The following is a 56,688-nucleotide window of genomic DNA, read 5'->3' on the forward strand; positions in this document are numbered from 1 at the left end:
TGCGGGCGTGATCTCCATGCCCAATATTGTCCAGCGCAAACGACACGATCGGTATTAGTGTTAACACGCCCTAGTGGCCGTATGCGGGGAAGGCGCGTTCGTAATTGCGAACCGAGAAGCTGCCTTGCACAGCTTTTTTCCTTGCCGGGGCGAAATAAGGATGCACCCAAAGGAGATAGATGGGCCTGCCAGCCTCGTTCACCCGCTCTTGAACTCCTCTGCCCGATGGTGTTCCATATAGTTCTGGTGCTCGGGCTTTAGCCCGATCTTCATCGAAGGCGTGATCCCGAGTTTGTCGGCCTCCGTCAGAAGTGGTGAGAGGCGAATAGACCCATCCTGCTCGAACGTGATGAAACCCTTGTCGAATGCCTTGTCCAGGTTTGGCGAGAGTAGGAGCCCGTTCCATTGGTCTAGCCGCTCGCTATTCGTTGACTTCCTCCATGGCTTTATGTGAGAGGCAACAAGGAGGCTGGTATCGCTGAACCCTGTAACGGCACAGCCGTTCCAATGAAGCAGAACCTTGTCTCGGAACGTGCCTTGGCCGATTCGTGATTTGATCAGTGCTGTCTTCTCAGTCGCCGTGGTGGTCGGATCGCTGATGATCTGTTCGAGATCGGCTTGCACATCGTCGCCTCCGTTGCTTGTGAGGTATGCGGCAAATTGCGACAGCGTGGCACTGTACATGTGATGCCCACGCGCGTTACGCTCTTTGAAAATCGGGAGTTCCTGGATGCTCGGGGACAAGGCGCTCAAGGCCGAAGGGCTGGTCAATGCAGTCAGAGGTCCTGATATTAGCCCGCTACTCATTGCCCACTCAGAAAGTGAGCCGCGAAGCGCCCCGTCGTAGCTTCTAGCTGAGGACTGCGATAGCCCTTTGTGGATCATCCAGTCGTAGAAGTTCATGCAGTAGTCTAGCCCCTACGCTGACGGACAGCGAATGCGCAATGCGACCCAGATTTCCTCAATCATCAGTCCTGAATTCCTGATCTGAGGATGGGATCTTCTGCAGTTCGCGTGCGCATCTTCACGGCATGTATCGATACGCGATGTGATGCATGTACTGATGCCGTCGAGGGCCATCCCATTCGGGTATTCAGGATGTGATTTTGTGCCGCAGGCGTCAATGCATGCGCGATGGCTCTCATCGACCATGCATTGATGTGCGCCATCTGATGATGTGATGTATCACTTGCTGCGTCCATCCGCTGCCCGTGGTGCCGCAGGCGGTTATGTGTATCCGTGGCCTTTGCCTATTGTTAGGAATCCCATGGTCTTCCTTCTGCCGACGTCTGTCTTTGCGCTGGGCCTAGCGCATTGGATGAGGTTCGGCCAGCGGGGTGGTGCAGCAGGCGGTATGTGTATTCACTGGCATTACCGATGGTCAGGGGTGGCCGCTGTCATTCTTCTTCCCATGCTTATCCGTAGGGTTCATCTATTGCATGGTTGAGGTCGGGCCGGAGTGCCGCAGGCGGTTATGGGGGGGCTGGGTATCCTGCGGATCTATGGGCTAACAGAGACTTGGAGCCCGACGAACGGTAATCCTGTGCACTGCTAGCGACCAAGAACTTGCTTGGTCATTATATGTCCAGGATTAAATCTTGCCTTGATTTTTAGTTCATAAGCATTAACAAAAGACAAATGCCTATGTAACTGAATTGGCATGGGCGTCTCTGGCCCGCATCACTGTTTGGCGACTAGTGCCAAGGTCCCGAGCCACGGAAGCCACGGAATCGCCCTTTGAGAGCCTTTTTAGAACCTCCGCCTCCATATCCCCATCAAGGCTGCGCGGACGTCCTATGGGAGCTCCTGACGCCTTGGCGCGGGCCATTCCTGCTTGCGTTCTCTCAATCAGTAAGTCTCGCTCAAACTCCGCGACCGCAGCAATCACGCCCATCGTCATCTTCCCAGCGGGGCTGGTCAGGTCCATCCCTCCAAGCGCAAGGCAGTGCACACGGACGCCGGCAACGCCAAGGGCCTCCACGGTCGCCCGCACGTCCATGGCGTTGCGCCCCAATCTGTCCAATTTAGTCACAACCAAAACATCCCCTGCTTCAAGCCGATCCATGAGGCGGGCGAAACCGGGGCGTTCTGAGGCCATTACAGACCCCGAGACGGTCTCCGCAATGATCCTCTGAGGGGTCACCTTAAATCCAGCTTGAACGATCTCATCAGCTTGGTTATCGGTGTTCTGGTCAATGGTGCTGACGCGGCAGTAAGCAAAGACTCGACTCATGTGCACATCCTTCGTGTCCAAAATGGATGTCCGAATTGTCGGGCCTGTTCAGAACCATGTCAAGCTAGGTTCTGGACATGCCAGTTCCGGATGTTCAGAACCGGTCCCTTTTGGTCGGTAGAGCTTCCAAGACTGTTACCCTACGGCAGCGCACCCATAGCGGCTAGCAATCCGTGAAATGCGCACGCTTTAGGATGCAAGATTTTGCGGCCGAAGCAGCCAACATCAACTATAAGCAGGGGCAACGGGGGGAACTAGCGTCGGCTTCATGAGAGATAGCCTCGCGCAAGTGAAGAAAATTTTCCTATCACAGATGGAAAGGGCGGCGAGACACGAACTTAGCACCTTCGTACATTGCAACCATCTAAAAATCGTTTCACAAGAATTGAATTTGCTGCAAAGATTCCGCAGCAAATTCCATAATATATCTGCATCCAAGAGAGGGCTCTCCCAATGGAGACAACAACAAGCTGCAATAAGCAAGCACCTCCTTTTCTCAAGTGGGCGGGGGGCAAACGCTGGCTCACATCGAGGGATTCAATGCTGCCGAACAATATTACTGGCAAATATATTGAGCCTTTTTTGGGCAGCGGAGCCGTCTTCTTTCATCTTCGCCCAAAATCATCGATTCTATCTGACGCCAATGAAGCACTGATTGAATCCTATTTGGCGATTAAATCGGACTACAAAAGAGTCGCAGACCATCTTAGAGCGCATGCAACCAAGCACAGTGCGGAGTATTACTACAAGATACGAGCAATGAAGTGCCGTAACGAATATAGCCGCGCCGCCCAGTTTATCTATTTAAATCGAACATGCTGGAACGGTCTATATCGAGTTAACCGCCAGGGAGAATTCAATGTTCCCATTGGCACAAAGACCAAAGTAATTCTTGACGATGATGATTTTGAGAACATCTCGAGTGCATTGCAAAACTCCGAGATCACTGCCGCGGACTTCGAAACTCAGATAGATCGATCAGGCGCGGGGGATTTTGTTTTTGCAGACCCGCCTTACACGGTGCGACACAAACACAATGGTTTCATTAAATACAATGAAACCTTGTTTCACTGGGATGATCAAGTTAGATTGAGAGATGCGCTCCTTCGCGCTAAAAATCGAGGCGTGCGAATACTGCTTACAAATGCAGACCACGAGAGCATTCGCACACTATTCCGAGACGATTTCTCAATTTCCGAGCTGAGCAGATACAGCGCAATCTCAGGCGTATCAAGTAGTCGCGGCAGTTACTCAGAACTGATAATCGAGTAGGTGAGGCATGGACATTAGAAAGATCGCGAGTCGAGTACTGGAACCAGTTCGTCACTGTTTTTCCCAGTTACCCGTTGTTGGACCGCTTGTGTACTGCAAATGGGAGGATCACAAGTCGGCCATAAAGGAAATGATAACCATTTTGCTATTCGCAACTGCGGCATTTTGGCTAACATCGCTTATCCTCATGGGAGCCGAATCAGCCCGCTCCCTAGGATACATTCACGTCCTACTCACAACCGTAAATCGAGGAGAGCTATTTATCTTCACGGTAGGTTTCATAGGGCCGATTCTTCTTCAAACTTCGGAAGACAAGCCGAATGAGAGAACATTCCCCGGCCGGCATTGGCATTTACTAGCCCTAATGCTTCTTGCACTCATCGCTTCAGCCTATCACTCGCAAATAAAGTCAGCACAACTTAGCGGGACACTTGTCCAAAACGATCTAGACTACCTATTTCAAGTTTCAGCCGGATTAGCGCTGTTTGTGATCGTATTACGATATCTAGCAATGGTCTACAGAAAATCCAACTTTTCTCCAAGAATCGAGATAAAGGATAAAGAGATCGATTTCCTCAAGGAGTATGCCAAGCATAGAGGTGAGAGCGGAGTCATTGACGAGACGAAAGGGACCGGCGAATGAAACAGCGAAGCATCACCGACGAGCACTACGAGATCGTCTTACCTTGCATTAAGGTTCAGCAGCCGCTTGGAGTCTTCTTTGTAGCCTCTATAGACCACAAATTTTTAAGGGAAATCACCTTCAGTGATATTAGAAGAATGACTGGAGATAGAGAAATGGATACCTATCTCGGAATTCAGCGGGAAGTTGACAAGAACCGAGTGAAAGATCTAAAGCGTTACGTAAACACCGTAGACGCCTGCTTTCCCACCTCAGTAATATTAGCGGTAAGCGGCGAATGCGCAGAGTTTAATGAAGGCAAGAATACCCTCACCTTACGCTCTGTTCACGATGAAAATGATGAGCCTATCATCAATAGAATGGAGATTGCCAAGGTTTTGGACGGCCAGCATCGGATTGAGGGACTGGGGGGTCTAGAAGGCGGCACATTTCAGATAAATGTTAGCATCTTCGTTGACATGGATATTGCCGATCAAGCATATCTATTCTCCGTGGTCAATCTTGCCCAAACAAAAGTCAAAAAGAGTTTGGTATACGATCTTTTTGAATACTCACGTGCACGGAGCCCGCAAAAATCTGCGCACAACATCGCTATCGCACTCGATCAGATTCCCAGCAGCCCTTTCTATCGACGAATTAAGCGATTGGGCTCTGCTACTCCCGGCAGGACTGGAGAAACGCTCACACAAGCAGCATTTGTGGAGGCTCTTTTGGAGTATTTATCAAAAGATCCTATCGCTGACCGTGATCTATATCAACGCGGCCGACGACCATCAAAGCCCTCATCTACAGAAGCTCAAAAACTTATTTTCAGAGAGCTTTTTCTTGAAGAAGAGGATATGAAGATTGCGGATGTCCTTATTTCTTTTTTTGAGGCAGTACAAAAAAAATGGCCTGCGGCTTGGAATAATCCGGACAGAGGCTACATTCTTCCGAAGACCAATGGATTCAAAGGGTTGATGAGGCTTCTTAGGCCAGCATACCTTAGCGCTTTGAGAAGTGAGAGGGTTAGCTTTTCACAGCACTTTTATGATCTACTGGATAAGTCAAAATTGAAGGATTCAGATTTTGTAAACACCGAATTCCTGCCAGGCACCGGCGGTGAAGCACGATTGTTCCGATCACTGTACGATGAGATTTTCCCATTAGACACTTCAAATCACCTGCTGCCGCATTCACGCATTTAAAGACACTACCCGTCCATCATTCGTAATACTTCTGCAGGCGACTCATTACCTGAGGGAAACTTAGAAGCTCAACAACAGATCGAAGCCGCTCTGCCTGACGTCGGATAGTTGCTGCATAGACTTGCCGACCGATTCCGTTGCCAGCATGACCAGTAATAGCATCTGCCTGCGCGTCTGTTGCGCCCAACAAACGTAGCTCTGTAGCGACTAGATGGCGAAATGAATGGAACGATTTAGCTGGCGAGGTAAACCCCTTCCGCTGCTTGAATGCACCAAACCACTGTGAGAATTGACCCCCTGCACCGTTTTGGCCGTCTTTAGGCAAAGCAGGAAACAGAGGTCCTTTGGGAAGGGAGTCAATGTAGCGGCAGAGACCCAGTTGCACTAACTGGCTATGCATGGGCACTGCCCGCCAGGAGCCAGCATTTTTGAGCTTCTGATCCCTCTCTCGGTCGGCGGTGAACTCAAAGACCTGCAGGCCCTGCTCAGTTGACACGTCATCAGTCCAAAGCTGGGCTATTTCTGTCACACGTGCGCCTGTGTAGCAGGCGATGAGAGGAATCCAGTATGCGGCCTCGCCGCCAGCTTTACGATCAGATGGCAAGGCGTGCTTTGTCCAGATCTCATCGTTAAAAAGCTGAAGAAGATCTTCGTGCGTCCATGGCTCGCGCCCCTCAGACTCCTTGCCTCCAATGTCGATGGCTAAACGCTCTAGGGGGTTGCTCTGCAGCCATCCTTTGTCCCGGGCCACATTGAACAAGGCTCGCGTGCTCACGAGGACGTTGTCTGCGGTCGTCGCAGTTTTCTTTTCGGTGATTGCCCAAGCCTGAAGCTTGTCGCGAAACTCAATGGCCATAGGCTTGTCCACCTCCGACAGCCATGGGTCACCCATCATGTCGCTGAACTGCTTCGAGTGCCGAAGGAATGTGACCCGCGTCTTGTCAGCCGGTTGCTTTGTCGTCACCCATGCCTCGAAGGCATGCGCAATCTTTTTCCCATCAACGGGTACGGGCTTCACGAGAACTATCGGCGCAGCGAGACCTTGCTCCATCGCCTCCATCGCCTCCATCGCCTCCATCGCCTCCATTGCTTGCTCGCGCTCACGCTGATAGCGAACTCTCAGCGGAAAGGTTCGACGCTCGTCAGATGCTGCTTCGTGCATCACTTCGTGCAACATCAAAAGATGAGCCCCAAACTCAGTCACGATGGATGGATTGGTGGGGTCGCCATACCGCTTTGCCTGATCCTCGGCCCAGAGCGGCAGACATCCGTCTCGCAAGTGGTCTCGTAGGTCAGCGACTTGCCACGCACTCATCTCCGCACGCTCGTCCCGCTGCGCCTTGGGTAGAACCGAATACGTCGAATCCAGCCGAGCAAGTGTCCTTTGCCACATGGCAAACAGCTTCCGACGCAACGCGACTATGTCTACAGGTTGCGGTTTCCCCGACCTCAGCGCGTCGAATCGCTTGGCCCAGTCGGCTTGGAGTGCTTTCGCCTTTTCGTTGGCAACTCTGAGGTCAGCAGTCTTCAAAGAACAGCGCACAGCCCATCCGCTGGGAAAGTGCACAGCTAGGTCCACGGGGGACCGCAAGCCGAACTGATAGATGCCTGAATCGGCACGTCGATGCACGCCGGGAAACTTGGTCAATTTCTCTTGGATCACACGGCATCATTACACGGTTTACTTGCTGCACCTCCTGACGCTACGCCTCGTTTTCAGAGGGAGCGCCATAGAAAAAGGGCTAGCAGCTAAGTAACTGCTAACCCTTTTGGATGGTGGCGGAGTGGACGGGGCTCGAACCCGCGACCCCCGGCGTGACAGGCCGGTATTCTAACCAACTGAACTACCACTCCTGGTAGATGGCGTTCGCTCTTGCGAGCCAAGTGCCAACCACTTGTTTGCCTACTTGCCTTGCGGCTTGTTTGGCGACCCTACGGGGATTCGAACCCCGGTACTCACCGTGAAAGGGTGATGTCCTAGGCCTCTAGACGATAGGGTCAAAACCTTGGGACTAACCGAACCGCGAATTCTAGCATCGGGTGACCGGTGCTCTTCTTCGCAACTGAAAAACTTTGGTGGAGGTAAGCGGGATCGAACCGCTGACCTCTTGCATGCCATGCAAGCGCTCTCCCAGCTGAGCTATACCCCCACGCGGGTTGCTGATCAGAACCTGTGAATCGCTTCACCGGTGCATTTCAGCAAGCCTCAGATTATAGGCGATATTTTCAGGCACTCTGCAAACGCGCGAGCACGGTCTTGCGATCCTGCAACTCCAGCACGGCGTCCAGCGAAGGCGTCTGGGCGGTGCCCATGACAAGCACACGCACCGGCATCGCAAGTTGCGGCATCTTCAGTCCATGGGCCGCCAGCGTCTCCTTGATGGCAGCAGCAATGGCGGCCTTGTCCCATGCACAGTCGGCGAGCTTGCCCGCCAGCGTGGCGAGCACGGGACGCACGGCATCGGTGATGTGTTGCGTGCGCTCTTCGGCATTCGGGACGACATCGGCGTAGAACGCCCTGGCCCATTGCGCCAGCGCCACGGTGGTGTCGCAGCGATCCTTGAACAGCGCGCAGATGCGAGGCAGTCGAGCATCGGCAACGACACCCAGCTTCTCGAGTTGCGCGGCCACCAGCGGCGCGAGTGCGTCGTCGGCCATGGCCTTGAGGTGCTGGGCGTTCACCCAGCGCAGCTTGGCTTCGTCGAACTGCGCGGCACTGCGGCCGAGGTGGTCCAGGTTGAACCACTCGAGGAACTGCGCGCGGCTGAAGATCTCGTCGTCGCCGTGGCTCCAGCCCAGGCGCGCCAGGTAGTTCACCATCGCATCGGGCAGGTAGCCTTCATCGCGGTACTGCGTGACCGGCTTGGCGCCGTTGCGCTTGCTCATCTTCTCGCCCTGCTCGTTGAGCACCGTGGGCAAGTGGGCGTACACCGGTGGTTCCTTGCCGAGCGCGCGGAAGATGTTGATCTGGCGCGGTGTGTTGTTCACGTGGTCATCGCCCCGGATCACGTGCGTGATGTCCATGTCGATGTCGTCGACCACCACGCAGAAGTTGTAGGTGGGCGTGCCATCGGGGCGAGCGATCACGAGGTCGTCGAGTTCGTCGTTGGCAATCTCGATGCGGCCCTTCACCTTGTCGTCCCACGCCACCACACCGCCCTGCGGGTTCTTGAAGCGCAGCACGGGCTTGACGCCTTCGGGCACCGCCGGCAGCGTCTTGCCCGGCTCGGGGCGCCAGGTGCCGTCGTAGCGCGGCTTCTCTTTCGCCGCCATCTGCTTTTCGCGCAACTCATCAAGTTGGGTCATGCTCATGTAGCAGGGATAGACCAGGCCGGCAGCGGCCATGTCGGCGAGCACCGCCTTGTAGCGGTCCATGCGCTGCATCTGGTAGAACGGTCCTTCATCGTGATCAAGGCCGAGCCACTTCATGCCCTCGATGATCACGTCCACCGCAGCCTGCGACGAGCGTTCCAGGTCGGTGTCTTCAATGCGCAGGATGAAGACGCCGCCGGTGGAGCGCGCGAAAGCCCAGGGATAAAGCGCCGAGCGGATGTTGCCCAGGTGGATGAAGCCGGTGGGCGAGGGAGCGAAACGGGTTCTGACTGTGCTCATGAAAGGGTGTCCAGGCCGTGCGACAGGTCGGCCTTCAAATCGTCAAGGTGCTCCAGGCCGACCGCGACGCGGATCAGGCCCTGGCCAATGCCGGCCGCCTGCCTCTGCGCCTCGGCCAGCTTGCCGTGTGATGTGCTGGCCGGGTGGGTCAACAAGGTCTTGGTATCCCCCAGGTTGGTACACAGCGACAGCACCTGCAAGGCGTCGAGCACATGAAATGCGCGCGCCCGTGCCTGCGTGGGACCGTCGGCCTTCAGATCGAACGACAGCACCGCACCGCCGATGCCGGACATCTGGCGCATGGCCAGCGCATGCTGGGGGTGACTGGCCAGACCCGGGTAGTAAACGCGCGCCACTGCGGGATGCTGCTCCAGCCAGTGCGCCAGCGTCAGCGTGGCGGCACTTTGCGCATTCATGCGCAGGCTCAGCGTTTCCAGTCCCTTGAGCACCACCCAGGCGTTGAAGGGCGAAAGCACCATGCCGGCATTCTTCTGCACGGGCAGGAATTTCTCGCGCACCATGGCTTCGGTCGCACACAGCGCGCCAGCCATCACACGCCCCTGGCCGTCCAGAAACTTGGTGCCCGAGTGCATCACGATGTCAGCACCCAGCGCCACGGGGCGCTGCAACGCCGGTGTGGCGAAGCAGTTGTCCACGCACAGCAGGGCGCCTGCACTGTGCGCGATGTCGGCCAGCGCAGCGATGTCGCAGACCTCGGTCAGTGGGTTGGTGGGTGTTTCCGCGAAAAGCAGTTTCGTGCCGGGCCGCACGGCAGCGCGCCAGGCGTCAATGTCGGATTGGGGGACGATGGTGGATTCGACGCCAAAGCGCGCGAATTCGGTGCCGATCAGTTTGATGGTCGAGCCAAACATCGACTGCGAAAACACCACATGGTCACCCGAGCGCAACAGGCTGAAGCACATGAGCATGATGGCCGCCATGCCGGATGCGGTGGCCATTGCGGCTTCCGTGCCTTCCATCGCAGCCAGGCGCTGCTCGAGGCTGGTGACGGTGGGGTTGCCGGTGCGACCGTAGGTGTAACCGTCCTCCTCACCCGCGAAGCGGCGCGCCGATGCCTCGGCACTCGGCTGCACGTAACCGCTGGTGAGGTAGAGGGCCTCCGAGTTTTCGCCGTACTGGCTGCGCGCCACGGCTTCGCGCACGGCCAGCGTGTCGCGGTGCAGGGTGGGCGCGGTTTTTTTCTGGGTCATGGTCGAAGGTTCCTGGGGATCACGCGACCTGCGCGTTGGGCAGCGCCAGGCGCGAGGTGTCTTCCTCGCCCTCCTCGCTCTGGTCGCGGCCAGCGTTCAGACGGGCGATGTCGTCGGGCGTGATGTCACCTGTGACGTACACGCCATCGAAGCACGAGGCATCGAAACCGTCGAGCTTCTGGTTCAATGAACCGATGGCCTGTTTCATCGCGTCCACGTCCTGGTAGATCAACGCATCGCAGCCGATGCTCTCGCGCACCTCGTCCACCGTGCGGCCGTGGGCCACCAACTCGTCTGGCGTGGGCATGTCGATGCCGTAGACGTTGGGATAGCGCACTGGCGGCGCAGCGCTGGCCAGGTAGACCTTGCGGGCCCCGGCATCGCGCGCCATCTGCACGATCTCGCGGCTGGTGGTGCCGCGCACGATGGAGTCGTCCACCAGCAGCACGTTGCGGCCCTTGAATTCGCTGCCGATCACGTTGAGCTTCTGGCGCACCGATTTCTTGCGCACGCCCTGCCCCGGCATGATGAAGGTGCGGCCCACATAGCGGTTTTTCACGAAGCCTTCGCGGTACGGCAGGCCCAGCAGTTGAGCCAGTTCCATGGCACTGGGGCGGGACGATTCAGGGATGGGAATGACGACGTCGATCTCGTTCGGCGGCACGGTGGAGACCACGCGCTTGGCCAGGGTGACGCCCAGGTTCAGTCGAGCCTGGTAGACCGAGATGCCGTCGAGGACGGAATCGGGCCTGGCGAGGTACACGAATTCGAAGATGCACGGGTGGTGGCTGACCTTGTCCGCGCACTGCTGGAAGTGCATCTGGCCTTCGAGGTCGACGAACACCGCTTCGCCGGGCTGCAGGTCGCGATCGAGCACGTAGCCCGTGCCTTCGAGCGCCACAGACTCGCTGGCCACCATCACACCGCCCTGGTCGTTGTGCCCCACGCAGAGGGGGCGGATGCCATGCGGATCGCGGAACGCGAGCAGGCCATGACCAGCAATGAGCGCCACCACCGCATACGAACCCTTCACGCGCTGGTGCACACCGCGCACGGCGGCGAAAACGTCGACCGGCTTGAGGGTGATGCCGCGCGTGACCTTCTCCAATTCGTGCGCCAGCACGTTGAGCAACACCTCAGAGTCGCTGTCGGTGTTCACATGGCGGTGGTCGGTCTGGAACAGCTCCTGCGCCAGCGCCTTGGCGTTGGTCAGGTTGCCGTTGTGCACCAGAACCAGGCCAAACGGCGCGTTCACGTAGAACGGCTGCGCCTCTTCCTCGCTGAAGGCGTTGCCCGCCGTGGGGTAGCGCACCTGGCCCAGGCCACAGAGGCCTGGAAGCGCGCGCATGTTGCGGGTGCGAAAGACGTCACGCACCATGCCCTTGGCCTTGTGCATGAAGAACTTGCGCCCCTGCTGCGTCACGATGCCGGCGGCATCCTGGCCCCGGTGTTGCAGGAGCAGCAAGGCGTCGTAAATGAGCTGATTGACCGGCGTCTTGTTCACCACGCCCACGATTCCACACATGATTTGAACCCTCTGGAAAAACTAACGGATATGTCGGGCCACGGGCTCGGGTAACAAGGGGCGGATCTCCAGCAACGTGGCCGACAGCATGCCTGCGGTGCTCGAACCCCGCCACCAGGCAGCCTGCTGCATCTGCAGCACGCTCACCACCACCGCCACGCCCAGCAGCATCACCAGTGCGCGCGCCAGCCCGAAAGCACCGCCGAGCACGCGATCGACCGGCCGCAGACCCACCGTGGCCACCAGCTTCTGAACCAGCCAGGCCACGAGGCCCCCGGCAAAAGCCACCAGAACGAACACCAGAACGAAGGCCACAGCCAGTTTCAGGGCGGGCGACAAGCCGTCCATCGGCAACCACGTGGCGACATCGTCGGCAAATGCCTGGGCGAGGATGAAGGCCAGCACCCATCCGGCCAGCGACAACACCTCGTACATCAAGCCCCGCCAGAGCCCCAGCAGCACGGACAGCAGCAACACCGCCAGCAGCACCCAGTCGGTCGTCACCATGACCAGCGCCCCGCGTGGATCACAGCGTGAGCACGCTGGCGCTCACGCCCAGCGCTTTCACGCGAGCGGCCACCTTCTCGGCCTCCGCACGGCTTTCATAAGGTCCCAGCCGCACCCGGATGCGGCGGCCGTCCGCCGTCTGGGCCACCTGGGTGTAGGTCTTGAGTCCGGCTGCTTCGAGCTTCTGCCGCACGGCGCGGGCCCCAGCCTCTTCGGCGAATGCACCCACCTGCACCACGAGGCGCTCGGAGGCGCTGGCCGCCGCAGGCGCCGTGGCGGTGGTGGGCGGTGCGGGTTTGCCCTCCAGCAGCGCACGGGCGCGCTCGGCATCGGCGGGAGCAGGCACCTTGGCCGGTGCGGGCGTCGGCGCGGGGGCAGGCGTTGGCCTGGATTCCACCACCTCTTCCTTGGCGCCCAGGGCTTCGCGGGCGGTCACGCTCTCGGCCGGCGGACGGGCTGCCGGAGCAACGCTGGGCGCCGAAGCGGTGGCGGCAGGTGGTTTGGCCGGCACGGCGGGCAAGGTCTTGGCGGGAATTTCGATGGGAATGTCCACCGGAATCGGGCGCGGCTGGGTGTCGAAGAGCAACGGGAAGCCGACCACCCCCAGCAGCACCAGAACACTCGCGCCAATCAGGCGGTGGCGGGCACGCCGGCGCACGGCCTCAATGCTCTGGGGTGGCGGTGTCGAGGGGTTGCCCTGGGAACCTGAACGGGATTTGAACATTCGGGGTGGGACCGTGGCGCCATGAAAGGCCTGGCGGGGGGCGCGGCAGGGGGAGCGCTCGGGGCGTGGGAGGCGGCTAGGCGGAGAGGTGTTTCGCCGACATTCGGGGCACACCGTCCTGCAAAACGCCACCCACGGTGTAGAACGATCCGAAGACGACGATTCTATCAGCGGGGTCTGCAGCGGACACCGCAGCGCGCAGGGCGTCCATGGGGCTGGCGTGGATGCCTGCAACCCGGGTTTTGCCACCCGGCGCCGTGGCGGCATGGGCGTCCAGCATGTTGGCCAGCGCCCTGCCGGTGCTGGCGCGCGGCAGCGGCAGGTCGGTCACGTGCCAATGGTCGATCAGCGGCGCGATGCGCTCGAGCATGGCTGGCAGGTCCTTGTCGGCCATGGCGCCAAAGACCGCATGGGTGCCGGGATAGAAGCCCATGGCGTCCAGGTTCTCCGCCAGCGCGGCCACCGAATGCGGGTTGTGCGCCACGTCCAGCACCAGCGTGGGTGTTCCCGGCACGATCTGGAAACGCCCGGGCAACTCCACCAGGGCCAGACCGTTGCGCACCGCCTGCGCCGTCACCGGCAGGCGCGCACGCAACGCCTCCACCGCTGCCAGCACACCCGAGGCGTTCACCAACTGATTGGCGCCGCGCAGCGCCGGGTAGGCGAGGCCGGCATAGCGGCGGCCACCGTGCGAGGGGTGCATGGCCCAGCCCCACTGCTGCTGGTCGCCAGCGAAGTGGAAGTCCTTGCCCAGGCGCCAGAGGTTCGCGCCGATCTCCACCGCGCGATCGAGCACGCTTTGCGGCGGCACCGGATCGCTCACCACCACGGCGCGGCCGGTGCGCATGATGCCGGCCTTCTCGAAGCCGATGGCCTCGCGGTCGTTGCCCAGCAGGGCCATGTGGTCCAGCGCGATGCTGGTGATGACGGCGCAGTCGGCATCGATGATGTTCACCGCGTCCAGCCGCCCGCCCAGGCCCACTTCGAGAATGGCCACATCCAGGCCGGCGCGCGACAGCGTGCGCAGAATGGCCAGCGTGGTGAATTCGAAATAGCTCAGGCTGATCTCGCCAGCGCCGTCGTCGCCCGGCTGCCCTTTGCGCGCCACCTCCACCTCGGCCAGTGCGGGCAGCAGTTCTGCCTGCTCCACGGAAGCGCCGGCAACGCGGCACCGCTCCTCGAAATGCACCAGGTGCGGCGAGGTGTACACGCCCGTGCGGTAGCCCGACTGGGTGTAGATGGCTTCCAGCATGGCACAGGTGGAGCCCTTGCCGTTGGTGCCGGCCACGGTGATCACCGGGCAATCCAGCGCCAGCCCCATGCGCTGCGCGACGCGCTGCACGCGCTCCAGCCCCATGTCGATGGTGACCGGGTGCAGGCGTTCGGCGTGGGCCAGCCAGTCGGCCAGGGTGGTGGGATGGTCGGGAACGGGGATGTCGAGCATGGGCGGGATTGTCCCATCGTCGACAATGGCGGACATGATCACCGTTCATGGCATCCCCAACTGCGACACCGTCAAGAAGGCCCGCGCCTGGTTGACCGAACACGGCGTCGAACACCAGTTCCACGACTTCAAGAAACAAGGCGTGCCCGAGGCCGCGCTCGACCGGTGGCTGGCCGCCGCCGGTTGGGAAACGGTCATCAACCGCAAGGGCACCACCTGGCGCCAACTCGACGAGGGCGCGCGCGCCCGCGTGACCGATGCGGCCAGTGCGCGGGCGCTGGCGCTGGCAAACCCGAGCGTGATCAAGCGGCCAGTGGTGCACTGGGCCGACGGCGGCATCACCGTCGGTTTCGATCCCGCCGGCTGGCAACAGCGCATCTGACGCACTGGGTTGCTCGCAGGGCGCCAGCCTAAAATCGCGGTTTCGCCCTTTTTTTTCCACCTCATGACCACCACCCAATTCGACGGCGTGTCCGTCAACACCCAGGCCAGCGTGTATTTCGACGGCAAGTGCGTCAGCCACGGCATCACCTTCGCCGACGGCACGAAAAAATCGGTGGGTGTGGTGCTTCCCGCCACCCTTACCTTCAAGACCGGCGCCCCCGAGGTCATGGAATGCGTGGCCGGCGGCTGCGAATACAAGCTCGCGGGCAGCGATGCCTGGGTCAAGTCCGGCCCTGGTGAGAAGTTCAGCGTGCCCGGCAACAGCAGCTTCGACATCCGCGTGACCGAGCCCTACCACTACATCTGCCACTTCGGCTGAACCCTCATGGCCACCATCCTCCAGAACCTTCCCACAAAACAGAAAGTCGGCATCGCCTTCTCCGGCGGCCTGGACACCTCGGCCGCGCTGCTGTGGATGAAGCAGAAGGGTGCCATTCCCTACGCCTACACCGCCAACCTGGGCCAGCCCGACGAGCCCGACTACGACGAGATTCCGCGCAAGGCGCTGGCCTATGGCGCCGAAAAGGCGCGCCTGGTCGACTGTCGCACGCAGCTCGCGCACGAAGGCATCGCCGCGCTGCAGTGCGGTGCGTTCCACATCAGCACCGCCGGCGTGACCTACTTCAACACCACGCCGCTGGGCCGTGCCGTCACCGGCACCATGCTGGTGGCTGCCATGAAGGAGGACGACGTCAACATCTGGGGCGATGGCTCGACCTTCAAGGGCAACGACATCGAGCGCTTCTACCGCTACGGCCTGCTGACCAACCCGAGCCTGAAGATCTACAAGCCCTGGCTGGACCAGCTGTTCATCGACGAACTGGGCGGCCGCGCCGAGATGAGCGCCTTCATGACGGCCAATGGCTTCGGCTACAAGATGAGCGCCGAGAAGGCCTACAGCACCGACAGCAACATGCTGGGGGCCACGCACGAGGCCAAGGACCTGGAAAACCTGAACAGCGGCATCCGCATCGTCAACCCCATCATGGGCGTGCCGTTCTGGCGCGAGGACTGTGTGGTGAAGGCCGAAGAGATCACGGTGCGCTTCGAGGAAGGCCAGCCGGTCGCGCTGAACGGCCAGACTTTCGACAACCCGGTGGAACTGATCCTGAAGGCCAATGAGATCGGCGGGCGCCACGGACTGGGCATGAGCGACCAGATCGAGAACCGCATCATCGAAGCCAAGAGCCGCGGCATCTACGAAGCCCCTGGGCTGGCGCTCCTGTTCATCGCCTACGAGCGCCTGGTCACCGGCATCCACAACGAGGACACGATCGAGCAGTACCGCATCAACGGCCTGCGCCTGGGCCGTCTGCTCTACCAGGGCCGCTGGTTCGACCCGCAGGCCATCATGCTGCGCGAAACGGCACAGCGCTGGGTGGCGCGCGCGGTGACTGGCGAAGTGACGGTGGAACTGCGTCGTGGCAACGACTATTCGATCCTGAACACGGAAAGCCCGAACCTGACCTATGCGCCGGAGCGCCTGAGCATGGAGAAGGTGGAAGACGCACCGTTCTCGCCGCTGGACCGCATCGGTCAGCTGACCATGCGAAACCTCGACATCACCGACACGCGGGCCAAGCTGGGCATCTACGCCAAATCGGGCTTGCTGTCGTTGGGTGAGGGGTCGCAGATGTTGAAGCTTGAGGGCGAAGGGAAGTAAGCCCTTTGCCCGTGAACCTCGCGGGATCGGGGCGCCCAGCCGCTCTGCGCAGCGAAATAAAGGAGGAGCCGGCACCAGCCGGCGGGGGACATTCGCGGAGCAGAGCGGCTGGGCGCCCCGATCTGCACGGATCTCAGACGACCACTGGCTCAGGCTCCAGCAGGATGCCGAATCGCTCGTACACACTGGTCTGAATCGCCTTCGCCAGTGTCATCACCTCGCCGCCGGTAGCCCCGCCCCGGTTCACCAGCACCAGAGCCTGCTTTTCATACACACCCGCATTGCCCACACCCCGGCCCTTCCAGCCACAGGCATCGATCAGCCAGCCCGCCGCCAGCTTGATGCTGCCGTCGGCCATCGGGTAGTGAACCACCTTCGGGTCGCGCGCAATGATGTCCGCGCACTGCTCCACGCTCACCGTGGGGTTCTTGAAGAAACTGCCCGCGTTGCCGATCACCGACGGATCGGGCAGCTTGGCGCGGCGGATCGTGCAGATCCAGTCGAAGATCTGGCGCGCATCGGGCTGGCGGATGCCGGTCTCAGCGACCTTGCGCTCCAGATCCGCATAGCCCAGCACCGGCTTCCAGGGTTTCGGCAACCAGAAGCGAACTCGCGTGATGAGCGCCCGCCCCGCCAGACCCATGCCCTTCTCACCCGAGGGCGCGTGCTTGAACACCGAATCGCGGTAACCGAATCCGCACTGCGCGGCATCCAGCGTGAACGAGCGCCCCGTTTGCAGGTCGATCGCGTCCAGTGCGCTGAAACGGTCCTGCAGTTCCACGCCGTAGGCGCCAATGTTTTGCACCGGCGACGCGCCCACGCTGCCCGGAATCAGCGCCAGGTTTTCCAGCCCCGGCCAGCCCTGCTCCAGCGTCCAGCGCACGAAATCGTGCCAGTTCTCGCCGGCCCCCGCCTCCACCAGCCAACCTCTGGTTGTTTCTTCCACGAGGCGTCGTCCACCGATCTCCACTTTGATCACCAGCGGCTTGATGTCCCCCGTGATCACCAGGTTGCTGCCCCCGCCCAGCACGAACGGCGGCGATTCTTGCGTGAGCGTGGCCCAGTGTTTGCTGGCCATGAGGGCAGCCACGTCCGCCTCGCTCTTCACCCGGGCCAGATGCAGCGCGCGCGCCACGATGCCGAAGCTGTTGTGGACCTGTAGAGGAACCTGGTTCTCGACTATCATCCGGCGATTGTCTCACCCGCTTGGCGCCCGTACCGGGCTCGAAGCATGCCCGTCAGCCCATGAATCCAGCCACCCCGACGCCCGGCAATTCGCCCACCTGGCAATGCGTGCTGGTGTGCTGGGGCACGAAGTACCCGGTGACGCTGATCAACCACCTGATCGAGCGCATTGCCGCGCACAGCCGCAACGTGCCACGCTTCGTGCTCATCTGCGACGAACCCAAGGCAGGCTTGCTCCCCTTCGTGCAGACCAGCATCTTCCCAACCTTCTACATGCAGAAGCCGTTCAAGTCGGTGGGCTGCCAGGCCAAGCTCGCCATGTTCGAAGAAGGCCTGCTGCCGCAGGACCTGCCGGCGGTCTACATCGATCTGGACACGGTGGTGATGGGCGACATGGGTGAAGCCGTGGGCTTCATGAAAGACCAGGACACGGTGCTCATGCTCCAGAGCGCCATCATCCCCTTCGGTCGCATCGGCCGGGCCATCTGGCGTGCCACCAAGGGGCGCAAGTATGCGCGCGGCAATTCGTCGGTGGTGGTGTTCCACCCGGCGCGATGCACCTACATCGCTCGACGCTTCCGGGAGCTCGAGCAGCAATATCCCGATTTCGGATTTCGACCGATGGCCGCCGACGAGCGCTTCATCAGTTGGGCGGCGCAGCCGCACATGGAACGCATTCCGAAGTCCTTCGCGGTCAAATTCCCCAACGAGTTCATGTTCCACCTGCCCGGCTGGCTGTATGTGAAAGCACTCTTTCCCTGGGTGCGGGCGCGGCGCGAGAAACTCGCGGCCATCACGCTCTGTGGCATGGACATCAAGCCCGAAAAACTGCTGGCACTCGAAGATGCCGAAGTGATCGCCGACAACAAGGACCGCAAGCTGGTCTGGAGTTCGCGCGTCATGGGCTCGTCCAAGCAGAAGATCATCGATTTCTACCGCGACATCATTCCCCTTTCCTCCTGAGCGAAGCACACCACCATGCCCTCTTTTGACACCGTCCTTGAAGCCGATTTTGTAGAAGTGAAGAACGCGGTCGACCAGGTCGCCCGCGAGATCGGCACGCGCTTCGACTTCAAAGGCACGGGCGCTGCCATCGAACTCAAGGAGAAAGACAAGGAAATCATCCTGCACGGCGACGCCGAGTTCCAGCTCCAGCAGATCGACGACGTGCTGCGTGGCAAGCTCACCAAGCGCGGCGTGGACGCGCGCTTCCTCGACGTGGGCAAGGTTGAAAAAGTCGGCGGCGACAAGGTCAAGCAGGTCGTGAAGGTGAGGAACGGTGTCAGCACCGAAGATGGCAAGAAGATCCAGCAAGTGCTCAAGGGCAGCAAGCTCAAGGTGCAGGGCGCCATCCAGGGCGATGCGGTGCGGGTCACCGGCGGCAAGCGCGACGACCTTCAGGCTGCAATGGCGCTGATCCGCAGCGAGTTGAAAGACCTGCCTCTTTCGTTCAACAACTTCAGGGATTGATGCGCCTCGCCGCCACCGTGCTCCTGGCCTGCGCTGGCTGGCTGCTTGCGGCCACGCCGGTGCTGGCACAGCAGGTGGCGCTCTCCGGCCTTTCCAACGGCCGTGCGCTGCTGGTGATCGACGGCGCGAAGCCACGTTTTCTGCTGCCCGGGCAGACCCACAACGGCGTTCGCCTGCTCAGTGCACAAGGCGATTCGGCGGTGATTGAAGTCAGCGGCCAGCGCCAGACCTTGCGCGTGGGTGACGCACCGGTCAGCGTGGGCAAGGCCGCCACGGAGAGCGGTGCACAGCGCATCGTCCTCACCGCCGACACGCAAGGCCACTTCATGCCGCCGGGCCAGATCAACGGCCGTGAAGTGCAGTTCATGGTGGACACCGGCGCGACCCTCGTCATTCTCAGCGAGTCCGACGCCAGGCGCATCAACCTCGCTTACGACAAGGGTCGCAAGGTGAAGGTGAGCACCGCCAACGGCGCAGTGGCCGGCTACGAGGTGCGACTGGCATCGATCAAGGTGGGCGAAGCCCAGGTGTACGACGTACCCGCCATCGTGCTGCCGCAAAGCATGCCCTTCGTTCTGCTGGGCAACAGCTTCCTCACGCGCTTCCAGATGCAGCGCAACAACGATCAGCTCACACTCGAACGCCGGTTCTGATCACGCCTGTTTCTGTGCCGCGGTGACGACGATCTCGATGCGGTAGCTCGCCTGCGCCAGTGCCGCCTGCACGGTGGCGCGCGGTGGCGCGGTGCCGGGCACCACCCAGGCATCCCACACCTCGTTCATCACACCGATCTCGTCGATGTCGGTCAGGAAGATCTGGGCACGCAGGATGCGCGACTTGTCGCTTCCCGCTTCCAGCAGTCGCTGCTGCACCTGCTCCAGCACGTCCTCGGTCTGGCCACGGATGTCGGTGTCACCGCGCTCGGGCACCATGCCGGCGAGGTACACCACGCCGTTGAACACCGCCGCCTCGCTGTAGCGGGCGGCCACGCCAATGCGGGTGATGTGTGTCGATGGGTTCATTTCTTCTTCGCTCCCAATTTGCTTTCCTTGCCGGCGATCAGCCGGTTGATGTTTTCCTGGTGGCGCCACACCAGCAGCATGCCCATGGCCCCCAGCGCAAGCACCTGCACGCCGGGTGCGTCCCAGGCCACACGCTGGCCGAGCAGGAAATAGGCCGGCGCAAACACCGCCGTGACGATGGATGCCAGCGACGAGTAGCGAAAGAAGAACGCGATGATGACCCAGGTGGCCAGCGAAGCCAGGCCCAGCCAGGGCTGGAAACCGAAGATGACACCCGCCGCCGTGGCCACGCCCTTGCCACCCTGAAAGCGGAAGAACACCGGATACAGGTGGCCGAGGAAAGCCGCCAGGCCCACCAGCGCCACCGTGCCATCGCCCAGGCCCCAGGCTTCGCCCCAACACTTCACCGCCACCACCGGCACCCAGCCCTTGAGGGCATCCAGCAGCAGCGTGACGATGGCCGCGGCCTTGCTGCCGGAACGCAGCACGTTGGTGGCACCCGGGTTCTTGCTGCCGTAGGTGCGCGGATCGGCCAGGCCCATGGTGCGGCTCACCAGCACGGCGAACGACAACGAGCCGATGAGGTAGGCGACCAGTGTGGCCAGCAGGGGATAGATCGTTGCCATGGGCATCTCCTCTTTGTTGTTCGTGCGTCGCCGTGTGGGACCGGCGGCAGGCTGGCTATTCTGCCAGCGCGCAGTTCACGGGCTTCGCACCCAGCGGGGCGCTGAGTACCGCAGGATCGACACCCACCAGGTAGCCCCGGCGCCCACCATTGATCCAGATGCGCGGCAGTGCCAGCACGGTCGCTTCCACATACACCGGCATCGCCCGCTTCAGGCCGAAAGGCGAGGTGCCACCCACCAGGAAGCCGCTGTGCCGGTTGGCCACCTTGGGCTTGCAGGGTTCGACCGATTTCGCGCCGATCTGCCTCGAGAGGTTCTTCGTGGACACGGTGCGGTTGCCGTGCATGAGCACCGCCAGTGGTTTGGCGGTGTCGTCCTGCATGATCAGCGTCTTCACCACCGAGAAAGGGTCCAGGCCCAGCACCTGCGCGCTGTGCTGCGCGCCACCGTGCTCCAGGTACTCGTAGGGATGCTCGGTGAAGGCAACGCCATGCGCCTTGAGCCATGCGGTGGCAGGGGTTTCGCTGACGTGGGGCTTCTTCGCCACGCTTCAACTCACTGGGCGGGGTCGCGGTGCTCGAACCGGATCTTGTCGACCTCCGCCAGAAGCTCAGGGGAGAGTTTTGTGTCCCAGGCGTCCAGGCATTCATCGAGCTGCGCCATGGTGGTCACGCCGATGATGGTGCTGGCCACGCGCCAGTTGGTGTAGCAGAAGGCCAGCGCCAGCTGCGTGGGCGTGAGACCGTGCGCGCGCGCCAGTGCGTTGTAGCGGCGCGATACGTCCAGCGACTCGGGTCGGCCCCAGCGCTGCTTGCGCATGGATTCGAACAGCGCCAGGCGCCCGGCCTCGCCCACCAGACCGGTTTCGTCGTATTTGCCCGTCAACAGGCCAAACCCCAGCGGCGAATAGGCCAGCAGCGACACACCGAGTCGGTGACAGGTTTCGTCGAGCCCATTCTCGTAGCTGCGGTTGATCAGGCAGTAGGGGTTCTGCACCGTGGCCACGCGGGGCAGGCCATGCTGCTCGGCGACGCGCACGAACTCGTGCACGCCATACGGCGACTCGTTGGACAGCCCGATCTCGCGCACCTTGCCCGCCCGCACGAGCTCGGCCATGGCCTCCAGCTGCTCATGGATCGATGCGCACGGCCGGTCTTTCGTCGGGTCAAAAGCCGTCGCGCCAAACACCGGCACATTGCGCGCGGGCCAGTGAATCTGATAAAGGTCGATGGTGTCGGTCTGCAGGCGGCGAAGGCTGTTCTCGCAGGCCAGGATGACCTCGGCCTTGGTGACGCCTGCCGACTCACCGCGCACCCACGGCATGCCGCGCGATGGGCCCGCCACCTTGGAAGCCAGCACCACCTTCTGGCGCAGGCCGGGATGGCGTGCAAACCAGGTACCGATGATGGTTTCGGTCGCACCGTAGGTTTCCGCGCGGGCCGGCACCGAATACATCTCGGCAGTGTCCAGGAAATTCAGGCCGCTCTCCAGGGCGCGGTCCAGGATACGGTGAGAGGTGGCTTCATCAACCTGCTGACCGAAGGTCATGGTGCCCATGCAGATGGGTGAAACCGTCAGGCTGCTGGCGCCGAGTGGAATGGTTTTCATGAAAATCTTTGTAAAGTCGGACGACTCCTACTGCGAAAGTCGGCAGGAGGCGTATAAGTTTAGAGTGCCTCGGCCAGCCAGGGCGGCATCTTCAAATAACCCGTTGATCCCTATCCAAAACACAGTGGAGCTAAAAACCATGAACTCGATCACCTCCCGAATCACGCGTGGCCTGACTGTCAGCACCCTGGTCGGCGCCATGGCGCTTGCCGGTTGCGCCAACATGAGCGAAACCCAGTCCGACTCGGCCAAGGGGGCCGGCATCGGAGCGCTGGGCGGCGCCATCCTGGGCGGCCTCACCGGCGGCTCCAAGGGTGCCACGCAAGGCGCCGTCATCGGTGCCGGAGCAGGCGCGCTGGGCGGCTACATCTGGTCGACCCGCATGCAGGAGCAGAAGAAGGCCATGGAGCAGGCCACCCAGGGCACCGGCATCGGGGTGAGCCAGACCGCCGACAACCGCCTGAAGCTCGACGTGCCGGCCGACGCAGGCTTTGCCACCGGCCGCTCTGCCGTCAATCCCACGCTGGGGCGCGTGCTGGGCCAGTTCGCCACCACGTTGCAAAGCAACCAGGTCACCACCGTGTCCATCATCGGTCACACCGACAGCACCGGCAGCGACGCCGTGAACAATCCGCTGTCGTTCGACCGCGCCAACGCCACGCGCGACTACCTTGTGGCCCGCGGCGTATCTCCCGCCCGCTTCGCCACCGACGGCCGCGGCTCACGCGAACCCATTGCAGACAACGGCACGGCGCAAGGCCGAGCCGCCAACCGCCGCGTGGAGATCTACGTCGCCGAGCCGGCACAGACCGCCGCTCGCTGATCCGTCAACTTCGCATCAAAAATCCCGGCACTGCCGGGATTTTTCTTTACAGCTTCAGCATCACGTGCCGGGCCACCGTGTAGTCCTCCAGCGCGTACATCGACATGTCCTTGCCATAGCCGCTGGCCTTCATGCCACCATGCGGCATTTCATTCACCAGCATGAAGTGGGTGTTGATCCAGGTGCAGCCGTATTGAAGCTTGCGCGCCACCTTGAACGCACGCGAGACGTCCTGCGTCCACACCGATGACGCCAGTCCGTATTCCGAATCGTTGGCCCAGGTCACCGCTTCCTCGGGATCGGTGAAGCGGGTCACCGACACCACCGGGCCAAACACCTCGCGGCGCACGATCTCGTCGTCCTGACGGGCACCGGCGATCACCGTGGGTTCGTAGAAGAAGCCGCTGCCGGTTCGCACCTTGCCGCCGGCCGTCACCTCCATGTGCCCCACCATCTGCGCGCGTTCCACGAAACTGGCCACGCGATCGCGCTGGCGGTCGCTGATGAGCGGGCCGAGTTCCGCGCCAGCCTCGTCCTGCGTGCCCATCTGGATGGTCTTCACCGCGCCGCTGAGGTCGGCCACCAGGCGGTCGTATACCTTGGCGCCGGCGTACAGGCGGCAGGCGGCGGTGCAATCCTGTCCGGCGTTGTAGTAGCCGAAGGTGCGGATACCCTCGACCACGGCCTCGATGTCGGCATCGTCGAAGACCAGCACCGGCGCCTTGCCGCCAAGCTCGAGGTGCGTGCGCTTCAAGGTGCCGGTGGCGGCCTGCAGGATCTTGCGGCCGGTGGAGACGTCGCCAGTCAGCGAGACCATGCGCACCAGCGGGTGCTCCACCAGCGGCTGGCCCACGCTCGGGCCTCGGCCGCAAACCACATTGAATACGCCCTTGGGCAGGATGTCGGCCACCACGCGCGCCAGCAGGAGCGTGGTCAGCGGCGTCTGCTCGCTGGGCTTGAGCACCACGGTGTTGCCCGCCGCCAGGGCTGGTGCACATTTCCACGCGGCCATCATGAGCGGGTAGTTCCAGGGTGCGATCGATCCCACCACGCCCACGGGGTCGCGCCGGATCATGCTGGTGTGGCCGGCCAGGTACTCGCTGGCCACCGAGCCCGTCATGCAGCGCGCCGCGCCAGCGAAGAACCGGAAGCAGTCGACGATGGCCGGGATCTCGTCTTCCAGGGCGCGCGCATACGGCTTGCCGCAATTGAGCGACTCCAGGCGTGCGAACTGCTCGGCGCGCTGTTCGATCGCATCGGCGACCTTGAGCAGCAGGCGCGAGCGCTCCATGGGCGTGGTCTCGCTCCAGCTGTCGAAAGCCCGGCTCGCGCCCAGCACCGCCTTGTGGATCTGCTCGAAGGAGGCCTCGGGCACCTTGACGATGACCTCGCCCGTGGCCGGGTTGAGCACGCGCTCGGCCTCGCCTTCGCCGATCACGAACTGGCCGTCGATGAACAACTCGGTGTGCAGGGCCGGGGCCTGGAAGTCGGGGGTCTTTCCCATGGTGGTCTCCGTTGGGTGAAAGGGTTCGGATTCAGCGGGCGCCCGGCTGCTCGTCGGCGCGCGTGAGGTAGTACGCCGCCAGGATGGGCACGAAGGTGAGCGCGATGATGACGACGGCCACCACGTTGGTCACTGGCCGCTGGCGCGGGCGGATCAGTTCCTGCAGCATCCAGATCGGCAACGTGGTCTGCTGGCCTGCGGTGAAGGTGGTCACGATGACTTCATCGAAGCTCAGCGCAAATGCCAACAGGCCGCCCGCGAGCAAGGCCGAGCCCAGCTGCGGCAGGATCACGTAGCGGATGGTCTGGAAGCTGTCGGCGCCGAGGTCCATCGAGGCCTCGATCAGCGAAGGGCTGGTGCGCCGCAGCCGCGCCACCGCGTTGTTGTAGACCACCACGACGCAGAAAGTGGCGTGGCCGACCACGATGGTCCAGAAGCTGAACGGGATCTCCGCCGTGTGGTACGCGGTGCGCAGTGCAATGCCGGTGACGATGCCGGGCAGCGCGATCGGCAGGATCAGCAGCAGTGAGATCGCGTCGCGGCCGAAGAAGCGCGTGCGCGCCAGGCCCGCTGCCGCCAGCGTGCCCAGCACCATGGCCAGCGCGGTCGAGACCAGCGCCACGCGGAACGACAGGCCGATGGCCGCCCAAACGTCTTCGCGTTCCCAGGCAGCAGCAAACCATTGCGTGGTGAGTGCCGGTGGCGGGAACACGTAGCTTTTGTCTTCGGCGCTGAAGGCGTAGAGGATGATGAGCGCGAGCGGGATGTGCAGGAACAGCACGCCCGCCCAGGTGGCCGCCTTCAGGCCCCAGCCGGCGCGGGATGGGTCAGAGCGCATCGAAAGCTCCCAGCCGCTTGGCGATCCACAGGTAGATGCCGATCACCACAATGGGCACGAGCGAGAACGCGGCAGCAAAGGGCACGTTGCCTGCCACACCCTGCTGGCGATAGACGACCTGCCCGATGAACAGCGTGGAGTCGCCGATCACCTGCGGAATGATGTAGTCGCCCAGCGTGAGCGAGAAGGTGAAGATGGAGCCGGCCGCGATGCCCGGCATGGCGAGCGGGAAGATCACTTTCCAGAACGTGGTGCCGCTGCGTGCGCCCAGGTCGCTGGAGGCTTCGAGCAGCGAACCGGGGATGCGCTCGATCGCGGCCTGGATCGGCAGGATCATGAAGGGCAACCACATGTAGACGAACACGATGAAGGTGCCCAGGCGCGAGAACGAGAGCGAGTTCCCGCCAATGCCCGGCGTGGACAGCAAGGCGTCCAGCAGCCAGGTCATGTGAACCTCGGCCAGCACCCAGGAGATGGCGCCCTCCTTGGCCAGCAACAGCTTCCACGCATAAAGCCGCACCAGATAGCTCGACCACAACGGCAGCATGACCGCGATGTAGAGCAAAGCCTTCTGCGAGCCGCGTGCGTAACGCGCCATGTAGTACGCAATGGGAAAGGCGATCAGTCCGCAGGCCAGCGTGACGCTGACCGCCATCGCCACGGTGCGCAGCACCACATCGACGTTCGCGGGATCGGTCATCTCGCGGAAGTTGTGCAACGTGAAGGTCGAGCGGTCGACCACACCCGAGAACTCGTCGAGCGCAAAGAAGCTGTTGGCCAGCAGCGCGAACAGCGAGCCCAGGTAGATCACACCGAACCACAGGAGCGGCGGACCGAGCAGCGCCAGCAGCAACAGGTCGCGCCGCATGTACAGCAGGTCGGAAAGCCGGCGCAACGCCCCGCCGCGCGGCACGGTGGCGGGCGCGGACATGGCCAGGTTCATGGCAATACCGCCCGAGGGCCTGCCAGCGCATGCACCGCATCGGCCTGCCAGTGCAGGTGCACGGTGTCACCGGTGTTGGGCAGCAGGGGGTGCAGCTCGGGATTGAGGTCCACCGCCACGACGCCGCCCGACCAGTCCACCCGCACGCGCGAGAAAGACCCGAAGTACTGCGCGTCGATCACGGCGCCACTGATGCGGGCTTCGGGCGCCGCGCCCAGGCGAATGCGCTCGGGCCTCAGCATCACGCTGTCCACCCCGGCGATCTCGCGGGCCCGCGCGCCGTCGAACACATTGGCCGCGCCCACGAACTCGGCCACGAAGCGCGTGGCCGGCCGGTTGTAGATCGCCTGCGGCGCCCCCACCTGCTCCAGCCTGCCGTTGTTGAACACGCCGATGCGGTCGCTCATGGACAGCGCCTCGTGCTGGTCGTGCGTGATGAAGAGGAAGGTGATGCCCAGTTGCCGCTGCAGCGCCTTCAACTCCGTCTGCATCTGCTCACGCAGCTTGAGGTCCAGCGCACCCAGGGGTTCGTCGAGCAGCAGCACCTGCGGCTGGTTGATCAGCGCGCGCGCCAGTGCCACGCGCTGCCGCTGTCCACCGGAGAGCTGCCCCGGCCGGCGAATGCCCACGCCTGAAAGCCGAACCAGATCCAGCATCTGCTCCGCACGCGCGTGGCGCTGCGCCTTCTCCACGCCCTGCACCATCAGGCCGTAGGCCACGTTGTCGCGGATGTTCATGTGCGGGAACAGCGCGTAGTCCTGGAACACCGTGTTCACCGGCCTCGCGTAGGGCGGCAGGTGCGACACATCCTGCCCCCCGATCAGGATGCGCCCCGACGTCGGCAAGGTGAAGCCACCGATCATCCGCAGGCAAGTCGTCTTGCCGGAGCCCGAAGGCCCCAGCAAGGTGAAGAACTCCCCTCCTTCGATGGTCAGGTCCACGTGATCGACAGCGCGCACCATCTGTGCGCCGCTGCCGAACACGCAGGACACCCCCTCCAGCGTGACAGCAACCGTCATGTGATCAGCGGCCCCCGAGGACAGCGATGTAGTCGGAGACCCACTTGTGATAAGGCACGCAAGCGTTGTTCTGCGAGGCGCACTTGCTGGTGGGCGTCTTCCAGAACGAGATCTTCTCGAAGCTGTTGAAGCCCTGGTTGGCGCAGCCCTGGTCGCCCAGCAGCTTGTTGCCCTTGCAGGCCGCCGGCACCGAAGGCACCGAGCCGAACCAGGCCGAAAGATCGCCCTGCAGCTTGGTGTTGAGCGAGTGCTCCATCCACATGTAGGCGCAGTTCGGGTTCTTGGCGTCAACATGCATCATGGTCGTGTCGGCCCAGCCCGTGGCGCCCTCGGCGGGCACCACGGTGGCCACCGGGCGGTTCTTGCTCTTGAGGATGTTGGCCATGAACTGCCAGCTGCTGGAAGCGACCACGCCTTCGTTGGTGAAGTCGTCGATCTGCACGAAGGCGTCGTGCCAGTACTTGCCCACGAGCTTGCGCTGGCCGCGCAGCAGGTCGAGTGCGGCCTTGTACTGCGCCTCATTGAGTTCATACGGGTCCTTGATGCCCAGGGCCGGGTTCTTCTTCATCAGGTAGAGCGCGGCATCGGCGATGTAGATCGGGCCATCGAAGGCCTGAACGCGGCCCTTGTTGCTCTTGCCATCGGGCAGCGTGGTCTCCTCGAACACCACGCTCCAGCTGGTGGGCGGCTTGTCCTTGAACACCGTGGTGTTGTACATGAGCACGTTCCAGCCCCACTGATACGGCGTGCCGTAGTGGGTGTTGTTCACGTAGTGCCAGGGCGCCTTCTGCAGGCGCTGATCCACGGTCTTGTAGCTCGGGATCAGGTCCACGTTGACGGGCTGCACACGCTTGCCTGCAATGAGGCGCATGCTGGCGTCGCCCGAAGCGGTCACGAGATCGAAGCCGCCCTCGTTCATCAACGCCACCATCTCGTCCGAAGTGCCCGCGGTCTTCACGTTGACCTTGCAGCCGGTTTTCTTTTCGAACTCGGTCACCCAGTCGAAGTTCTTGTCGGTCTGGCCGCGCTCGATGTAGCCCGCCCAGGCGACGATGTCGACCTGGCCTTCGCCTTTGCCCAGTTTCTTCAAGGCCGATTGCGCATGCGCAGCCGGTGCGAGGGTGGCCAGCGCCAGGGCCGTCGTCACGAGACCTGCGACGGTGCGGGCTAGGGGGCGTTGTGCGAGTTTCATGGGTCGATCACCTTCCAGGTTGAGAACGGTTTCAACAAACACGGCCCACCGCCCGGCAGGCCGACTGCAGCGCATCGTAGGAAGCGTCGACCGGCTTTCAAAATTCAATATTGCTGCGGTAAGCTATCTCGAAAATAGAGATCAAGGGTTTACCCATATCTTTTTTGCACCGCAACAGGGCGCTGCTCTGCCTCGGTGCGCACCAGCATGAACCGCCACATCACGCTCAAGCAGTTCCGCTATTTCCTGGCCGTGGCCGAATCGGACTCCGTAGCCGCCGCGTCGCGCATGCTCAACATCGCGCAGTCGGCCATCACCAAAAGCGTGCTGGAACTGGAGGACGAGCTTGGGCTGGTGCTGTTCGAGCGCAGCCCCAAGGGCATGCGGCTCACGCCCGAAGGACATCGATTCCAGGTGAAGGCCTTGCGCGTGATCGGGGCGGTGGCCGATGCGACGCGGGGTGTGTCTCCCGGCGCCACGCCGCTGGCCGGCACCATCACCATCGGCGTGACCAGCCTGGTGGCGGGCTATTACCTCTCGGAAGTGTTCGCGCGTTTCCGGCGTACCTGCCCGGGTGTGGATCTGCAGGTGGTGGAGGACGCGCCGCCTTTCCTCGAGCACCTGCTGATCAATGGCGAACTGGACATCGCGATCATGGTGAGCAACGCCCTGGGCGAACCGCAGGCACTGGTGGCAGAGACGCTGACGCGTTCGCCCAACCGCGTGTGGATGGCGGCCGACCACCCATTGGCTTCACAAGCGGAGGTGGGGCTGGCCGAATGTGTGCAGCACGATCTGGTGGTGCTGCAGGCGGACCGCATCGAGTTGCTGATGCGCAGCGTGTGGGCGCGCCACCAGCTCAAGCCACGCACGGTGTTGCGCACGTCGTCGCTGGAGGCGGTGCGTTCGCTGGTGGGGGTGGGCGCGGGGCTGGCGGTGCTGCCAGACTTCCTCTACCGGCCCTGGACACTGGACGCGGAGCACGTGGAGGTGCGCACCCTGCGCGACGCCGTGCCGACGGTGGATGTGGGGCTGGTGTGGCGGCGTGGTTCGCAACCGCGCGCGGAGGTTCTGGAATTCATCGAGGTGGCGCGGGATCAATCGCGGTCTCGGCGGTCGGCTGCCTGAGTCCTTCTTCGGTTGCGGCGGTCATCGGAGTCGGGGTGAACGGCTCCGCGAATGTCCCCCGAGTCGGCTTCGCCGCCTCTCCTCCTTTATTTCGCTGCGCCGTTCACCCCGACTTCGATGACCTCGTTGGCATTTGGAAGGTTGGCGCGCCACCAGCACCTTCAGCTCATGGGTTCAAGGCGATCTGTGGAGCGAAATAAAGGAGGAGGCGGCCTCCCGCCGCCGGGGGACATTCGCGGAACAGAGCGCCTTGAACCCATGAGCCCGCGAGGTTCAGGAGCGACGCAAGCCAAGAGAAGCCAGATGCTCCTCCTGCAACCGCAAAACCCGCCGCTGAACCTTCCCCGTCGTGGTCATGGGCAAGGCGGCGATGAACTCGATCTCCTTCGGGTACTCGTAAGGCGCCAGCATGCCTTTTACATGCGCCTGCAGAGTTTTCACCAGCGCCTCATCGCCCACATGCCCGGGCGCCAGCACCACATAAGCCTTGACCAATGCCCCGCGCTCGGCATCGGGCTTGGGCACCACCGCCGCGTTGGCCACCGCCGGGTGTTTCACAAGACAGTTCTCGATCTCGCTCGGCCCGATGCGGTAGCCCGCCGACTTGAACACGTCGTCGGCTCGGCCCTGGTACCAGAGATAGCCGTCGGCATCGCGAACGGCCAGATCGCCCGTGCGGCACCAACTGCCGGTGGGATCACCCGTGTACTTGGAACGCGTGGCCGCCTCGTTCTTCCAGTAACCAAGGAAGAAAACCGGGTCGGGTTGGCCGTGGCGATCGAGCCGGTGCACCGCTATCTCGCCGGGCGTACCCACCGCACTCTCGCGCCCGTCATCATCGATCACCGCCACGCGATGACCCGGGTAGGCCTTGCCCATGCTGCCAGGCCTGGCCGGCCAGAACATGGAGCAGTTGCCCACGACGTAGTTGATCTCGGTCTGGCCGAATATCTCGTTGACCGTCACGCCGAGCTGCTCGTGGCACCAGGCGAACACCGCGTCGCCCACCGCCTCGCCCCCGCTCATGAGCGCCTGCAGCTTCAAGCGGTACTGCGCTCGCACATCGGGCACCGCCTTCATCATCGCCTTGAGCGCGGTGGGGAACAGGAAGCTGTGCGTGACACCGTGGCGCTGCATCAGTTCGAACGCCGTGTGCGGCGCGAACCGGCCGTTCCAGGCCACGATGGGGCAGCCGAAATACAGCGTGGGCAACAGCGCATCCATGAGGCCGCCGGTCCAGGCCCAGTCCGCCGGCGACCAGAACACCGCCCTTGTTTGCACCTTTGCGTTGAACGGATCGAAACCAAACCAGTTCTGGCTGCACACGAACCCGGGCAGGTTGCCGATGAGCGCGCGGTGCGGAATGAGAGCGCCTTTGGGATTGCCCGTGGTGCCACTGGTGTAGATGAGCACAGCGGCCTCTTCGGCCAGCGTGTTCACCGCATGGAACTCGGCACTCTCCTGCGCCAGCAGCGAGGTCCAGTCCAGGTCGGCACGCATGCCCCTGGGTGTGCCATCGCCATCGATGCCGATCACGCAACGCAGCAGCGGGCAGTTCTCGCGCACATCCAGCAGCGCGGGCAAGGAGGCGGCGTCGCAGATGGCCACCACGGCCTCGCTGTCGTGCAGCCGGTATTCGAGCGCGTCCGGGCCGAACAGCTGCGACAGCGGCATGCCCACCGCACCCATCTGCAACACCGCCATGTAGGCCACCGCCGTCTCGAAGCGTTGCGGCAGCACGATGGCCACGCGGTCGCCGCGCTGCACACCCAGCGCGGCCAGCGCCTGAGAAAGACGGTTGGCCTGGTCCAGGAGTTCGGTATAGCTGTGACGCTGATTGGGCCGCGCGGGTGCGCAGGCGATTACCGCTGTTTGTGCCGCGCGCGTGGCATCGGCCGCCCAGCGGCGCATGCAGACCTGCGCGATATTGAAATGGTCGGGCACCTGCCAGCCAAAGCCCCGATGCAAAGCCTCATAGGCATTCACCACCGGGCCCGCCTGCTTGTCTCTGGCTTGACTCTGGCGCATGTGTTGTCTCCAGCCCGTTCTTTATGATGGATCGAATGTACCAAGCCCAGAAGTCCTCGCGCAGCGAGTTTTTCCAGATCCGTGAGCTCCATTGCCACCTGCGAAGCTGGGGCCAGCCCGACGTCACGCGAGCGCCACTGGTGCTGGTGCACGGCTGGATGGACGTGGCGGCTTCGTGGCAGTTCGTGGTGGACGCCATGACCACCGAGCGCTGGATTCTCGCGCCCGACTGGCGCGGATTCGGCCTCACCAAAGCCAAAGGCGGGCCCCCCGACAACTACTGGTTCCCGGACTACATGGCCGACCTGGATGCCCTGCTCGACGAGGTGGTGGGCGATCGGCCCGTGGACCTGGTGGGCCACAGCATGGGCGGCAACGTGGCCATGATCTACGCGGGGGTGCGGCCGCAGCGCATCCGCCGCCTGGTCAACCTCGAAGGCTTCGGCATGCCCGAAACCCGGCCATCACAGGCCCCCGGGCGCTACGCGCAGTGGCTCGACGAACTCAAAGCCCTGCGACGAGGCGAACATGCGCTGAAAAGCTACAGCTCACCCGATGGCGTGGCACGCCGCCTGATGAAGACCAATCCCCGCCTGCCGCAGGACAAGGCCGACTGGCTCGCACGCCAATGGGCCGCTCCCAATGCAAAAGGCGAGTGGGAAATTCTGGGCGATGCCGCCCACAAAGTGGTGAGCGCGCAGCTCTACCGCCTGGACGAAACGCTGGAGCTCTACCGCCGCATCAGCGCACCGGTGCTGTCGGTCACGGCCAGCGACGACAGCCTGTCGTTGTGGTGGAAAGGCCGGTTCACGATCGAGCAGTACCACGAACGTCTGCAGGCGGTGCCCGACCTGCGCAACGCCGTGGTGAACGATGCGGGCCACATGATGCACCACGACCAGCCCGCCGAGCTGGCGCGCCTGATCGAGGATTTCCTGATCGATCGCGACGGCTAGCGCGAGGCCCTTGCCAACAACGAGCGCGCACGCTCGACAATGGGTTTGTCCAGCATGCGGCCGTTGTGCTGGACCGCGCCGAGACCCTGGGCCATGGCCGCGTCAAACGCCGCCACGATGGCTGCCGCCTCCATCGCTTCCTGCTCGGAGGCCCCAAAGGCTTCGTTCAGCACTTTCACCTGGCTGGGATGGATGGCCAGTGCGCCGGTGTAGCCGGCATGCCTTGCCGTGCGTGCCATGCGACCCAGAAGCTCCAGATCCCCGATCTCCGCCAGACTGCCCACCACGCCCCAGGCAGCCCGGCCGTTCGCTCGCGCCGCCAGCGCCACCGCGCTGGCGGGATACTGCATGGACTCGATGGTGGGCACCACGCCGAGACAGTTCGCGTAGTCCTCGCTGCCGAACACCAGTGCCACCACGTCGTCGCTGCATGCCGCCAGTTCGGCCGCACGCAGCACGGCCACTGGCGACTCCAGCAACAACACCAGCGCGGTCCCAGCCGCGCGCGTCCGGGCGGCCACCTGGCTGACCTGCTCGGGGTCCTCCGCCTTGGGGAAAAAGATGCCGGCCAATGGCGTGGCAAGGGCGGCGTCCAGATCGGCATGGAGCAGTTCGGGATCGTTGTTGACCCGCACGAACACCGGAACACCTCTGGCCGAGATGCGTTGCACAACGCCGGACAGCGCCCGGCGTGCGTCCTGCTTGGCCGCGGGTGCCACCGCATCCTCCAGGTCCACAATGATGGCGTCCGCACCTCGCGTGTGGGCCTTGTCGACGAACTGCTCGGACAACGCCGGGACAAACAGCTGCGACCGCAACGCGTGGGCTTGCTGGACATTCATGAGGCAATGACCTTTCTGTCGATGAGTTCCTGGAGGGTGGCTTCGCTCACACCTGCGCTGCGCAGCACCTCCTGCGAGTGCTGACCCAGGCGAGGCGCGGGCCGCATGAGGCCGCCCGGGGTCTGGGAGAGTCGGGGAATGACGGCGTGCATGGGCAGCGTGCCGATGTCGGCGTCGGGCAGCTGCACCATGATGCCGCGCTCCACCACATGTTCGTCGGCGACGATCTGGCCGATGTCGTACACCGGTCCCACCGTCACTTCAAGCGATCGGAAGTGGCTGAGATTTTCTTCCAGCGTGCGCGCGCCAATGAAGGCGCCGACCACCTCGTCGAGGGCCTCGACGTGGGTCAGACGGTCCGCATTGGTGCGGAAGCGGGGATCGGCGATCAGGTCTTCCCGGCCGATGGCGCGAAACAGTCGCTCCGTCATGCCCTGCGTCGATGCCGACAACGCCACCCACTCGCCCTCTTTGGTGCCGTAGATGTTGCGGGGCGCCGAGATGGACGTCCGGTTGCCAGTGCGTGCAGGCACCTTGCCGCTGACGTGGTGAGCCGCCGCGTCGGGTCCCATGATGGACAGCAGCGGCTCGATCAGCGAAAGATCGATCACCTGCCCCTTCCCCCCCTGCGTCTCCACCTCCCGCACGGCGGCAGCCACGGCAAAGGCGCCATAGAGGCCCGCCACCATGTCGGCCAGCGCCATGTTGGGCAGCATGGGCGGCTGGTCGGGGGCGCCGTTCTTGGCTGCGAAGCCCGACATGGCTTCCACCAGACTGCCAAAACCAGGCTGCTGATGGTAGGGACCGGTCTGACCCCACCCCGTCAGACGCAGAACGACCAAGCCTGGGTTCAGGGCCAGCAAGGTCTCGGGGCCGAGCCCCATCTTCTCCAGCGTTCCTGGCCGGAAGCTCTCCATGAACACCTGTGCGGTGCACACCAGGTGCTTCAACACCTCGCGGCCGGACTCGCTGCGAAGGTCGATTGCCAGGCTTTTCTTGTTGCGGGCGTAAACCTTCCACCACACATCGACACCCTCGGGATGCGCCGGTCCTCGCTCTCGCCAATGGCGCAGCGTATCGCCGCCATCGGGATCCTCCACCTTGATCACGTCGGCACCAAAGTCGGCCAGCTGCAACGAGAGCATGTTGCCGGCGACCAGTCGCGTCAGATCCAGCACCCGCAGACCGCGAAGGGGGCCGACATGCCCAGGATCAAATGTGGCGTTACGCATGAAGCACGGGCGCCATGCGAAGGTGGTGTTCGGTCACACCTTGGTAGGCATGGCCCAGACGCAGCAGGTCCGGTTCTTTGAACCAGGCGCCGGCGAGTTCCAGCGACATCGGCAAACCTTCCCGGCTCAAACCGCAGGGAACGGCGAGGCTGGGAATGCCCGCGATCGGCCAGGCACAGCTGAAGCGGGGAATCCGGCGAATGGCCTGCGCAAAATCGAGCCCCTGCGCGGCTGGCGCCGTGGAAGGCGTGGTGGGCGACAGGATGGCATCCACGCGCTGGAACACGCCTCGAAGGCGGTGCCGCCAGCCTTCCATCCACCGCATGGACTGGGCGTACTGAACGCCGCTCACCTTCTCGCCCAGGCGCATGCGCATGAGCACATCCGCACCGTAATCCGCCTCGCGTTCGGCAATGCGCTCGGCATGCAGGCGCATGGCATCGGCCGGGATCATGCTGAACGTCAGCATCTGCTGCGCGTTCTCAACGTCGCCCAGATCGACATCCACGAACTCCACGCCCAGCGAGACGAACACCGCGATGGCGGCCTCCATGGCAGCGGCGACGTCTGGGTCCAGGTCATCGAAGAACCAACGGCGCTGGAGACCTATGCGCATGCCCGCCACCGATTCGTTCAGCGTCGAAAGGAAGTTGGGCACCGGCTGATCCACCGAGATCGGGTCCTGCGGGTCGTGTCCGGCGATGGCCGCGAACACGCGGGCCACGTCGCTCACCCGCCTGGCGAGCGGACCCAGCGTGTCAAACGGCGGACTGACCGGCAAGGCGCCGCTGGACGAGATGCGACCCACCGTGGGCCTCAGGCCGGCCACGCCATTGAAAGAAGCCGGTAGCCGGATGGAGCCTGCCGTGTCACTGCCGATGGATGCCACGCACATGCCAGCGGCCACCGAGGCGCCGGATCCACCACTGGAACCACCGGCAATGTGCGCCGTATTCCACGGATTGCGAACCGGCCCGAAATGCAGGCTCTGGCTCGTCGGCCCGAACACCCATTCGTGCAGATTGGCTTTGCCCACGATCACGGCGCCATTGCGAACCAGTCGATCCACCACAAAGGCGTTGGTGCTGGCGACGTTGTTGCGCAGCATGCCCGACGCTGCGGTGGTGGGCACACCGGCCACATCCACGTTGTCCTTCACGCTGACCGTCATGCCGTGCAACAGGCCGCGCCACTCGCCCGCCGCAGCGGCGCGATCCAGGCCTTGTGCGCTGTCGAGCGCCTCATCGCGCGTGGTGCAGATCATGGCGTTGATGCTGGGGTTCAGACGCTCGATGCGGTCGAGCGCCTGACGCGTGGCATGCAAGGAGCTCCCAACCTCTGAGGGAGCGCGTTGGATCATGGTTTGGCTCATGGTGTCTCTCAAATCATGTTAAAGATTTTTTGCTCAGTCTATCTCATTTAATTGTGATAGCATTTCACCGATCGATATGAAATTGACTGTTTTCAGTTTTAAGTAGATTTCATCTCATTTAATGAGACATAACTTAAGTATTATGGAAAATCTCCTGGAAGCCGAATCCGACATCGCAGCCACCCAGGCATCGCTGACGCAAAGCCTCGACCGGGCCATGGGGCTGTTGGAGGAAGTGGTCAACCACGCCGCTGAAGGCGCCGCCCTTGGCCCTCTGGCCGAGAAGGCACGGCTCTCCAAGCCCACAGCCCATCGCCTGCTCACCGGACTCAGGAAGCTGGGCATGGTCGAGTACGACGAGAAATCGCGCCTGTTCTTTCCGGGGCTCAAGCTGTACCGAATGGGGCTGGCGTCCGCCGCACGTTTCGACCTGGTGCAACTGGCCCAGCCTTGCATGACCTTGCTGGCCCAGGAAACGGGGGACACCGTCTACCTGTCACTGCGAGCGGGAGACAGTGCGCTTTGCGCGGCGCGGCAGGTTGGTTCGTTTCCCATCCGCACGCTCACGCTGGAAGTGGGCGACTACCGCCCGCTGGGTCTGGGCGCGGGCAGCCTGGCGCTGCTGTCAGCCCTGCCGGATGCCGAGGTGGATCAGGTGATCGCCCGCAACCGGGACAAGCTCGCGCCACACCCCAACTTCGATGCCGCCAACCTGCGCACCATGGTGAGGCAGACACGCGTGCAAGGCTTCGCGCTCAACGATGGGCTGATGCTGCCAGAGATGGCCGCCATCGGCGTGATCGTGCGCGACCTCACGGGACGTCCCGCCGCAGCCCTGTCGATTGCCAGCATCACCAGCCGCATGCATCCGCAGCGCCGCGAATCGATCGTCGCCCTGCTCACGCGCCAGGCACGCGCCCTGGAACAGGCCCTGGGCCTCACGCCCTCGCCCGAGGCCACGGCGTGAAAGCCAGTGCGAAGTTCAAGGCTCGCCTTCGGGCAGGCGAGCCGGTGTCGGTCATCAACGTCGACTACGTCAGCGCGGGGCTGGTGGAGTTTCTGGCGAAGCCCGAGCTTGGCGTCGATGCCGTGATGCTCGATGCCGAACAAGGCAGCCCGGACATGGAGAGCATCGAAAACATGGCGCGAGCGGCCCGGCTGAGTGGCCTGTGCGTTCTAGTGCGGTTGTTTTCCCCGGAGCCCTGGGTCATTGAACGCATGCTGCTGCGCGGCATCGACGGCATCATTGTTCCGCGACTCGATTCCGCCGAGCAGGCGCGCGCCGTGGTGGACTGCGTGCGCTACTGCCATCCGCACGACGCCGACGACAAGATCGTCGTGGTCCAGATCGAGAGTGCCGCTGCCCACGCCGACCTGGACGCCTTCCTGGCTGTCGAGGGCATCGACGCGTACTTCATCGGCCCGGTAGACCTCTCACGCAGCATGGGCCACCAGGGAGACTACGCGGTGGCGCCTGTGCAGGCGGCGGTCGACGACATCCTGGCACGCACGCGAGCTGCGGGCCGCTGCGTCGGCACCATGGTCAAGCCCGGCGACGCTGACCAGTGGGTCGAGCGTGGTGCGCAGTTTCTCTATTTCCACGTCAACGACTGGCTCAGGATCGGTGCTCGATCTTTTCCGCTGGCCCGATCTTGACCCCTTTGAGCCAAAGAGAACACACATGGACATGAGCACGCCCGACGCCGGCCAACCCGCATCGGTTTACCAGCCTTCCCAGCAAGGCCTGCATTTTCCCAAACCGCCCGTGTTCAACACGGTCGCCGAGGAGCGCCTGCATCGCAAACAGCGCCTGGCTGCGGTCTGCAGGGTGTTCGCGCGCTACCGCTACGAATACGGCTTTGCCGGCCATGTGACGGTGCGCGATCCCGAGTTCCCCGATTGCTTCTGGACCAACCCGTTCGCGATGGACTTCGGACGCGTGCGCGTATCCGATCTTCTCCTGGTCGCGCACGATGGGACCGTGCTGGAGGGCAACTGGGCGGTCAATCGCGCCGGCTTCGTCCTGCATTCCGCGATCCACATGCAGCACCCTCACGTGCTGGCTTCCTGTCACATGCACACGTCAAACGGCATGGCATGGGCCGCGCTCGGTCGGCCGCTGGACCCCATCACACAGACGGCCTGCGGCTTCTATGGCGACCACGCGGTCATCACCGAGCAGGCGGGCGCTGTGGTGGTCGATGGCGATGCGGGCCAGGCCGTGGCTGCGGCCATGGGCAACAACAAGGCCGCCATTCACCAGAACCACGGATTGTTCACGGTAGGCCGCGAAAGCGTGGACGAGGCCGCCTGGTGGTTCATTGCACTGGAGCGCGCCTGCGAAATCCAGCTCAAGGCAGAAGCCACAGGTCATCCACTCAAGCTGGTGAGCCCCGAGGCCGCCGAGCACTCGCGCAAGCACCTGGCCACGCCGTTCATGGCCTGGCTGCATTTCCAGCCGATCTACGACGCGATCGCCCGCTCGGATCCGGACCTCTTCGACTGACACCCTGGTTTCCCCCACCCTGCAACCTACTGGAAGAAGCACCCATGAAAACTCTCGGACGAATCTTCAAAGGCGCGCTGATCGCCACCTTTGCGGTCACCGCCATCAGCGCGGCAGCCCAGCAGCAGCCGCGCAAGCTGACCTACGCCACGTTCTACGGCTCCAACGAGTTCTACGAGATGTCGGCCAAGTACTTCATGGAAGAAGTCAGCAAGCGGACCAATGGCAACATCACCTTCCAGCCCTACTACGGTGGCACCCTTCTGAAGACGGCAGAGATGAGCACCGGCCTGGCGAAGGGCGCAGCCGATGTAGCCGCCGCGGTGCCTGCCGCGTTCAACCCACGCGAGTTCCCTCTGACCGGCGTGATCATGCCGTTCATCTCCGAGAACCCGATCGCGGTGACTTACGCCTTCGCCGAACTGGTGAAGACAACCCCCGAGCTGCAACAGGAATACCAGCGCAACAACCAGAAGCTGCTGTGGGCGCTGGCCTCCGGCGAAAACTCGCTGTGGACCAACAAGCCCATCCGCACCGCAGCCGACCTCAAGGGTTCGCGCATTCGCGCCATCATCGGCGTGGCGGACGGCATCAAGGCCCTCGGGGGAACGCCGATCAGCATTCCCTGGGTCGAGGCCCTTGAACTCGTGCAGCGCGGTGGCGCTGAAGGCGTCAGTGGCACGCCATTCAACCAGGCAGTGGTCACCAAGGTCTTCGACATGGCGCCCTATGCCTCCCACGCGGGCCGCATGGGCGTGTACACCCCGGTCACCTGGTCCATCAACCTGGACACCTGGAAGTCGCTCGACGCGGCCAGCCAGCGGGTGATCGAGGAAGTGGCTGCAGAAGTGCCAGGCAAGTATTTCGACGCCTACAAGGTCGAACTGGAGCGCGCGGTACAACTGGCCCGCGGCTCGAAGATGACCTACGTGGCCATGGATGAAGCCGAGGTCAAGCGCTGGCAAGCCGTGGCGCAGCCAGAAGTTCAGAAGAAGTGGATGGACACCGCACGCCCGCGCATCAAGGATCCGCAGCAACTCATCGACCGCTTCACCACCCTGACGCGCAAGTACGAGGCGCAGCACCCCTACGTCACCGGCTTCGACCAGCTGTCGAAGAAGTAAGCCCTCGTCCTGAACGGCTCTCCCCACCGCGGGAGAGCCAGGAGATCCATCGTGTACCTACGCATTTCGGGCGCCATCCGGCGCCTCAGTCTTCTGCTGGGCGCCATCGCGGGCGCGGGAACCGCCTTGTTGATGCTCACCGTGGTGCCCGACCTGATCGCGCGCAGCTTCTTTGGTGAAGCGGTGTACGGCATGTCGGAGACCGGCATCTTCCTGCTGGTCCTCATCGTCTACCTGGCCCTGTCCACAGCGCAGGTGCGCAAGGAGCATTTCCACGTGGGGGTGCTGGATTCCGTGGTGAGCCGAAGCACGGTGCGATGGCTATGGATCGGACGGCACGCGCTTTCGGCGCTGATATGTGGCGTGTTCTCCTGGTACGCGACGGTCGGCGCGGTGTCGTCCACGCTGGCCCGGGAGCAGTCCTATGCAGTCGTTGAGTACCCGATCTGGCCCGCCAAGATCGTCGTGGCGGTCGGGCTCATCCTCCTGACCGTGCAGTTCCTCATGGACATGACCGACGCCATCATGAATCCGCAATACCTTCCCAACGCCGCGCACAGCGGCTCGCAAGAATCCGCAGGCGCCCTATGACTCCCCTGGAAATTGGCTACCTGATGGTGGCTGCCGTGATCCTCCTGTTGGCAATGGGCCTGCCCGTTGCCCTTTGCCTGCTGTCGGTGGGCGCGACGGGCCTGTTCGCCATTCGTGGCGTGCGCGGCACCGAATTCCTGCTCGAGAGCCTGCCCTACACCAGCGTGGCCAACCTGGCGCTGATCGTGATTCCCCTGTTCATCCTGATGGGGCACTTCGCATTCTCGGCCGGGCTCTCTGAAAAGGCCTACAAGGCCGCCAAGAGCTGGGTCGGGCACGTCGCGGGCGGCCTGCCCATTGCCACGGTCTTCGCATGCGCCGGCTTTGCCACGGTGTGCGGATCGAGCGTGGCCACCGCCGCCACCATCTCCAAGGTCACCATCCCCGAGATGCTGCGGGCTGGCTACAACCAGCGCATGGCCGCCGGACCCGTGGCCATCGCCGGCGCGCTGGGCATCCTGATCCCGCCCAGCGGCATCCTGGTGATCTATTCGATCGCCACCAACGTGTCGGTGAGCGACCTTTTCATCGGTGCGCTGATTCCCGGCGTGCTCACTGCCATCGTGTATGCGTTCGGCATCTACTTCATGGTCAAGCGCGACCCCGAACTGGTGCGTCGCACGCGCATCCCGAAGGCCACGTGGGCCGAACGCGGTCGCGCCACGGCGGCGGCGTGGGAAGTCGTGGTGCTGTTCCTGGTGGTGATCGGCTGCATCTACACCGGCGTGGCAACCGCCACGGAAGCCGCCGGCATCGGTGCCGCGCTCGCCCTGATCTTCGCGCTCATGCGCAAGGGCCAGAAAGGCTCGATCTGGAAAGGCCTGGTCGAAACCGGCTCCAGCACCGCATCGATCTTTCTGCTGATGATTGCCTCTGCGGTGTTCAGCGTTGCACTGGGCACGACGCAGTTGCCCAGCGAACTGGCCAATGCCGTGACCGGGCTGAACCTTTCGCCCACGGTGCTCTTGCTGCTGCTGATCATCCCGTACCTCATCCTGGGTTGCCTGATCGACGGCATTTCGATGATCTTCATCACCATGCCCGTGGTGTTTCCCATCATCGAAGCGGCCGGCATCAACCCGGTGCTCTTCGGCATCTTCGTGACCAAGCTGGTGGAGATCGGCGCAGTGACACCGCCGGTAGGCATCAACGTGTTCGTGGTGCAGGGCTCGGTGCCCGGCCTGCAACTGGGACAGATCTTTCGTGGCGTGATTCCCTTCATCTTCATGGAACTGGGTCTGATCGCCCTGATGATCTTCTTTCCCCAGATCGTGACGATCGCTTTGCCATGACCGACCTGTTGCGCATGAGCGCCTCCGAACTGCGCCATGCATTCGGAAAAGGCGAGCTATCTCCGGTGGAGGTGACCCGCTCCTATCTGGATCGGATCGCCAACCACAATCCACGTCTGCACGCGTACCTCGAGGTGTTTTCTGAAGGCGCGATGCGCCAGGCGCAGGCCAGCGAGCAACGCCTGGCCAGTGGTCTCCCGGTCGGCATCCTCGAAGGCGTGCCCCTGGCCCTGAAGGACCTGATTCACATCCAGGGCCGCCGCACGACCTCCGGCTCGACCGTGCATGCACAACGTGCGCCGAGCGCCATCACCGCCACCGTGGCGAACAGGCTGATGGCTGCCGGTGCCGTGGTGCTGGGCAAGGCCAATCTGGTGGAGTTTGCCTATGGCGGGTGGGGAACGAATGCGGGCCTGCAATCGCCCGTCAATCCCTGGGATTCCCAGCGCGCGCGCTGCGTGGGCGGATCCAGCAGCGGATCGGCGGTGGCGGTCTCAGCCGGCCTCGCCGCTGCGGCCATCGGTACAGACACGGGTGGCTCGGTGCGCATTCCTTCTGCGTTCTGCGGGCTCACCGGCCTGAAGACAACGCAAGGCAGGGTCAGCAACCACGGTTTCGATCTGGTCAGTCACACGCTGGACACGGTGGGGCCCATGGCGTGGTCCGCGCATGACGCGGCGCTTCTCCTGCAGGCCATGCATGGCCCTGACCCGCAAGACCCGGCCACCTTGAATCACGCGCCTGAAGACTTCATCTCGCGCATGGGCGAACCTCTCAAAGGCTTGCGCATCAGCATGGCACCTGACGACATCCTGGGTGATGTGGATCCCTGGGTGCGGGTCGCGGTGCAGGAGGCCGTGTGCGTGATGCAGTCGTTGGGCTGGCAGCGCCGGGATGAGGCGTTCGCGGGCATCGATTTCGTCGCTGATCAGGCCGAGACAGGTGTGATCATCTCGAGCGAAGCCCACGCCGCACATGGCCGGCTGCTGGCGGATGAACCGCCAGCGGGCGACTCCGCATCCCGGGCGCGCCTGATGAGCGGCGCCACCATTTCGGCGCAGCGGTATGTGCAAGCGCTGCGCAGCCGCGAGCTGCGCAGCCAGGCTTTCGCGCGCGTGTTCGACCACACCGACCTGCTGGTGCTGCCGACCCTGCCCATCACGGCTCGACCGCTCGACGCGCTCGACGAAAACGATCTGTCCCCGAGCCGCCTCACCCGCTTCGTCGGCTACTACGGACTGAGCGCCATTGCCCTGCCTTGCGGCCTTTCACCCGAGGGCTTGCCGATTTCCGTGCAGTTGGTGGCACCCGCCTTCCATGAAGGCCTTCTGCTGCGCGCCGGCGCAGCGTTCCAGTCGCTCACGAATTTTCATCGTGCACGTCCTTCCGATCACTGAATTCCATCCATGACACAAGCCCGACAAGACGCCGAGACAACACCCATCACCACCGCCATGTCCGGCGGCGAGGCCGTCGCACGCATGATCCGCGCGTTCGGAGGCGGCCCCATGTTCGGCATGGGTGGCTTCCAGGTGCTGCCCCTGTACGAGGCCGCCCGCAAGCTGAACATGCCTCACCACCTGATCCACGACGAACGCAACGCGGTCTTCGTGGCCGATGCCTACGCCAAAGTCAGTGGCCGTGTCGGACTGGCGGATGCCACTGTGGGTCCCGGTGCGACCAACATGCTCACGGCCCTGGCCGAAGCATTGAATGCAGGCTCACCGGTGGTGTGCGTGGTCGGCGACACCCACCGCGACCATTCCTGGAAGAACATGACCCAGGAAAGCCGTCAGGTGGAAGTGCTGCGACCCATGTGCAAGGAGCTCATCCGTGTGGAGTCCATCAAGCGCATACCCGAGCTGATGCGACGTGCCTTCGCGGTGGCCACCACGGGACGGCCGGGCCCAGTGGTGGTGGACGTCCCCGAAGACATCATGCACGACACCCACGACTTCGCGGAGGAAGAGTTCACGGTAAACGCCGTGTATGAAAGTGCCCCGGCATTGCGCAGCCGGCCCGACGGCGCTTCGATTGCGCGTGCTGTCGAACTGCTGGCGGCCGCAAACCACCCGATCATCCTGGCGGGGGGAGGAGTCCATTTGTCCGGCGCCGCCCAGGCCCTGACAGACTTCGCACGTGCCACCAACATACCGGTGGCCCACACGCTCACCGGCAAGGGCGCCATTCCCTGCGTAGACCCGCTCAGCGCGGGTCTCTTCGGTCGCTATGACCGCATCGCCAACAAGCTCATCGAGGCCAGCGACGTCGTGTTGGTGGTCGGTTGCAAGCTCGGCGAAATCGCCACCAAGCGCTACACCGTACCCTCCCCCGGGAAGACCATCATTCACCTGGACATTGTTGCGGAAGAGTTCGGTCGCACCTTGCAGCCCGAGGTGATGTTGTGGGGCGACGTGAAGCTGGGTCTGCAGGACCTGCACGCCGCGCTCGGTCTGCAAGCCCCGGCGTTGAAGGCGAGGCTGCAGTCGCTGGCCGACAGCGTGCCGCGCCTCATGTCTGGCTGGCGCGACGAAGTCTCTGCCCGGCTCTATTCGGAAGAAAAGCCCATCTCCGTTGCACGCCTGATCACGGAGATCAACAAGGTGCTTCCGGAAGACGGCATTCTGGTCGCCGACGGGGGCTTTGCCGCACACTGGGCCGGCCTGCTGTATGACACCAAGCGAGCCGGCCGGGGGTTTGTGCCCGACCGCGGATTCGCGTCCATCGGCTACGGCTTGCCGGGTGCGATCGGTGCATCGCTCGCGGCGCCAGGGCGTCCCGTGTTCAGCCTGACTGGTGACAGTGGCTTCTGCATGGTGCTGGGCGATCTGGAGACCGCTGCAAGGCTGAAGCTGGACTTCACCATCATCGTGGTCAACAATGCCGCGTCCGGGTACGTCAAAGCCTTGCAGCACCTGGTCTACGGCCCGGGGAAACACATCAGCGCGGATCTCAACGAAGTGAACTTCGCCAAGGTGGCTCAAGCTTTCGATTGCACCGGCATCCGCGTCGAAGACCCGGCCGAGCTGGAGTCCGCCCTGCGCCAGGCCCTCAAGACCAAAGGTCCGGTGGTGCTGGACGTGGTGGTCACTCGCGATCCCGCCAAGATGTTGCCCGGTGTGGACAGCCGCGCGGCGGTAATCAAGAAGGGTGACCGCATTGCGTGAATCTGCCCCGACACCCGGTGCGCGACGCCGAGCTGCGGTGATCGGGCTGGGCAAGATGGGCGGGGCGATGGCGCTGCGCCTGCTGGAGGCCGGTCACTCGGTGACGGGCTTCGATGTGGACCAGACCTCACTCGCACGTTTTGTGGCATTGGGTGGAAAGGCGTGCGATTCGCCCGCCATGGCCGCTCGAGACGCCGAAGTGCTGCTGGTGATGGTGCACGAGTCCACGCAGGTCGATCGCGTGTTTTTCGGAGAATCCGGCGCAGCAGACGGCATGCCCCGCGGATGCGTGGCCTGGCTGGGCAGCACGGTGTCGCCGGCTTACGCCAGGCAGTTGGCCGAGAAACTGGGTGCGCGGGGCATCGCCTTCATTGATGGCCCGGTGAGTGGTGGCGCCACAGGCGCCGAAGACGGCAACCTCGTCGCCATCTGCGGCGCAGCACCCGAGGCGCTGGCCGCGGCAGGCTTTGCGCTCGATGCCTGCACGCAGCGCGTCTACGCCGTCGGCCCTCCCGGCGCAGGCTCCACGGTGAAGATGATCAATCAGTTGCTGGTGGCGGCGCATTCGGCGCTGACCAGCGAAGCCATGGCGCTGACCGCGCTGGCCGGCGTGAACCCGGCGCAGTTGATTGAAGTGATCACCCACAGCGCAGGCAGTTCGCGCATCTTCGAAAAGCGGGCACCCCGCATAGCCGATGGCGATCATGCGGTGCATGTCACGATCGACACCCTTCGAAAGGACCTGCAGATCGCCATCGACACCGCGGCACAACTGGGGCTCGACCCGTTGATCGCACGCAGCGTTCACACCTTGCTGACAGCGGCGGTGGAGGCTGGACATGGCGGACGGAGCGACACCACGCTGGTGGATGACTACCTGGGTCTGAAGTTACGATGAGCGATTGAATTCAGACCGCGGCCAACCGATGTACGGGATGTTTCAGGAAGCTACCCGCTGCAGGGTCACATGCATGCATACTTGGGCGCCATGCTCCTGAAGAAAAAACACGCACTTGGCCCCGGGCTGTGCGCCGCGCTTTTGTGCGCCGCACTCACCGGCCCCGTTCATGCCGCTGGTCGCATGCAGGAGACGCTTTGCCCCGGCTTCGACCAGCCGGCTGACAGCGCAGGCGAGAAGTACCAACTCTTCTTCTCACCCTACACCCACCACTGGTCCTACGATGAAGAACACAGGCAGGTCTACGCCCTCAGCCTGAGCCGCCTGCTGCCCAACGACCGCTTCTGCGGCTTCAGCCTGTTCAACAACTCTTTCGGCCAACCTTCGGCCTATGCCTACATCGGCAAGACCTGGCCCGGCTTGTTGCCCAGCCATCCGCAGATCTACGTCTCGGCCACTGCCGGCATCATCTACGGCTACGTTGGGAAATACAAGAACAAGGTCCCGCTCAACGTGGGTGGCTTTGCGCCCGCCATCATCCCCGCCATCGGCTACCGCCTCTCACCCAGCGCCACCGTGGAAGTCCAGCTCCTCGGCACCGCTGCCTTCATGCTGGGCGCCACCTGGCGCTTCTGATCGGGCACTGGGCAGCCCGCCATGAGAAAATCGCGGTTTTGATTCACGCACCGCAGGAAAAGACCCATGGACGCCGAACGCAGCAACACCATCCGCAGCAAGCTCGAAGACCTGACCACCCGGGTGGCCGAGCTCCGGAGGTATCTTTGACTACGATGCCAAAGCATCGAAGCTGAAAGAGGTCGAGTCCGCGCTGGAGGATCCCACAGTCTGGAACGACCCCAAGCGTGCCCAGGACCTGGGCCGCGAAAAGAAGTCGCTGGAGGACGTGGTGCTGGTGCTGGACCGGCTCACGAGCGAACTCTCTGACAACACCGAGCTGTTCGAGATGTCGAGCGAGGATGGCGACGACGCCGGCCTGCTCACCATCGAAGCCGAAGCGGCCAAGCTGGCGGCCGAGGTGGAGAAGCTCGAATTCCGCCGCATGTTCAACAACCCGGCCGACCCACTGAACTGCTTTGTCGACATCCAGGCCGGCGCCGGGGGCACCGAAGCCTGTGACTGGGCCAGCATGCTGCTGCGCCAGTACCTGCGCTATGCGGAACGCAAGGGCTTCAAGACCACGCTGGAAGACGAAACCGAGGGCGACACCGCCGGCATCAAGAGCGCCACCATCAAGGTGGAGGGCGAATACGCCTTCGGCCTGCTGCGCACCGAGACCGGCGTGCACCGCCTGGTGCGCAAGAGCCCGTTCGATTCTTCTGGGGGGCGCCACACCTCGTTCGCATCGATCTTCGTCTACCCCGAGATCGACGACTCGATCGAGATCGACATCAACCCGGCCGACGTGCGCGTGGACACCTACCGTGCCAGCGGCGCGGGTGGCCAGCACATCAACAAGACCGACTCGGCCGTGCGACTCACGCACATCCCGACCGGCATCGTGGTGCAGTGCCAGGACGGCCGCAGCCAGCACAGCAACCGCGACGTGGCGTGGAAACGCCTGCGCTCGCGCCTGTACGACCACGAACTGCGCAAGCGCCAGGAAGAGCAGCAGAAGCTCGAGGACACCAAGACCGACGTGGGCTGGGGCCATCAAATCCGTTCCTACGTGCTGGACAACAGTCGCATCAAGGACCTGCGCACCAACGTCGAGATCTCCGCCACGCAGAAAGTGCTTGACGGCGACCTCGATCCTTTCATCGAAGCTTCCCTTAAACAAGGGGTCTAGGCATGAGGCCCCCACGCTCCACCGCTGCGCGGGTCGCTGCCCCCCGAGGGGGCTGCTCCGCCTTGGGGCGGCCCGGCGGCGGAGCGACTTCCCAATACAAGGAACCTGCATGAGCTCACTGCGCGAAGGCCCCACCACCGTGGTTCGCCGCGAAGACTACGCGGCCCCTGCTTACTGGATCGAAACGGTGGATCTGTGCTTCGATCTGGATGCCGCCAAGACGCGCGTGCTCAACAAGATGCGCCTGCGCCGCAACCCGGACGTGCCGGCCCAGGCACTGAAGCTGGACGGGGAGGATTTGAATCTGGCACGCGTGCTGGTCAATGGCGCCGGTTGTTCTTTCAAGATCGATGGCGTACAGCTCGTGCTGGAGAGCCTGCCCGAAGGCCCCGAACCCTTCGATCTGGAAATCTTCACCACCTGTGCGCCCGAGAAGAACACGCAGTTGATGGGCCTGTACGTGAGCCAGGGCACCTTCTTCACGCAGTGCGAAGCCGAGGGTTTCCGGCGCATCACCTACTTCCTGGACCGCCCGGACGTGATGGCCAGCTACACGGTGACGCTGCGCGCCGACAAGGCGAAGTACCCGGTGCTGCTCTCCAACGGCAACCTCGTGGAGGAAGGCGCATTGCCCGATGGCCGGCATTTCGCCAGATGGGTCGATCCGCACAAGAAGCCGTGTTATCTGTTCGCGCTTGTTGCCGGCCAACTGGTGGCGCGCGAGCAGCGCATCACCGCCCGCAGCGGCAACCAGCACCTTCTGCAGGTCTACGTGCGCCCGGGCGACATGGACAAGACCGAGCACGCCATGAACTCGCTGATCGCCAGCGTGGCCTGGGACGAAGCCCGCTTCGGCCTACCGCTCGATCTCGAGCGCTTCATGATCGTGGCCACCGCCGACTTCAACATGGGCGCGATGGAGAACAAGGGCCTCAATATCTTCAACACGAAGTACGTGCTGGCCAACGCTGCCACTGCCACCGACACCGATTTCGCCAACATCGAGTCGGTGGTGGGCCACGAGTACTTCCACAACTGGACCGGCAACCGCGTCACCTGCCGCGACTGGTTCCAGCTCAGTTTGAAGGAAGGCCTGACCGTTTTCCGCGACCAGGAATTCAGCATGGACCTGTGCGCCGAACCGTCGGCGCGCGCGGTCAAGCGCATTGAAGATGTGCGCGTGCTGCGTACCGCGCAATTCCCTGAAGATGCCGGCCCCATGGCCCATCCGGTACGGCCCGACAGCTACGCCGAGATCAACAACTTCTACACCGTCACGGTCTACGAAAAAGGCGCCGAGGTGGTGCGCATGATGCAGACCCTGGTGGGACGCGCCGGCTTCGCAAGAGGCATGAAGCTCTATTTCGAGCGACACGATGGCCAGGCCGTCACATGCGACGATTTCGCCCAGGCCATCGCCGACGCGAACCCCGACACCGAGCTCGCCCGCCGGCTGCCGCAGTTCAAACGCTGGTACAGCCAGGCCGGCACGCCCCACGTGCTCGCCGAAGGCCGCTACGACGCCGACACGCGCAGCTTCACGCTCACGCTCACCCAGAGTTGCACGCCCACGCCTGGCCAGGCCATCAAGGAACCCTTCGTGATCCCGGTCTCGCTCGGCCTGCTCGACACGCAGGGTGCGGAGCTGCCGCTGCAACTGGCGCACTGGAGCCAGCCCGAGACCGGTAGCCGCACCTTCGTGCTCACGCAGACGAGCGAGAGTTTTACCTTCGTCGGCCTCGAAGCCGCGCCCGTGCTGTCATTGCTGCGGGGCTTCTCGGCGCCGGTGGTGCTCGACTGTTCCTACACCGACGCCGAGCTCATGACATTGCTGGCGCACGACACCGACCCGTTCAACCGCTGGGAAGCGGGCCAGCGCCTCGCGTTGCGCCGCGCGCTCAAGGCCATCCTGGCCGATGGTCCGGTGACCCACGAGCCTCTGGATGGCGCCTTCCTTGGCGCGATGCGCGATGTGTTGCGGCACCACCAGCTGGATGCCGCCTTCAAGGAACTCGTGCTCACCCTGCCCAGTGAAACCTATATCTCAGAACAGCTGGCAGAGGTGGACCCGCAGCGCGTGCACGCCGTGCGCGAAGCCATGCGCGCCCAACTCGCCAGCGCCTTGCAGGACGACTGGGTCTGGGCATTCGAAAACCACAAGGACAACGGTTCCTACCGCCCCGACCCCCGCAGCACCGGCCGCCGCGCGCTGGCCGGTCTGGCACTCATCATGTTGTGCCTGGCTTCGCGCGACGATGCGCGACCGGGCTGGCCCGAAAAGGCCTGGCACCACTTCCAGGTCGCGGCCAACATGACCGACCGCTTCAACGCCCTCACCGCCCTCGTGACGAGCGAACACGCCCTCGCGCGGCAAGCGCTGGAACATTTCCATGCCCTGTTCCGGCATGAAGCGCTTGTCATCGACAAGTGGTTCGCCCTGCAGGCCGGCGCGAGCGATCGCGGTGGCAACGTGCTGCCTGCAGTGCGCCAGTTGCTGACCCACCCGGACTTCAATCTCAAGAATCCCAACCGCGCGCGCAGCGTCATCTTCAGCTTCTGCAGTGCCAACCCCGGTGCCTTTCACCGGGCCGACGCGGCGGGCTACCGATTCTGGAGCGATCGCGTGGTCGAACTCGACGCCTTCAACCCCCAGGTGGCCGCCCGCCTCGCCCGCGCGCTGGACCGCTGGAAGAAGCTCGCCGAACCCTACCGCAGCGCGGCCCGCGAAGCCATCGCCCGCGTGGCCGCCAAGCCCGACCTGAGCAACGACTTGCGCGAGGTGGTCACCCGATCGCTCGCTGACTGAACGAAAGCCACCATGTCCAAACGCATCTCCCTCACCCGATACCTCGTCGAACAACAGCGCGTCGACGGCCACATCCCTTCCCAGTTGCGCCTGCTGCTCGAAGTGGTGGCCCGCGCCTGCAAGAGCATCAGCCAGGCCGTGAACAAGGGCGACCTCGGCGGTGTGCTCGGCGTGGCCAGCACCGAGAACGTGCAGGGCGAAGTGCAGAAGCAGCTCGACATCATTGCCAACGAAGTGCTGATCGAGGCCAACGAGTGGGGCGGCCACCTCGCGGCCATGGCCAGCGAGGAAATGGACAGCATCTACGTGGTGCCCAATCGCTATCCGCAAGGCGAATACCTGCTGCTGTTCGATCCGCTCGACGGCTCGTCCAACATCGATGTCAACGTCAGCATCGGCACCATCTTCAGCGTGCTCAAGAAGCCGGAAGGCAGCACCGGCGTCAGCGAACAGGACTTCCTGCAGCGCGGTGCGCAGCAGGTGGCCGCCGGCTACTGCGTGTATGGCCCGCAAACCACCCTGGTGCTCACCGTGGGCGATGGCGTGGCCATGTTCACGCTGGACCGCGAGCAAGGCTCCTTCGTGCTCACGAAAGAGAACGTGCAGATTCCGGCCGACACCAGGGAATTCGCCATCAACATGAGCAACATGCGCCACTGGGACGAGCCCGTGAAGCGCTACGTGGACGAATGCCTGGCCGGCAAGGACGGCCCGCGCGGCAAGGACTTCAACATGCGCTGGATCGCCAGCATGGTGGCCGACGTGCACCGCATCCTCACGCGCGGCGGCATCTTCATGTACCCATGGGACAGGCGTGAACCCAACAAGCCCGGCAAGCTGCGCCTGATGTACGAGGCCAACCCCATGGGATGGCTGGTCGAACAGGCCGGCGGCGCCGCCACGAACGGCAAGGAACGCATTCTCGACATCCAGCCCGGCAAGCTGCACGAGCGCGTGAGCGTGATCCTGGGCTCGAAGAACGAGGTCGACCGGGTAACCGGTTATCACACCGGGCTATAATCTCGGGCGTTGCCGGTGTAGCTCAGTCGGTAGAGCAGCTCATTCGTAATGAGAAGGTCGGGTGTTCGATTCATCTCTCCGGCACCACATTCAAAACCCCGCACGCTGTCATGGTGTGCGGGGTTTTTCTTCGCGAGCCAGCGCTACCCGAACCGCTCCGGCGAAAACGGCCTGACATCCACGCGAGGTGTCGCCCCGGTCATCATCGCGGCCAGCATCTCCCCGGTCACCGGTCCCAAGGTGAATCCCTGGTGACCGTGCCCAAAGGCGCACCACATGCCGGGCACTGAGGGCACCGCGCCGAAGACCGGTTTCATATCCGGCATGCAGGGGCGCGTGCCCATCCAGGGTTCGGGGTCGACGCGCTGCCCGAGTGGAAAGCTCTGGCGGGCGATCTTTTCGGCAGCGTCGATCTGCGTTGACGTGCGTGGGGCATCCACGTTGGCGAGTTCGGCACCGGTGGTGAGACGCAGGCCCTTCTGCATGGGTGCGATGACGTAGCCGTATTCGGCGTCGATGACGGTGCTGTTCAGGGGCTGGCCGGGCATGGGCGCGTAGTGCATGTGGTAACCGCGCTTGGGAATGACGGGCGCGGTGTAGCCAAAGCGTGAGGTGAGCTGCACGCTCCAGGGGCCCAGCGCGACGACGACTTGGCTCGCTGCCAGCGTCTGGCCATTCGCCGTGTCCACCTGCCAGCCACCCGAGTCGCTCCGGCGCAGGGTCATGGCATCGCCCAGGTGCGTGTCGCCGCCCCGCCGTCCGAAGAGTTGCGCATAGCGCTGCACCAGATCGCCCGGGCTGCGGATGGCCACGGGGTCGGTCCAGCGAACCGCACCGGCGAAGCGACCCCGGAGCGACGGTTCTTCTCGTGCCACGTCGGCACCGGTGAGTTTGACGTGGTGCACGCCATGCCGCGCGCGTTCGTCGGCAACCCGGAAGAAGCTGTCCAGCTCGCGCTCGGTGCGGTAGAGCATGAGATAGCCCTGCCCCGCGATCAGATCGTTCGCATCGGCTTCGTTCATCAGTTTCTGGTGCGTCTCCAGCGACAACGCGATCAGGGTTTCGTACTCGGCGGAGATCTTGTGGAAGGGACCGGGTGCGGAGTTCCGGTAGTACGACCACAGCGGCCCCAGCATGCGGGCGGCATCGGCCGCGTGGTAACGCACGTCGACGCGCCGGTTGGTGGCACCTGACAGCAGGAAACCGAGGTCGCGCGGCAACGCGTAAGGTTCGATGGCCTCGCGCTGGATGATGCCCGCGTTCCCGTAGGAGGTTTCAAGGCCTGGCGCGCGCCGGTCCACCATCGCAACGGTCTGGCCTCTGGCCTGCAGGTGGAGCGCACAGCCCACGCCCACCATGCCCGCGCCGAGAACGATGATGTCATGTGTCATGGTGCAAGGCATTCTAGTTGCTACGATTTTGATGGCATGGTGATGACAGGCTGAGCGACCTGCAGGGTCATGTGTGGTATCTCAGGGCAAACCCCGTTGTGGCGGCCATGTGTCACGAAGCATTCGCCGCGCCTCGATGAAATGGATACCACTTCCTGCATGGTGCAGGAAGCAGGGGCGTCCAGCCCTGCATCCCTTTCATCGGAGCATTCACATGAAGAAGAGCCTCATCGCTCTGGCCGCACTGGCCACCCTGGCCGCCGCGGGCAACGCATCGGCCCAGTCCACCGTCACCATCTACGGCCGCATGGACGCATCGGTCGGCAGCAACAAGGTCGACACCACCAGCACCACGCAACTGTTCAGCGGCAACCTGACCACCAGCCGCCTCGGCTTTCGTGGCACCGAAGACCTGGGTGGCGGTCTCAAGGCCAACTTCCAGCTCGAAAGCGCCTTGACGGTGGACGACGGCACTGCCGCAGGTCTGCGGTTCGGTCGCGCCTCCTGGGTGGGGCTCAGCGGTGGCTTCGGCGCCGTGCGCCTGGGCCTGATGGACAGCCCTTACAAGGACATCTACGACATGGGCGTGTCGAACAACCTGTACGACTCGGAGTTCACGCCGACCAAGATCGCTTACCTGAGCGGTGCGGTGGGCACCGCATCGGGCGTGAGCGATTTCACCAGCCGCCCGAGCAACATGGTTCGCTACGACTCGCCCAGCTTCGGTGGCTTCAGCGGCAGCGTGGGCTACGCCTTCGACGAAAACGTGGCCCCGGTCACGACCAACTCCGAGATCACGGCTCTGAATCTGCGCTACCGCAGCGGCCCGCTGGACGTGGGCCTCGCCTACCAGGACCAGAAGAACGCCACCGCGACGCTCGACCGCAACTTCACCGTGCTGGCGGCGTCCTACAACTTTGACGTGGTTCGCGTTTCAGGCCAGTACCAGATCACCGATCAGTCCAACGGCCTGGAAGACCGCGACTACTCCTTCGGCGTGACCGTTCCCCTGGGCAGCTTCGACGTGTCTGCCGGCTTTGCCAGCGGCAAGTCAAAACTCAACGGGGTGACCACCGGCGAAGGCAAGGCCTTTGCGCTGGGCGCCACGTACGCGCTGTCCAAACGGACCCGCCTGTATGGTGGCCTGATGGATGGCGATGTGGAGAATGGTGCGGGTGCCACGGCACGCGAACGCCGCCTTTACGCCGTGGGTGTTCGCCACGACTTCTGATCCTTCGCGGCAGCGATTTCCAAGGTTGTTCAAACCCGCCACCTTCACAGGTGGCGGGTTTTTTTACGTGCGCTGCGCACCAAGACTGTCACAGATGGCTCGATTGGAGCACCTCGTTCTACCCAGCCCTACGCACATTCCATACCCCTCCGCTCGCAACAGATGCCGCTACTGTCTCCACCAGCCCAATGCGTTGCGCCGTGCTGATGCCGCATTGCGTCAAAACGAAGCAGCTGAAATGAAAGCCAAGATGGATACCGAAGCACGCGCCCCCCTTGAAACTGCAGTTGCCGATACACATGCATCGGGATTGGCAATCCCAATCTCGATTGCCCTGAGCACCATGCTTGCGGCTTGCGGAGGCGGGGGTGGGGGCGACAGCCCCGGCACTGGCTCTGGCCCTGGCACAGACCCCGGTCCAGGTCCGGGCACCGTTATCACCGGGCCGCATACCGATGCCGAGGCGGCGCGCTTTCTACAGCGAGCGCAGTTTTCCTCAACGACCCAGGAAATCAGCGATCTTCGTGCCGTCGGCTACACGCAGTGGCTGACCAATCAGATCACTAGCCCCAGAAGCGGCATTACAGGATGGGATTGGTTGGAAGCACGCGGCTACGGCGTCGTGGACAGCCACCAGTACTTTCTTCAGTTCTACCCGATCGATTACATGATCGGAAACCAGTTGCTCAGTGGCCCGGACATGATGCGCAAGCGCATGGCGTTGGCGCTGTCGGAGTTGTTCGTCGCCTCCTTTGTGAACACTTCCTTTACCTGGTACAGCCATGCCTATGCGGACTGGTGGGACATGCTCATGCGCAACGCATCCGGCAACTTTCGTCAATTGCTGGAGGACGTCACCCTGCACCCAGCCATGGGCGTGTTCCTCAACACGAGAGGTAACCAGAAGGAGGACCCTGCCACCGGGCGCATGCCGGACGAAAACTATGCGCGCGAAGTGATGCAGTTGTTCAGCTTGGGCGTGCACGAGCTGAACCTGGATGGAACGCCCAAGACCGATGGCAACGGGCAGCCTGTGGATACCTACACTCAAGACGACGTCACGAATCTTGCCCGTGTGTTCACCGGCTGGGATCTTGACCTCTCCGACGGGCAAGGCTTCATCGATCCCGTGCTGAATCGCTACTACTGGTCGAAAGACTTCGCTTGCAAACCCATGGCTTTGAATGCCAGCCGTCACTCCAATCTGGAAGCAACCTTTCTGGGTGTCACGGTCCCAGCGAACACCCCCGGGCTGGAAGCGCTTCGCATTGCAATGGACACCTTGTTCAACCACCCCAACGTGGGTCCATTCTTCTCGCGCCAGATGATCCAGCGACTGGTGACGGGAAATCCGAGTCCATCCTATGTAGCTCGGGTGGCCTCCAAGTTCAACGACAACGGGTCTGGTGTGCGCGGCGACCTGCGTGCTGTGTGGGCGGCCATCCTGCTGGACGAAGAAGCGCTCGGTGCGCAGTCTTTGCAAAGCCCCACGTTCGGCAAACTGCGCGAGCCCATGGTGCGCTTCATCCAGTGGGCACGCACCTTTGGAGTCACATCGATCGCTGGCTCCTGGAAATTCCGCGGTGGCACATTGCAAACGGAACTTGCCCAGGGTCCATTGCGCGCCCCCTCCGTGTTCAACTTCTTTCGGCCCGGTTATGTGCCGCCTGGTACCGCACTTTCGGCGTTGGGAGCAACCTCACCCGAGTTCCAGTTGATCAACGAGATCACCGTTTGCAACTACATCAACGTCATGGCGTTCTATATCCGAAACGGGATGAACGTAGCCGACCCCAACCAGACACACTTGACGCTGGGATCAACCAATTGGGTGTTCGACATCGTCCCCGACTACCAGCAGGAGCTGTCACTGGTGACAGACGCCACGGCCTTGGTCAATCACCTTTCGTTGGTGCTGTGCGCAAACCAGCTCTCCAGTGCCAACAAGCAGGTGATGGTGACCGCATTGGAGGCCTCGCCCGTCACCACCGCGAGCAGCGAGGAGATCAAGCTTGATCGCATCGCCGCTGCCATCCTGATGATCATGGCCTCGGCCGAATACATCGTCCAGAAGTAAGAGGTACGCCATGCACTTCCTTCAAATCGACAAACACACGCGCCGCGCCTTTCTGCGCCGCGCCGGCCAGTTCGCTTTCACAGGTGCGGCGCTGCCCACCGCCCTCAACCTCGCCGCCATGGCCGATGCGGCAGCGTTCGACGCCACGGACTACAAGGCCCTGGTCTGCGTTTTCCTCATCGGAGGCAACGATTACGCCAATACCGTGGTCACGTACGACAACGACAGCTACGACCGGTACAGCGCCATTCGAGGCGGCGGCACTGGCCGCACCGCAGGCGGCGTCGCACTCGCACAGTCGGCTCTTGCGCCCACGCTGCTCAACCCCACGACGCCACTGCCTGGGGGACGGCAATACGCGTTGCACCCCGCCATGACCGGCATGGCTGGCCTGTTCAACAGCGGCGCTGCAGCGGTGCAGCTCAATGTCGGTCCACTGGTCATGCCGATCACACGCCAGCAGTACAACATCGGCAACGCTTTGCTGTACCCCGTCCCACCCAAGCTGTTCTCGCACAACGACCA

At 63.2% G+C, this 56,688-nt stretch carries 52 protein-coding genes and 4 tRNA genes (1 of these 56 only partly in view); 29 read left to right on the top strand and 27 right to left on the bottom strand.

The features are described 5' to 3' along the window. Window positions 1-198 precede the first annotated feature (198 nt). Both ACTIF6_RS16800 and ACTIF6_RS16805 read right to left on the bottom strand, forming a co-directional pair. Window positions 199-903, bottom strand: coding sequence for an HNH endonuclease (locus tag ACTIF6_RS16800; protein WP_439589074.1), 705 nt, complete (start codon window positions 901-903; stop codon window positions 199-201). Window positions 904-1,642: 739 nt separating this feature from the next. After that, window positions 1,643-2,233 (bottom strand): recombinase family protein, encoded by a 591-nt coding sequence (locus ACTIF6_RS16805; protein WP_439589198.1) that lies wholly within the window; start codon window positions 2,231-2,233, stop codon window positions 1,643-1,645. Window positions 2,234-2,686: 453 nt separating this feature from the next. On the opposite strand from ACTIF6_RS16805, the gene ACTIF6_RS16810 reads away from it, so the two are divergent. From ACTIF6_RS16810 to ACTIF6_RS16820, 3 genes are read left to right on the top strand one after another with little or no spacing between them, the layout of a single operon-like run. Next, the gene (locus ACTIF6_RS16810) at window positions 2,687-3,505 is read left to right on the top strand and encodes a DNA adenine methylase (protein WP_439589075.1); all 819 of its coding nucleotides are present in this window, start codon (window positions 2,687-2,689) and stop codon (window positions 3,503-3,505) included. Window positions 3,506-3,512: 7 nt separating this feature from the next. Further along, complete coding sequence (locus ACTIF6_RS16815; RefSeq protein ID WP_439589076.1) at window positions 3,513-4,148, top strand: hypothetical protein; 636 nt, start codon at window positions 3,513-3,515, stop codon at window positions 4,146-4,148. Continuing rightward, window positions 4,145-5,335 (top strand): DGQHR domain-containing protein, encoded by a 1,191-nt coding sequence (locus tag ACTIF6_RS16820; RefSeq protein ID WP_439589077.1) that lies wholly within the window; start codon window positions 4,145-4,147, stop codon window positions 5,333-5,335. The genes ACTIF6_RS16815 and ACTIF6_RS16820 overlap by 4 nt, the downstream gene beginning before the upstream one ends. Before the next feature lie 16 nt (window positions 5,336-5,351). On the opposite strand, the gene ACTIF6_RS16825 is transcribed toward ACTIF6_RS16820, so the two are convergent. The 10 genes from ACTIF6_RS16825 to folC form a co-directional block, all read right to left on the bottom strand. Further along, entirely contained in the window at window positions 5,352-6,983 is a 1,632-nt protein-coding gene (locus ACTIF6_RS16825; RefSeq protein WP_439589078.1) for a DUF6538 domain-containing protein, read from the bottom strand. 129 nt (window positions 6,984-7,112) lie between these two features. Beyond that, window positions 7,113-7,189: transfer RNA gene (locus ACTIF6_RS16830), tRNA-Asp, on the bottom strand. Between the two features lie 70 nt (window positions 7,190-7,259). Further along, window positions 7,260-7,335 (bottom strand) — tRNA-Glu (locus tag ACTIF6_RS16835). A 74-nt stretch (window positions 7,336-7,409) separates the two neighbouring features. Next, window positions 7,410-7,485, bottom strand: a tRNA-Ala gene (locus ACTIF6_RS16840). A 76-nt stretch (window positions 7,486-7,561) separates the two neighbouring features. Beyond that, a complete protein-coding gene (gltX, locus tag ACTIF6_RS16845) occupies window positions 7,562-8,947 on the bottom strand; it encodes a glutamate--tRNA ligase (RefSeq protein WP_439589079.1) in 1,386 nt (461 codons plus the stop codon). Continuing rightward, on the bottom strand, window positions 8,944-10,158 hold the full coding sequence (locus ACTIF6_RS16850; protein WP_439589080.1) for an O-succinylhomoserine sulfhydrylase: 1,215 nt from the start codon (window positions 10,156-10,158) through the stop codon (window positions 8,944-8,946). Before ACTIF6_RS16850 ends, gltX begins: the two co-directional genes overlap by 4 nt. Before the next feature lie 19 nt (window positions 10,159-10,177). Further along, window positions 10,178-11,683, bottom strand: coding sequence for an amidophosphoribosyltransferase (gene purF, locus ACTIF6_RS16855; protein WP_439589081.1), 1,506 nt, complete (start codon window positions 11,681-11,683; stop codon window positions 10,178-10,180). A 21-nt stretch (window positions 11,684-11,704) separates the two neighbouring features. Next, on the bottom strand, window positions 11,705-12,190 hold the full coding sequence (locus ACTIF6_RS16860; protein WP_439589082.1) for a CvpA family protein: 486 nt from the start codon (window positions 12,188-12,190) through the stop codon (window positions 11,705-11,707). A gap of 19 nt (window positions 12,191-12,209) precedes the next feature. Further along, window positions 12,210-12,848 (bottom strand): SPOR domain-containing protein, encoded by a 639-nt coding sequence (locus ACTIF6_RS16865; protein WP_439589083.1) that lies wholly within the window; start codon window positions 12,846-12,848, stop codon window positions 12,210-12,212. A 142-nt stretch (window positions 12,849-12,990) separates the two neighbouring features. Continuing rightward, the gene (folC, locus tag ACTIF6_RS16870; RefSeq protein ID WP_439589199.1) at window positions 12,991-14,358 is read right to left on the bottom strand and encodes a bifunctional tetrahydrofolate synthase/dihydrofolate synthase; all 1,368 of its coding nucleotides are present in this window, start codon (window positions 14,356-14,358) and stop codon (window positions 12,991-12,993) included. A 34-nt stretch (window positions 14,359-14,392) separates the two neighbouring features. On the opposite strand from folC, the gene ACTIF6_RS16875 reads away from it, so the two are divergent. The 3 genes from ACTIF6_RS16875 (at window position 14,393) to argG (ending at window position 16,465) form a co-directional block, all read left to right on the top strand. Then, window positions 14,393-14,740 carry an ArsC family reductase gene (locus tag ACTIF6_RS16875; RefSeq protein ID WP_439589084.1) on the top strand — a complete coding sequence of 116 codons (348 nt, stop codon included), beginning with the start codon at window positions 14,393-14,395 and terminating at the stop codon, window positions 14,738-14,740. Between the two features lie 63 nt (window positions 14,741-14,803). Next, a complete protein-coding gene (locus ACTIF6_RS16880) occupies window positions 14,804-15,121 on the top strand; it encodes a pyrimidine/purine nucleoside phosphorylase (RefSeq protein ID WP_439589085.1) in 318 nt (105 codons plus the stop codon). A gap of 6 nt (window positions 15,122-15,127) precedes the next feature. Continuing rightward, entirely contained in the window at window positions 15,128-16,465 is a 1,338-nt protein-coding gene (argG, locus tag ACTIF6_RS16885) for an argininosuccinate synthase (protein WP_439589086.1), read from the top strand. Between the two features lie 133 nt (window positions 16,466-16,598). On the opposite strand, the gene murB is transcribed toward argG, so the two are convergent. Further along, window positions 16,599-17,651, bottom strand: a complete 1,053-nt coding sequence (gene murB, locus ACTIF6_RS16890; RefSeq protein WP_439589087.1) for a UDP-N-acetylmuramate dehydrogenase — start codon at window positions 17,649-17,651, stop codon at window positions 16,599-16,601. A gap of 59 nt (window positions 17,652-17,710) precedes the next feature. Here murB and ACTIF6_RS16895 point away from each other — a divergent pair, with 59 nt between their 5' ends. The 3 genes from ACTIF6_RS16895 to ACTIF6_RS16905 are packed head-to-tail and all read left to right on the top strand — an operon-like array spanning window position 17,711 to window position 19,773. Then, entirely contained in the window at window positions 17,711-18,613 is a 903-nt protein-coding gene (locus ACTIF6_RS16895; RefSeq protein ID WP_439589088.1) for a hypothetical protein, read from the top strand. Window positions 18,614-18,628: 15 nt separating this feature from the next. Further along, window positions 18,629-19,120: a YajQ family cyclic di-GMP-binding protein gene (locus ACTIF6_RS16900; protein WP_439589089.1), complete on the top strand. Its 492-nt coding sequence runs from the start codon at window positions 18,629-18,631 to the stop codon at window positions 19,118-19,120. Continuing rightward, window positions 19,120-19,773, top strand: coding sequence for a retropepsin-like aspartic protease family protein (locus ACTIF6_RS16905; protein ID WP_439589090.1), 654 nt, complete (start codon window positions 19,120-19,122; stop codon window positions 19,771-19,773). Before ACTIF6_RS16900 ends, ACTIF6_RS16905 begins: the two co-directional genes overlap by 1 nt. Here the strand turns inward: ACTIF6_RS16905 and ACTIF6_RS16910 are convergent, their stop codons facing one another. The 4 genes from ACTIF6_RS16910 to ACTIF6_RS16925 are packed head-to-tail and all read right to left on the bottom strand — an operon-like array spanning window position 19,774 to window position 22,376. Further along, window positions 19,774-20,142, bottom strand: a complete 369-nt coding sequence (locus tag ACTIF6_RS16910) for a RidA family protein (protein WP_439589091.1) — start codon at window positions 20,140-20,142, stop codon at window positions 19,774-19,776. It lies immediately after the preceding gene. Further along, entirely contained in the window at window positions 20,139-20,768 is a 630-nt protein-coding gene (plsY, locus tag ACTIF6_RS16915) for a glycerol-3-phosphate 1-O-acyltransferase PlsY (RefSeq protein ID WP_439589092.1), read from the bottom strand. Before plsY ends, ACTIF6_RS16910 begins: the two co-directional genes overlap by 4 nt. A gap of 55 nt (window positions 20,769-20,823) precedes the next feature. Then, the gene (locus tag ACTIF6_RS16920; RefSeq protein ID WP_439589093.1) at window positions 20,824-21,315 is read right to left on the bottom strand and encodes an aminoacyl-tRNA deacylase; all 492 of its coding nucleotides are present in this window, start codon (window positions 21,313-21,315) and stop codon (window positions 20,824-20,826) included. Between the two features lie 8 nt (window positions 21,316-21,323). Then, a complete protein-coding gene (locus ACTIF6_RS16925; RefSeq protein WP_439589094.1) occupies window positions 21,324-22,376 on the bottom strand; it encodes an aldo/keto reductase in 1,053 nt (350 codons plus the stop codon). A gap of 139 nt (window positions 22,377-22,515) precedes the next feature. On the opposite strand from ACTIF6_RS16925, the gene ACTIF6_RS16930 reads away from it, so the two are divergent. Continuing rightward, entirely contained in the window at window positions 22,516-23,199 is a 684-nt protein-coding gene (locus ACTIF6_RS16930; protein WP_439589095.1) for an OmpA family protein, read from the top strand. 46 nt (window positions 23,200-23,245) lie between these two features. Here the strand turns inward: ACTIF6_RS16930 and ACTIF6_RS16935 are convergent, their stop codons facing one another. The 5 genes from ACTIF6_RS16935 to ACTIF6_RS16955 are packed head-to-tail and all read right to left on the bottom strand — an operon-like array spanning window position 23,246 to window position 28,695. Further along, a complete protein-coding gene (locus ACTIF6_RS16935) occupies window positions 23,246-24,703 on the bottom strand; it encodes a gamma-aminobutyraldehyde dehydrogenase (protein WP_439589096.1) in 1,458 nt (485 codons plus the stop codon). Window positions 24,704-24,734: 31 nt separating this feature from the next. Beyond that, complete coding sequence (locus ACTIF6_RS16940) at window positions 24,735-25,541, bottom strand: ABC transporter permease (RefSeq protein ID WP_439589097.1); 807 nt, start codon at window positions 25,539-25,541, stop codon at window positions 24,735-24,737. Continuing rightward, window positions 25,531-26,472, bottom strand: coding sequence for an ABC transporter permease (locus tag ACTIF6_RS16945; RefSeq protein ID WP_439589098.1), 942 nt, complete (start codon window positions 26,470-26,472; stop codon window positions 25,531-25,533). Before ACTIF6_RS16945 ends, ACTIF6_RS16940 begins: the two co-directional genes overlap by 11 nt. An 8-nt stretch (window positions 26,473-26,480) precedes the next feature. Continuing rightward, the gene (locus ACTIF6_RS16950) at window positions 26,481-27,503 is read right to left on the bottom strand and encodes an ABC transporter ATP-binding protein (RefSeq protein ID WP_439589099.1); all 1,023 of its coding nucleotides are present in this window, start codon (window positions 27,501-27,503) and stop codon (window positions 26,481-26,483) included. A 4-nt stretch (window positions 27,504-27,507) separates the two neighbouring features. Next, window positions 27,508-28,695, bottom strand: coding sequence for an ABC transporter substrate-binding protein (locus tag ACTIF6_RS16955; protein WP_439589100.1), 1,188 nt, complete (start codon window positions 28,693-28,695; stop codon window positions 27,508-27,510). Between the two features lie 207 nt (window positions 28,696-28,902). Here ACTIF6_RS16955 and ACTIF6_RS16960 point away from each other — a divergent pair, with 207 nt between their 5' ends. Next, window positions 28,903-29,823, top strand: a complete 921-nt coding sequence (locus tag ACTIF6_RS16960; protein WP_439589101.1) for a LysR substrate-binding domain-containing protein — start codon at window positions 28,903-28,905, stop codon at window positions 29,821-29,823. Between the two features lie 273 nt (window positions 29,824-30,096). Here ACTIF6_RS16960 and ACTIF6_RS16965 read toward each other — a convergent pair whose 3' ends face one another. Then, window positions 30,097-31,851 carry an acyl-CoA synthetase gene (locus ACTIF6_RS16965; RefSeq protein WP_439589102.1) on the bottom strand — a complete coding sequence of 585 codons (1,755 nt, stop codon included), beginning with the start codon at window positions 31,849-31,851 and terminating at the stop codon, window positions 30,097-30,099. A 35-nt stretch (window positions 31,852-31,886) separates the two neighbouring features. Here ACTIF6_RS16965 and ACTIF6_RS16970 point away from each other — a divergent pair, with 35 nt between their 5' ends. Continuing rightward, window positions 31,887-32,807, top strand: coding sequence for an alpha/beta fold hydrolase (locus ACTIF6_RS16970; RefSeq protein WP_439589103.1), 921 nt, complete (start codon window positions 31,887-31,889; stop codon window positions 32,805-32,807). Here the strand turns inward: ACTIF6_RS16970 and ACTIF6_RS16975 are convergent. Genes ACTIF6_RS16975 through ACTIF6_RS16985 form a run of 3 tightly spaced genes read right to left on the bottom strand, consistent with a single transcriptional unit; the run spans window position 32,804 to window position 36,205 of the window. After that, entirely contained in the window at window positions 32,804-33,649 is an 846-nt protein-coding gene (locus ACTIF6_RS16975) for an HpcH/HpaI aldolase/citrate lyase family protein (protein WP_439589104.1), read from the bottom strand. The genes ACTIF6_RS16970 and ACTIF6_RS16975 overlap by 4 nt on opposite strands. After that, on the bottom strand, window positions 33,646-34,881 hold the full coding sequence (locus tag ACTIF6_RS16980) for a CaiB/BaiF CoA transferase family protein (RefSeq protein WP_439589105.1): 1,236 nt from the start codon (window positions 34,879-34,881) through the stop codon (window positions 33,646-33,648). Before ACTIF6_RS16980 ends, ACTIF6_RS16975 begins: the two co-directional genes overlap by 4 nt. Next, entirely contained in the window at window positions 34,874-36,205 is a 1,332-nt protein-coding gene (locus ACTIF6_RS16985) for an amidase (RefSeq protein WP_439589106.1), read from the bottom strand. The genes ACTIF6_RS16980 and ACTIF6_RS16985 overlap by 8 nt, the downstream gene beginning before the upstream one ends. Before the next feature lie 190 nt (window positions 36,206-36,395). Here ACTIF6_RS16985 and ACTIF6_RS16990 point away from each other — a divergent pair, with 190 nt between their 5' ends. The 14 genes from ACTIF6_RS16990 to ACTIF6_RS17055 all read left to right on the top strand — a co-directional run bounded on the left by ACTIF6_RS16990 (window position 36,396) and on the right by ACTIF6_RS17055 (window position 51,551). Beyond that, window positions 36,396-37,220, top strand: a complete 825-nt coding sequence (locus ACTIF6_RS16990) for an IclR family transcriptional regulator (RefSeq protein WP_439589107.1) — start codon at window positions 36,396-36,398, stop codon at window positions 37,218-37,220. Continuing rightward, complete coding sequence (locus tag ACTIF6_RS16995) at window positions 37,217-37,909, top strand: HpcH/HpaI aldolase family protein (protein ID WP_439589108.1); 693 nt, start codon at window positions 37,217-37,219, stop codon at window positions 37,907-37,909. Before ACTIF6_RS16990 ends, ACTIF6_RS16995 begins: the two co-directional genes overlap by 4 nt. 31 nt (window positions 37,910-37,940) lie before the next feature. Continuing rightward, window positions 37,941-38,759, top strand: a complete 819-nt coding sequence (locus tag ACTIF6_RS17000; RefSeq protein WP_439589109.1) for a class II aldolase/adducin family protein — start codon at window positions 37,941-37,943, stop codon at window positions 38,757-38,759. 44 nt (window positions 38,760-38,803) lie between these two features. Then, window positions 38,804-39,883 carry a TRAP transporter substrate-binding protein DctP gene (gene dctP / locus ACTIF6_RS17005; RefSeq protein WP_439589110.1) on the top strand — a complete coding sequence of 360 codons (1,080 nt, stop codon included), beginning with the start codon at window positions 38,804-38,806 and terminating at the stop codon, window positions 39,881-39,883. Window positions 39,884-39,934: 51 nt separating this feature from the next. Further along, on the top strand, window positions 39,935-40,474 hold the full coding sequence (locus tag ACTIF6_RS17010; RefSeq protein WP_439589111.1) for a TRAP transporter small permease subunit: 540 nt from the start codon (window positions 39,935-39,937) through the stop codon (window positions 40,472-40,474). Then, window positions 40,471-41,766, top strand: coding sequence for a TRAP transporter large permease (locus tag ACTIF6_RS17015; RefSeq protein WP_439589112.1), 1,296 nt, complete (start codon window positions 40,471-40,473; stop codon window positions 41,764-41,766). Before ACTIF6_RS17010 ends, ACTIF6_RS17015 begins: the two co-directional genes overlap by 4 nt. Next, complete coding sequence (locus ACTIF6_RS17020; RefSeq protein WP_439589113.1) at window positions 41,763-43,163, top strand: amidase; 1,401 nt, start codon at window positions 41,763-41,765, stop codon at window positions 43,161-43,163. Before ACTIF6_RS17015 ends, ACTIF6_RS17020 begins: the two co-directional genes overlap by 4 nt. 9 nt (window positions 43,164-43,172) lie before the next feature. Next, entirely contained in the window at window positions 43,173-44,933 is a 1,761-nt protein-coding gene (locus ACTIF6_RS17025; RefSeq protein ID WP_439589114.1) for a thiamine pyrophosphate-binding protein, read from the top strand. Next, window positions 44,926-45,831, top strand: coding sequence for an NAD(P)-dependent oxidoreductase (locus tag ACTIF6_RS17030; protein WP_439589115.1), 906 nt, complete (start codon window positions 44,926-44,928; stop codon window positions 45,829-45,831). The genes ACTIF6_RS17025 and ACTIF6_RS17030 overlap by 8 nt, the downstream gene beginning before the upstream one ends. Window positions 45,832-45,900: 69 nt before the next feature. After that, a complete protein-coding gene (locus ACTIF6_RS17035; RefSeq protein ID WP_439589116.1) occupies window positions 45,901-46,467 on the top strand; it encodes a hypothetical protein in 567 nt (188 codons plus the stop codon). A gap of 66 nt (window positions 46,468-46,533) precedes the next feature. Further along, window positions 46,534-47,638, top strand: a protein-coding gene (prfB, locus tag ACTIF6_RS17040) for a peptide chain release factor 2 (RefSeq protein ID WP_439589117.1) whose coding sequence is annotated in 2 segments (ribosomal slippage) — window positions 46,534-46,614 and window positions 46,616-47,638 — 1,104 coding nt in all. Because the reading frame shifts where the segments join, the coding sequence is not laid out codon by codon here. 109 nt (window positions 47,639-47,747) lie between these two features. Further along, entirely contained in the window at window positions 47,748-50,444 is a 2,697-nt protein-coding gene (gene pepN / locus ACTIF6_RS17045; protein WP_439589118.1) for an aminopeptidase N, read from the top strand. Window positions 50,445-50,456: 12 nt separating this feature from the next. Continuing rightward, window positions 50,457-51,464 carry a class 1 fructose-bisphosphatase gene (locus tag ACTIF6_RS17050; RefSeq protein WP_439589119.1) on the top strand — a complete coding sequence of 336 codons (1,008 nt, stop codon included), beginning with the start codon at window positions 50,457-50,459 and terminating at the stop codon, window positions 51,462-51,464. 11 nt (window positions 51,465-51,475) lie between these two features. Then, window positions 51,476-51,551, top strand: a tRNA-Thr gene (locus ACTIF6_RS17055). Between the two features lie 56 nt (window positions 51,552-51,607). On the opposite strand, the gene ACTIF6_RS17060 is transcribed toward ACTIF6_RS17055, so the two are convergent. Next, a complete protein-coding gene (locus ACTIF6_RS17060) occupies window positions 51,608-52,855 on the bottom strand; it encodes an NAD(P)/FAD-dependent oxidoreductase (protein WP_439589120.1) in 1,248 nt (415 codons plus the stop codon). Between the two features lie 214 nt (window positions 52,856-53,069). Between ACTIF6_RS17060 and ACTIF6_RS17065 the strand changes: the two genes are divergently transcribed. The 3 genes from ACTIF6_RS17065 to ACTIF6_RS17075 all read left to right on the top strand — a co-directional run. Continuing rightward, on the top strand, window positions 53,070-54,086 hold the full coding sequence (locus ACTIF6_RS17065) for a porin (protein WP_439589121.1): 1,017 nt from the start codon (window positions 53,070-53,072) through the stop codon (window positions 54,084-54,086). 238 nt (window positions 54,087-54,324) lie between these two features. Then, complete coding sequence (locus ACTIF6_RS17070; protein ID WP_439589122.1) at window positions 54,325-56,163, top strand: DUF1800 domain-containing protein; 1,839 nt, start codon at window positions 54,325-54,327, stop codon at window positions 56,161-56,163. A gap of 10 nt (window positions 56,164-56,173) precedes the next feature. Further along, window positions 56,174-56,688 carry the 5' end (the start) of a DUF1501 domain-containing protein gene (locus ACTIF6_RS17075; RefSeq protein ID WP_439589123.1) on the top strand. Its footprint extends 949 nt past the window's final position, so the window shows 515 of its 1,464 coding nt (coding positions 1-515); its start codon is at window positions 56,174-56,176; the stop codon falls past the right edge of the window.

Source organism: Hydrogenophaga sp., from assembly GCF_051860785.1.
Taxonomy (GTDB): domain Bacteria; phylum Pseudomonadota; class Gammaproteobacteria; order Burkholderiales; family Burkholderiaceae_C; genus Hydrogenophaga.

Coding starts and splice junctions, on each gene's coding strand:
- ACTIF6_RS16800 (WP_439589074.1), bottom strand. CDS start 903: ATGAACTTCTACGACTGGATGATCCACAAAGGGCTATCGCAGTCCTCA.
- ACTIF6_RS16805 (WP_439589198.1), bottom strand. CDS start 2,233: ATGAGTCGAGTCTTTGCTTACTGCCGCGTCAGCACCATTGACCAGAAC.
- ACTIF6_RS16810 (WP_439589075.1), top strand. CDS start 2,687: ATGGAGACAACAACAAGCTGCAATAAGCAAGCACCTCCTTTTCTCAAG.
- ACTIF6_RS16815 (WP_439589076.1), top strand. CDS start 3,513: ATGGACATTAGAAAGATCGCGAGTCGAGTACTGGAACCAGTTCGTCAC.
- ACTIF6_RS16820 (WP_439589077.1), top strand. CDS start 4,145: ATGAAACAGCGAAGCATCACCGACGAGCACTACGAGATCGTCTTACCT.
- gltX (WP_439589079.1), bottom strand. CDS start 8,947: ATGAGCACAGTCAGAACCCGTTTCGCTCCCTCGCCCACCGGCTTCATC.
- ACTIF6_RS16850 (WP_439589080.1), bottom strand. CDS start 10,158: ATGACCCAGAAAAAAACCGCGCCCACCCTGCACCGCGACACGCTGGCC.
- purF (WP_439589081.1), bottom strand. CDS start 11,683: ATGTGTGGAATCGTGGGCGTGGTGAACAAGACGCCGGTCAATCAGCTC.
- ACTIF6_RS16860 (WP_439589082.1), bottom strand. CDS start 12,190: ATGGTGACGACCGACTGGGTGCTGCTGGCGGTGTTGCTGCTGTCCGTG.
- folC (WP_439589199.1), bottom strand. CDS start 14,358: ATGCTCGACATCCCCGTTCCCGACCATCCCACCACCCTGGCCGACTGG.
- ACTIF6_RS16875 (WP_439589084.1), top strand. CDS start 14,393: ATGATCACCGTTCATGGCATCCCCAACTGCGACACCGTCAAGAAGGCC.
- ACTIF6_RS16880 (WP_439589085.1), top strand. CDS start 14,804: ATGACCACCACCCAATTCGACGGCGTGTCCGTCAACACCCAGGCCAGC.
- argG (WP_439589086.1), top strand. CDS start 15,128: ATGGCCACCATCCTCCAGAACCTTCCCACAAAACAGAAAGTCGGCATC.
- murB (WP_439589087.1), bottom strand. CDS start 17,651: ATGATAGTCGAGAACCAGGTTCCTCTACAGGTCCACAACAGCTTCGGC.
- ACTIF6_RS16895 (WP_439589088.1), top strand. CDS start 17,711: ATGAATCCAGCCACCCCGACGCCCGGCAATTCGCCCACCTGGCAATGC.
- ACTIF6_RS16900 (WP_439589089.1), top strand. CDS start 18,629: ATGCCCTCTTTTGACACCGTCCTTGAAGCCGATTTTGTAGAAGTGAAG.
- ACTIF6_RS16905 (WP_439589090.1), top strand. CDS start 19,120: ATGCGCCTCGCCGCCACCGTGCTCCTGGCCTGCGCTGGCTGGCTGCTT.
- ACTIF6_RS16910 (WP_439589091.1), bottom strand. CDS start 20,142: ATGAACCCATCGACACACATCACCCGCATTGGCGTGGCCGCCCGCTAC.
- plsY (WP_439589092.1), bottom strand. CDS start 20,768: ATGGCAACGATCTATCCCCTGCTGGCCACACTGGTCGCCTACCTCATC.
- ACTIF6_RS16925 (WP_439589094.1), bottom strand. CDS start 22,376: ATGAAAACCATTCCACTCGGCGCCAGCAGCCTGACGGTTTCACCCATC.
- ACTIF6_RS16930 (WP_439589095.1), top strand. CDS start 22,516: ATGAACTCGATCACCTCCCGAATCACGCGTGGCCTGACTGTCAGCACC.
- ACTIF6_RS16935 (WP_439589096.1), bottom strand. CDS start 24,703: ATGGGAAAGACCCCCGACTTCCAGGCCCCGGCCCTGCACACCGAGTTG.
- ACTIF6_RS16940 (WP_439589097.1), bottom strand. CDS start 25,541: ATGCGCTCTGACCCATCCCGCGCCGGCTGGGGCCTGAAGGCGGCCACC.
- ACTIF6_RS16945 (WP_439589098.1), bottom strand. CDS start 26,472: ATGTCCGCGCCCGCCACCGTGCCGCGCGGCGGGGCGTTGCGCCGGCTT.
- ACTIF6_RS16950 (WP_439589099.1), bottom strand. CDS start 27,503: ATGACGGTTGCTGTCACGCTGGAGGGGGTGTCCTGCGTGTTCGGCAGC.
- ACTIF6_RS16955 (WP_439589100.1), bottom strand. CDS start 28,695: ATGAAACTCGCACAACGCCCCCTAGCCCGCACCGTCGCAGGTCTCGTG.
- ACTIF6_RS16960 (WP_439589101.1), top strand. CDS start 28,903: ATGAACCGCCACATCACGCTCAAGCAGTTCCGCTATTTCCTGGCCGTG.
- ACTIF6_RS16965 (WP_439589102.1), bottom strand. CDS start 31,851: ATGCGCCAGAGTCAAGCCAGAGACAAGCAGGCGGGCCCGGTGGTGAAT.
- ACTIF6_RS16970 (WP_439589103.1), top strand. CDS start 31,887: ATGTACCAAGCCCAGAAGTCCTCGCGCAGCGAGTTTTTCCAGATCCGT.
- ACTIF6_RS16975 (WP_439589104.1), bottom strand. CDS start 33,649: ATGAATGTCCAGCAAGCCCACGCGTTGCGGTCGCAGCTGTTTGTCCCG.
- ACTIF6_RS16980 (WP_439589105.1), bottom strand. CDS start 34,881: ATGCGTAACGCCACATTTGATCCTGGGCATGTCGGCCCCCTTCGCGGT.
- ACTIF6_RS16990 (WP_439589107.1), top strand. CDS start 36,396: ATGGAAAATCTCCTGGAAGCCGAATCCGACATCGCAGCCACCCAGGCA.
- ACTIF6_RS17000 (WP_439589109.1), top strand. CDS start 37,941: ATGAGCACGCCCGACGCCGGCCAACCCGCATCGGTTTACCAGCCTTCC.
- dctP (WP_439589110.1), top strand. CDS start 38,804: ATGAAAACTCTCGGACGAATCTTCAAAGGCGCGCTGATCGCCACCTTT.
- ACTIF6_RS17015 (WP_439589112.1), top strand. CDS start 40,471: ATGACTCCCCTGGAAATTGGCTACCTGATGGTGGCTGCCGTGATCCTC.
- ACTIF6_RS17020 (WP_439589113.1), top strand. CDS start 41,763: ATGACCGACCTGTTGCGCATGAGCGCCTCCGAACTGCGCCATGCATTC.
- ACTIF6_RS17025 (WP_439589114.1), top strand. CDS start 43,173: ATGACACAAGCCCGACAAGACGCCGAGACAACACCCATCACCACCGCC.
- ACTIF6_RS17035 (WP_439589116.1), top strand. CDS start 45,901: ATGCATGCATACTTGGGCGCCATGCTCCTGAAGAAAAAACACGCACTT.
- pepN (WP_439589118.1), top strand. CDS start 47,748: ATGAGCTCACTGCGCGAAGGCCCCACCACCGTGGTTCGCCGCGAAGAC.
- ACTIF6_RS17050 (WP_439589119.1), top strand. CDS start 50,457: ATGTCCAAACGCATCTCCCTCACCCGATACCTCGTCGAACAACAGCGC.
- ACTIF6_RS17060 (WP_439589120.1), bottom strand. CDS start 52,855: ATGACACATGACATCATCGTTCTCGGCGCGGGCATGGTGGGCGTGGGC.
- ACTIF6_RS17065 (WP_439589121.1), top strand. CDS start 53,070: ATGAAGAAGAGCCTCATCGCTCTGGCCGCACTGGCCACCCTGGCCGCC.
- ACTIF6_RS17070 (WP_439589122.1), top strand. CDS start 54,325: ATGAAAGCCAAGATGGATACCGAAGCACGCGCCCCCCTTGAAACTGCA.